Origin of the sequence: Nostoc sp. FACHB-190 (assembly GCF_014696905.1) — a bacterium.
Classification (GTDB): Bacteria; Cyanobacteriota; Cyanobacteriia; order Cyanobacteriales; family Nostocaceae; genus Nostoc_B.
In genome coordinates, this window is sequence record NZ_JACJQW010000020.1 from 57,672 (window position 1) to 115,342 (window position 57,671).

A 57,671-nucleotide genomic window follows, 5' to 3' on the forward strand; every position below is an offset into this window, starting at 1 on the left:
CTATTCACCCGCAATACCCCACAGCGCCGGAAAGCTGCATCTAACACCGCATCACTTCCCGCCAATGCCCCTGTATGAGATGCTGCGGCTTTGGCGGCTGCTTCTGTGCGTCCGGCTTTGATCACAATAATCGGTTTGGTGAGGGCAACTTCTCGCGCCGCAGAAATAAAAGACCGCGCATCCCCAATAGATTCCATGTAAATCACAATACTTTTGGTGCGGGGGTCATCACCGAGATAGTAAATCAAGTCACCCCAGCCCACATCCAACATCGAACCGATGGACACGAAGGCACTAAAACCGACGTTTTCTTGAAAACTCCAATCTAGAATCGCCGTACATAAAGCCCCACTTTGACTAATAAAGCCAACATTGCCCGGACGCGCCATTGCACTGGCAAAGGTAGCATTTAACCCACTCAGGGGACTCATCACGCCTAAGCAGTTCGGGCCGATGATGCGAATGTTACCGCGACGAGCTTGGGCGAGAATTTGCTGTTCTAAAGCGATACCAGCCGCACCAGCTTCTTTAAAACCAGCAGAAATGACGATCGCACTTTTTACCCCAGCAGCAACACATTCAGCAATAATCCCCGGAACTGTTGGTGCTGGTGTAGCAATGACCGCTAAATCTATAGTTTCGGGGATATCGGCAATTTTCGGATAGGCTTTGATTCCCAATACACTATGGCGTTTGGGATTGACGGGAAACACAGTCCCACCAAAGGGATTTGTAATTAAATTCCACAAGAGAGTGCGTCCCACACTCCCTGGTGTTTCACTAGCACCAATCACCGCTACAGTTTTGGGTGCAAAGATAGCATCAAGAGGATTAAGCTTCTCTGCCTGCAAGATATCAAAGGCGCGATCGCTTGTGGGCTTGAGAGATTTCTGCATTAATCCTCCTTGAGAGTGCTGAGTGCTGAGTTGTAAGTAAATTGGGGTGGGAGTAGGGAGTAGGGAGTAGTGAGTGGGAATAGTCTTCTTGAAAGCTATTTTGGTATGGGAGTATGATTTGATTGGGTAAAAAATTCAGTACATTTAGACAAAGCTTCTTTCCTATTCCCTATTCCCTGTCCATATTAGACATTTTGCTTTCAGTCTATGCTTGAGTTCCACATCTGGTTCATTTCATCCAGAAATTTTTAAACTTGTCTAAGATTTGCATAATTTTGCCGAGGGCGATCGCTTTGCCGGTTTCGGTGACTTCTGAAAAGCGATCGCCAAATTCAAAGTTAACTGCGGGAACTGTCACCCACAAAGCAGGCGGACAATGGCCGTAAAGAGTTCTAGTCAAGGCTAACAGTGATTGGGGATCGGCGGTATGTCCGGCGATCGGATGATCAACAGCAGGTGAAAGCGATTGTACCTGCACATCAAAAGATTCTGAAGGTACATAAGCATCCACAAAAATTGCTAATTCTGCATTTGCTAAAGCATCAGCTAATTCGGGTGTCAGTTGGTGGACTGCTAAGGATTTCACCGCCGATAAATGCCAAGAGGCAATTTCATCAGCAATTCTTTGACCAATGCCATCATCACTCCGCAAGTCATTACCATAACCAATCACCATGACGGTTGCATTCATTTTTTTCGTTTGCTTTAATGCACTCAAAATTAATGATAAATTTGTCAATTTACAATGTGATGAAAATAAAAAACTAACCGCAGAGGAATGCGGATGGACACAGATAAATTTGCACCTCAACAGATGAGGAAAGGCGATGATTGTTTATTTTTGAACTTATAAAAAAAATTTGAGGAACTTGTGAGGATAGAGAATATTCTTGTAAATTACTATTACTATAATTTGATAAATTGATGCAATTCCTCTGGTGATTTTTGGCATCAGCAGTTTTATGATGAATTTGAATCAACAATCTTTGAGGCTGTTTTATGTCTGAAGTCAATTATCAACAGCCAATTAATGCGGTGGCTACTCTTTTAGAAAAGTATGCTGAGGGACAACGGGATTTTGAGAGGGCGGAACTTGCTGATGCTGACTTACAAGGTGTTAATCTCAAAGGGTCTGACTTGAGTTACGCGGACTTAAGTACAGCTAATCTACGAGGCGCAAATCTTCGGGGAAGTGACCTCAGTTATTGTGACCTTTCCCAAGCTGACCTCACAGATGCAGACTTGCGGGGTGCTTTATTAATGTCAGCCAATCTCCGCCAAGCCAATCTTCAAGGTACAAAGCTAGACAAGGCAGACTGCGATCGCAATACCCATTTTCCCCCAAATTTCGACCCGGTTCAGGCAGGAGTTCAAATCAAATCAGAGTTTTAAGTCAATACGGTTCAGATAAGAAAACTCAATTACAACAAAACCAGCGAATGATAACTCAACAAAAAACGAAAAAATGATTTTGGAGGGGGTTTGGGGGACGCAACCGTCCCCCAATCGGGGGCGTGGGGGAGAATCCCCCAAATCTTGCTCATTGTCTGATAGGTAGAGCAGAAATTGAGAAATCAACTCTCATCACCTCAACTGAACCGTATTGAGTTATAAGTAGGTGGATATACATAGAAGACGCATTTCGACTTCTCCCCAAGGGAGACTCTACGCGAACGCTCAATGCTCGATCAGCTTACTAAAAGAGGGTTGAGCGCAGTTTACAGCACTCAGCACTCAGCACTTTACTCTAAAACTTTAATTTCACTCAGTTGATTAATCACCACATCCGCACCTTGGACATGATCTGATTTACCAATCCATGTGATCCCAATACACCCTGCGGCTTTGGCGTTTTTTGCCATAAGCATATCGCCAACCGCATCGCCAACCATGAGTGCGGTGCTTGGTTCTACTCCTACCACTTCACAAGCTTGTAAAAACAAAGTTGGATCTGGTTTACCAGGGCCATCATCCACACCAATTTGCGCTTGAAGATAATCACCCAAATTGTACCGAGTGGCAAAGGCTTGTATTTTTGCTGTAGTAGCTGCTGAGATGATCCCCAGTTTCAGTCCAGCCGCAGATAGAGACTGTAATAACTCCAAACTCCCTGGTAACAGGGGTGCGGGGGATGCTTCGAGATATTTTTCAGCTTCTTGGAAACTTTGACGGGCGATTTTGAGAGATTCAAACCATCCTCTACCAGTTTCAGCAATATAGGCGGCTGTAGCGATTTCAGTTTCACGACGACTACCTACCGCCATTAAACCAGCCAGATCGAGGGAATTACTATCAATACCGTAAGCCATTAATAAAGGTTCGCCAATTCCCGGAAATTGAGCATCGATAATTCTGGCTGCTTTTTGTCCCAGCGATCGCAAATAAACTTCTGAGTCTTCTAAAGTACCGTTTTTGTCAAAAAAAATCGCCTGAATATTATCAAAAGTAATATTTTTACATTGAATAGTTGCCAAAATTTTTCACCCCGTTTAAAAAATGTCATAAAAAAAGAGGGGATATCCCTCTTTTTTCAAAATTGAATGCAATTATCTATTAATCTTACTCTTCAATAGCTACGGGAATTTCTTCTTCAATAGCTACGGGAATTTCTTCTTCAATAGCTGCTGGAATCTCTTCTTCAGCTACAGCTTCCTCAGTCGGAGGTGCAGTGATACCTTGTTGTTTAGCTAACAGTTGCTCACGATATTTAGCTGCCATTTCTTCAGCTTTATCGTAAACCAAATCACGGTTTTTAATCATATCACCGGGTTCTGGTTCTAACTGTTTGGTAGACAGAGAAATCCGTCCTCTTTCAGCATCCAAATCAATGATCATCACTTTCACTTCATCATTGACATTGAACACACTGTGAGGTGTATCGATATGTTCGTGAGAAATTTCCGAGATGTGTAACAAGCCACTGACACCACCGATGTCGATGAAAGCACCGTAAGGCTTGATACCGCGAACTGTACCAATTACTACTTCGCCAACTTCGAGGCGGTTCATCTTACGTTCAACCAGCGCCCGACGATGAGATAAAACTAGGCGGTTACGTTCTTCGTCTACTTCTAAGAACTTCAAGGGGAGTTCTTCACCCACTAATTCTTCTTTGGGTTTGCGGGTACTAATGTGGGAACCAGGGATAAATCCACGTAATCCCTCAATCCGTACTAATGCACCACCACGGTTTGTCGCAAATACACCAGAACGAACAGTTGCATCTTCAGCTTGCAACTGACGTACACGCTCCCAAGCCCGCATATATTCAATACGGCGAATCGAAAGGGTCAACTGACCATCTTCGTTTTCATCGGTGAGGATGAAAAATTCCCGTGTTTCGTTTGATTGTAAAACTTCTTCCGGGGCATCTACCCGGTTGATAGACATTTCTTGTATGGGGATATATGCTGCTGTTTTAGCACCGATGTCAATCAGAGCGCCGCGCGGCTCTATACTGAAAACCGTTCCTGGTACAATATCTCCAGGGCTAAAGTGATAGTCGTATTTGTCAAGTAGAGCAGCGAAATCTTCGTGAGTAAATCCAATTTCTGTAGCGGTTATGTTCTGATTGACCATGCTGATTTGTTCCTGGTTCTAGTCTCCGTAAAGTTTTGTGACATAATGATAATGCCTGTGTAAGCCACTGAAGACCAGTATACGCTTACGTCCCTTATTAATCCTAGCGTAGAAAGCTAGTGTTAACACATATCAACTTCCAGATAGAAGATTATATCATATAAATAATGGCATTTGGCTATCAGCCATAAGTAGGATTTAGGCAGCAAAACTAAAAATCAAGGGTTTGAGGGTGAAGGGGTGTATGTGATCAAAACCCTGATACCCTTCTAAATATTCATTAAAATATCCGCCGTTATAGCTAACGGCGGATATTTTGTGTTGAAAGCTTGGTAATAGTAACCTACTACTCGTCTTTTTTCTCAATGCGGGGAGGTTCGCGGAAGGCGATCGCAAAAAACAGAACGCCTATGCACAAAGTAAAAATTAAAATGTATGCAACGCTTTCCATTTCAAAAGCTCCTTAAAGTTCTGAGTGCTGAGTTCCGAGTGCTAAGTTCAGGATTTTACTCAGAACTCATTACTCATTACTCAGCACTAAATAATTAGAGGGCTTCCTTACGGCGGGTTGATTTATCACCCACTTTCTGGAACAGACCCCATTCGACTTGCTCTTCTAGGTCGGCTTCTACACCAGCAAATACGTCTCGGTAGATTGTCCGAGCGCCGTGCCATAAGTGACCGAAGAAGAACAGTAAAGCGAATACTGCGTGTCCAAAGGTAAACCAACCTCTAGGACTGGTACGGAATACCCCGTCAGAGTTCAAGGTTTCGCGGTCAAATTCAAAGATTTCGCCGCCTTGAGCTTTACGAGCATATTTCTTCACATCAGCAGGATCTGTGAAGGTCTTACCGTCTAAGTCGCCACCATAGAAGCTAACGGTGACACCAGTTTGTTCAAAGCTATATTTAGATTCTGCCCGACGGAAAGGAATGTCAGCGCGGACAACACCATCGCTGTCGGTCAAAATTACGGGGAAGGTTTCAAAGAAGTTAGGTAGACGACGGACAGTCAGTTCTCTACCTTCAGCATCTGTGAATACTGCGTGACCTTGCCAAGACTGAGCAATACCATCACCCTTAACCATAGGGCCTGTACGGAACAAACCACCTTTGGCGGGGCTATTACCAACGTAATCGTAGAATGCCAGTTTTTCAGGAATTTGTGACCAAGCTTCAGACAAGCTTGAACCACCAGCAACGCTGGCTTGTACACGACGGTTAATTTCTTGACGGAAGTAGCCTTGATCCCATTGGTAACGGGTAGGGCCAAACAGTTCGATGGGGGTGGTTGCGCTACCGTACCACATGGTACCAGCCACAACGAAAGCCGAGAAGAATACCGCCGCAATACTGCTGGAAAGTACGGTTTCAATGTTACCCATCCGTAGGGCTTTGTATAACCTTTCGGGTGGTCTAACTGTGAGGTGGAATAAACCAGCAATAATACCAACTACACCTGCGGCGATGTGGTGAGCCACAATACCACCAGGGTTAAAGGGGTTAAAGCCATCTGGCCCCCATTCTGGTGCTACTGGCTGGATGCTACCTGTGACTCCATAAGCGTCAGAGATCCACATCCCAGGGCCGTAAAGTCCGGTGAGGTGGAATGCACCAAAGCCAAAGCAAAGTAAACCAGATAAGAACAGGTGAATACCAAACATTTTTGGCAAGTCTAGTGCTGGTTCACCAGTCCGAGGATCTCTAAAGAGTTCCAAATCCCAGTAAACCCAGTGCCAAACTGCGGCTAAGAATAATAAACCAGAAAGTACGATGTGAGCAGCAGCCACACCTTCAAAAGACCAAAAACCAGGGTCGGTAGCAGGGCCACCAGTGACGCTCCAGCCGCCCCAAGATTGGGTAACACCTAGACGTGCCATGAAGGGCAGCACGAACATCCCTTGTCGCCACATGGGGTTGAGAACAGGGTCGCTGGGGTCATAAATAGCGAGTTCATATAACGCCATTGAACCAGCCCAGCCTGCCACCAGGGCTGTGTGCATCAAGTGTACAGAAATCAGCCGCCCTGGATCGTTCAGAACAACTGTATGTACTCGGTACCAAGGTAGTCCCATCGACTACGCTCCTCCTCGAAGAGTTATGTTTACAAAGCAATTTATTTACTGAGTTCTTTAAATTGGCGAAGACCGCTTTTTTAAAGAATTCTCTGAGTTTTTTTATTGCCAGGGTTCTGAGTTTAACCACGGCTCAGTCTTTACAAGACAGACTGTGTGGCTTTGGCAACACTTAGACGCTGCGGTTGCTTTACCTTTTGGGGTTGCGATCGCTTGTCTTCTCCAAGAATTTTTTCATAAAATTCTCCCTTGTTCTAATAGAACTCGGCAAATACCGGGTTGGTATTCGGGTAATCGAGCGAGCTAACCTTGTTGGCAGCAGCCTTGTAGTCGTCTACGCGATCGCCATGCAAAAATGAGAATGTTTTAAAAAGTGTAACTATTGATGGAATTGTTTGCAAGCGGGTAAATCGATGCGATCGGTATTCCATCTGTGTTATCTTCTCACAAATCTCCGTCACAATTTCATTTACGTAATTCTCTAAGACTTACGCACAAAAATTCTCTCTTGAGAATGGGTGTAAGGGCTTCAGGGTGTAAGGGTGCATGATTTTAGCTCATTTATGCCACTTACACCCCTAAACCCCACTCTCAAAAGAGAATGTTTTTGGGCAATACTTTCAGTTAAATTACTGTGTCACCAAATGGATGTTTTGTAGCTGACACTTGGCTTCGGCTGTATTGAGACGTTCAATTACCTGTTCAGCACTCATTAGACGCTTAAGTACTACTTGACCGATTGTTTGAGTGGCAATTTCTGAGGTTGAGGGTTTAACTTCTATTGTTAAAACTGCTTCTTCTGTACGATAAAGCCAGAGTAATTCATTGTTTTCTACTATACAAATATTCATCCTCTGAATATCTGGTTGCCGTCGCCATGCGGTGATTTGCCACAACCCATCAGATGACCACACTCTACCAATATTCCATCCTTCCGAAAGAAAAAAATATTTCACAATCTTTAGTCTCTCTTTTTGACTTTTAATTTTAAGTTATGTACTGATAAATGCACGCACTGTGAATAAAAATATGAATTTAGACAATATTTCGAGTTTTAGTAAAACAATATTGAACACATATTCAAGATTAACTTTTATTGCTGACATCCTATTATAGATTGTCATTGCTATCCAATTTTGTAATCAATAATATATATTAATTAGTTAATTTTTTAGTTAATAAATTTGACATTGCACACCTATGTATACTATATTGATTGTTCTAAATAATAAGATAATTTATAAAAATATACTTAGTTATGAATAAACCTATAAACTCACCCTTTAGGTATCCAGGAGGAAAATTTTATGCTCGCAATTTGATTATCAAGCACATTCCTGCTCATTCTTATTATGCTGAACCTTTTGTTGGAGGTGGATCTATATTTTTTGCCAAGGAGAAAGTTACTAATAATTGGCTCAATGATATTGATGAATTATTGATAAATACATATTTCATTATTCGAGATCAACCAGAAGAATTAATCAATTTTTTAGATGGTGAGGTTGCCACAAAAGAAAGGCATAAATTCTATAAGCATGAATTTAAACCGCAAGATAAATTAGAAGCTGCATCTAGATGGTTTTATCTCAATAGAACTTCCTACTCTGGTATCATGAAGCCTCAGAATTGTTATTGGGGATATGGCGAAAAGTACAGTATGCGTCCAGAAAACTGGCCTAGGAATATCAGAAGAACTTCGGAAAAATTACAAAATGTTCAAATTACGAAGTTAGATTTTGAAGAAGTTATTACATCTGTACCTGATGGAGCTTTTTTATTTATTGATCCGCCTTATTTTAATGCAGATCAAGATAAATTTTATGTCCACTCATTTTCTAAGGATGACCATCTCAGGCTATGTAGAATATTGTATGAACATCAACATAGAATAAAATTTCTTATAACTTATGATAACAGTAATGAAATTAGAGAATTGTATAACTGGGCAGTTGAAGTACATGATAAGGAATGGAATTATACAATTAATAGAACAGATGATCAGAAAAATGGCAAGAGAAGACAAGATAATTTCAAAGGTGAACGTTACAAAGGAAAAGAAATTTTTATACTTAATTATTTTTCTCTTGAGTCTCCAGATTTAGAGAGTAAGCAGTTAATATTGAATATCTAACAAACTCTATATTAATAAAGATACTAATTCATTAGTTTGATAGCCTAGATTCTTAAAATTAGCTCCTCAAAAAAATCTTCGCATTTTTCTATTTCTATCCATTTGTTTTTCGGAGAAGGAATAATATCATAAGGCAAGTTTTGAATGTTGCCAAAATTAATAATTGGATAATTCGGGATAAATCCACAATTATGTTTGTCTGTGCATCTTTTCTTTCCGCAGATAATACCTGTTTCGAGCGAAACTACTATATCTAATGAACTAGCAAGATACACCTTTTTATAAACAAACTCTTGTAAAACTTCTTCATTAGCATTGGCAGGTGGATTGAGTCTTTTTATGAATTTTATAGCTTCTTCAGAGGGACTAAATTTATATGTTATGTTCCCTTCATCATCTTCTCCTGTCTCATAAAAAGCATTACTAATTGATGTAGCAACAACATTAAAATTAGATGTACGATATTGGTCACTATGAGCAAGGAAAGCATCATAGCTTATGTTGAGTTTATTTGCTGCTGCTTTAACTCTATCTTCACTTTTAGTAGTCCGTGAACGCATACACTTCACGGGTATTATATAATCACCTTTTTGCCCAACACCAACCTGATTCCGGTTGAGGACTTTAAAATCTCCTTTCTTTGCTAACTTACATTCAATATATATGATTTTTCCTGTTTTCCTATGTTCTAATTGTATGTCAATATCATGCGTTCCTGTTTGAGCATTAATTGTAGGCTTTGTTACCAGCCACTTTTCTGGAGCTAAAATCTGCTTTAATCTAGAATACATAGAAAATTCAAAAGCTTTACCTCGAATCATGGGTGCAACTTTTAAATCTGTAACTATTTTATATAAGTCATTAATTGATATATTTAGGGAGTAACAATATTGACGAATATCATTAATCCATGTATCTTCTTGTAGGTTCTGAGACATAAATTTAACTAATATCTTTTAATAATTCATCTATTTTCATTTCCAGAGCTTTAGATATTTTTTCGATGTTAAGAAGAGTGATATTTTTTTCACCCCTTTCAATCATTCCTATGTATGTTCTATGAAGTCCTGCTTTTTCTGCTAATTCTTCCTGGGACATTCCTCTGTATAGCCTCTGTTCTTTTACTCGTTTTCCGAATTTATCGAGTACCTCAGCTTTCATAGAATTTTGCTAAGATAACTGAACTAAAATATTAATAAACTTCTGTATAGTTAACTTCTACATACTATAGTTAGCATTTAAGAAAATTACCTCTAGTTAACATATTCAGTCAGCAAGTTTTAAGTATTTACAGCCAAAAAAATATTTTTTTAGGTTATATAAGTTACAGGTTGCAAGAATGATTACTTATGAAGAAAAGTGAATTTTTTTAATTTTGAGCCGATTTTCTATCAAAGAAGCAAAAAGAGCAATAATTAATGTTAAAAAATAAGCGTGGTAATCCTACATATAGTAAAGTGTCTAACCGCTAATTGAAAAAATTTCAAAGGTATGACTTTGTTTCCCTTTTCTATACGAAGATGGGGTCGGTTGACTCAATTCGTTTCTCTGTTCTGTCTGTGTTTATTTTTAGTCATTAGTTGTGGTACGCGACCACAAGCAAATACCACGCCATCGAGTAATACCAATACGCCTGGGGGTGATGGTCGTATTACTATTGGGACAACTGCCAAACCAAGGACATTAGATCCAGCCGATGCTTACGAGTTGGCATCTTTGGGTTTAGTGTTTAATATGAGCGATCGCCTTTATACTTACGAACCAGGTAGTACAGAAATTAAACCCCAACTGGCGACAAGTTTACCCAAAGTCAGCCAAGACGGTTTAACTTACACTATCCCACTGCGCCAAGGAGTTGTGTTTCACGATGACACACCCTTCAACGCCAAAGCAATGGAGTTTAGTATTAAGCGATTTATTGAAAATAAAGGTAAACCTTCTTTTTTATTAGCTGATACAGTAGCTTCAGTCACCGCGACAGGTGAAAATGAGCTAACAATTAAACTCAAAAAACCCTTTGCAGCATTTCCTTCTTTACTCGCATTTTCGGGAGTTTGTGCAGTTTCACCCAAAGCATATCAATTGGGTGCTGGTAAATTCCAACCCAACACATTTGTTGGGACTGGCCCTTATAAATTAGCGCAGTATGGTACAGATTCACTGCGGATGGATGTATTTGATAAATATTGGGGAGAAAAACCAGTAAATCAAGGTATTAATGTCCAAATTCAAACCAGTCCAGTTAACTTGTTTAATGCCTTTCGGACAGGTGCAGTAGATGTAGCTTATTTATCACTACAACCTGACCAAATTCGCAGTTTAGAAGAAGGTGGTAAAAAGGGAGATTGGCAAGCGATTACAGCCCAAGGTAGTGTAGTCAGTTATCTGGTATTAAATCGCAATCAAAAACCTTTAGATAAACCAGAAGTAAGACAAGCGATCGCCGCAATTATCGACCGTCAACTATTAAATGAGCGAGTTTTATACGGTCAAGCTGATCCACTTTACAGCATGATTCCGACTACTTTCAATGTCTCCCAACCATTATTTAAAGATAAATATGGTGACGGTAAATTTGATCAAGCCAAGGAATTATTAACTAAAGCTGGCTACTCTAAAGATAATCCTGTCAAAATTCCACTGTGGTATCCTTCCAGTTCACCGACTCGTAGTTTAGCAGCGCAAACCCTGAAATCACTTGCTGATACTAAAATGGAGGGTATCGTTCAATTAGAAGTCAATACAGTCGAAGGGCCGACTTTCTTTAAAGACATTTCTAAAGGTTCATATCCCGCAGCATTGCTTGATTGGTATCCTGACTTTTTAGATCCTGATAACTATGTACAACCATTCTTAGCTTGTCAAAAAGGGTCTGATGCGAAAGGTTGTGAAGATGGCGGTAGTCAAACTCAAGGTTCGTTTTACTATAGCGAAACCATGAATAAACTCATCGACCAACAACGCAAAGAACAAAATCCCGCAGCACGGGAGAAAATATTTGCTCAAATTCAAACCCAAGTACTTAATGATGTACCTTACGTTCCCCTGTGGCAAAACAAAGACTATGTATTTGCTCAAAAAGGTGTCAGTAACGTGCAGCTTGACCCTACTCAGAATTTGATTTATAAAACAATCAAAAAATAGGGAATGAAGTGTGAAGTGTGAAATACAAATTGCATTTTCGGTTATGCAAGCTTTAGCTTTTACACTTCATCTCTTCTCTTTCACCTTTTAGACTTCATAATTCACACTTACGCCTTTAACTTTCAGACTTCAGACTTCATAATTCAGACTTTATAAAAATGTCCCGTTCCAAAGCTCTACAATATTACATTGTTTCGCGGTTGCTCCTAGCACCATTACAACTTTTAACTATCATTACTATCGTATTTTTATTATTAAGAGCGACACCCGGAGACCCTGCTGATGCGATTTTGGGTGGACGAGCGCCAGAAGCAGCAAAAGAAGAATTACGCAAGCAATTAGGATTAAATTTGCCTATTTGGTTGCAGTATTTAAATTATTTAGGAAACTTACTGCGGTTTGATTTAGGAACTTCTTTAACCAGTCGCGGACAAAATGTTTGGGACATCATCGGACAGTATTTTCCGGCGACAGTGGAGTTAGCTGTATTTAGTATGGCAGTTGCTTTGATTGTTGGGATTTTGGTAGGTACGCTTTCCGCTTCTCGTCCAGGAACTTATTTTGATGTGGGAGGGCGGTTATTTGGGATTATTACTTATGCTTTACCAATGTTTTGGGCGGGAATGCTGTTACAGTTAGTTTTTTCTGTGCAATTGGGTTGGTTTCCCAACTCTAACCGTTTTCCGCCGACACTACCGCCACCATCACCAATTACTGGGTTATATACCTTTGATAGTTTGTTGAGTGGGAATTTGACGCAGTTTTTTGCTTCTTTGCACCATCTTGCCCTACCAAGTTTGACTTTGGGCATTTTGTTAAGTGGAATTTTTGAGCGTATTGTCCGGGTGAATTTAAAACAAACTCTACGTGCTGACTATGTAGAAGCAGCGAGAGCCAGAGGCATTGCAGAAAATAAAATTTTAGTCTCTCATGCTTTAAAGAATGCGCTAATTCCCGTAATTACGGTGTTAGGATTGACCTTTGCCTCGTTGTTGGGTGGTGCGATTTTAACGGAAGTAACATTTTCTTGGCCTGGGTTAGCTAATCGCTTATATCAAGCAATCAGCGATCGCGATTATCCCACAGTCCAAGGTGTCTTGGTATTCTTTGGTGCGATCGTTGTTGGGGCAAGCATTTTAATTGATATTATTAATGCTTACGTTGACCCACGCATCAGATATTAAAGTAAGGCGGCGTGAATTGTAGTTGGGAAAAGGCAGGAGGCAGGAGGGAAGAGGATTTTAGATATGTGTACACACCCCGCAGGGAAGTCAAAATTCAAAATTCATACCAATTTAAGAAAAGAATGCGACAGATAGAAATTAGGAAAGTCTTACTGGAGCTAGATTTCTTAATTGCGTTAGCGAGCCTGCGATAGCGAAGCGTTAGCGAGGAACGAGCGTCGCGTCATTGCGAATTGCGAATTGGTATTACACCGCAGCAATTAATAAAACTTGCACTTCTCCTCCTGCTGCAATTAAAGTTTGACCTACTGGTAAAACTGCTAAGGCATTGGTTTGAGCTAAGTTAATTAAATTGCCAGAATTGTGAGTACCGCCAGCTTTGTGAAATTCATAAACACCAGCAACTAAATTTAATTTTCCCCAAATATAAGTTTCGCGTTTACCATTGGCGCGTAATTCATCACGCGATCGCACCTTAATAAATTTTGCCTCCCAACCCTCAGCAAGTCCAGCTAATTTTTTAATTGCTGGTTGCACAAATCGCCAAAAAGTTACTAAAGCTGAAACAGGATTTCCTGGTAAACCAAAATAAATTGCTGAATTTTGCTGAGGAAAATTCGCCACAGTTAATGGTTTTCCTGGTGTCATTTCCACAGCCCGAATATGAATTTTCGCTCCTAAATCTTCCAAAATTTTATCAACATAATCATATTCACCAACAGAAACCCCACCAGAAGAAAGCACAATATCAGCATTCGCTATGGCGTAAGCAATGGTTTCTTGTAAAGCCACAGGATTATCTTTCACAATGCCTAATAATAAAGGCTCTGCACCACTTTCTTTAACTAAAGTCGCCAAGGCATAATGATTAGAATCGACAATTTGTCCTGGTTGTAATGGTGTATTTGGTGTGACTAATTCATCACCAGTTGAAAAAATTGCCACTTTCGGACGGCGATAAACTTTGACTTGGGGACATTGTGCTGCTGCTAATACAGCAACTTCCGGCGCTTTTAACTGAATTCCTGGGGGTAAAAGTTGATTTCCGGCTTGGTAATAAGATGCTTTGCGGCGGACAAATTCTTGCGGTTGGGGTGCGACTTGAATAAACACGCGATTTTCTTCGCGGCTTGTCCTTTCTTGCATAACTACAGTATCCGCACCGCTTGGAATTACCGCACCAGTAAAAATTCGCGCTGCTTGTCCTGGCTGAATTGTGGTTTTAGGTTGATATCCGGCGGGAATTTCTTCGACAATCTCTAAAATAGCTGGTTTTTCGGCATTAGCTTGCTGTACATCTGCATAACGGACTGCGTAACCATCCATCGCCGAATTATCCCAATGGGGAAAATCTAGCTGACTGGTGATGGGGTTTGCCAAAATGCGATCGCTTGCCACCAATAAATCTACAATTTCTATATCGTGTTCCGCATCTAACGGTTGTACCAAATTTAAAATAATTCCTTCTGCATCGCTAACTGATAACATGGTGAAAGACTCCGGTAATGCACCTAAAAAATATTCAAGCTATATCCTGAATACTTACAATTCCCTTGCTACACCATGATTGTAGTAGCCATTTATTAGATTGCTGGTCAAGGGCTGGTAAGACGCGAAAATTAAAAACATCTTGCCATACTTCAACACCATACTGAGTGACAAAAGTTTTTTCCAATTCTTTAAAAAGCGGATAATCACGGTCATCAATAGCACTTAGCATCGGAATGATGATGCTAACGGGGATTTGATTAGCGGTTGTCCCTGTAGATGTCATTCTGGCTAATCCTCAAAAATACAAATAAATGGTAGCGGCTCATTTCCAGTATTAATAATTTTAACTAACCGCTTTCCTTTACTTCTAGCCAGTGCAAAACAAGCTAATTCTGTGGCTGCTGCTGACCAGTCTCTATTATCCGTTGCTGGGTCAAACTTTTCCTCTTCTGGTTGATTTTCCTCAGTCATACTCTTTTATATTTATTAGGCGTGATTTCAGGCTTTTTCAGCAAAGCAATCACCCAGCCATCACTTTAATATTAAGAATAGAAGCATAGATTATTTTTCCATATCTAATAAAAATACCTGTTTTATATGACTATTGAAAGGATTCCGCAAAAACACTATCCCAAAGCTGAGATTTGGCGGCGCGGTCTGGCTTTGGGGTTGGATTTTTTAGGTGCTTGGTTAGTCAGTTCCCTATTTGGGAGTAGTAGCCTTGGTATTCAATTTGTCCAGATTTTAGTTTTTATCTTTTGTTGGCTGATTTTACGGGTAGTGCTGGTATTTAATAATCGAGGGCAAAGTTTAGGACGCTGGGCTTTTGACTTGAAAATCCTAGAAGTGGAAAATGGGCAAGTAGTAGGGAGAATTCCAGAGTTGCTGGCACTGGTGAAGCGAGAAGCTATAATTGGCTTTGGTGCTTTGTTGGTGTCGATCGCCCTTGGCAACCTGAGAGCAAATCCCACTGCTATACTGCTATTACTTCCTCTGGCAATAGACTGTGGTGCAGCTTTCTCCGATCCCCAGTTACGGCAAGCTTTGCATGACCGTTACGCTAGAACTTTTATAGTTTCATCGCGTCGGGGCTACTCGCTCGATATCAAAATCAAGCGTTTAGTTGATACTTTGCAACGAAATGTGCGAAGATAGTCATTTGTGTAAATTTCTCTTCAGGCTTTACTGTTTGTAAGATTATGGCTAAGAGTAAAGGTGCTCGCATTATCGTGACACTAGAATGTACCGAATGTCGTAGTAATCCAGACAAGCGTTCTCCTGGTGTGTCCCGGTATACCACCATGAAGAACCGTCGTAATACGACCAACCGCTTAGAACTCAACAAGTTCTGTACCCACTGCAACAAACATACCGTTCACAAGGAAATCAAGTAAAGATGAGTTACTATCGTCGTCGTCTGTCTCCAATTAAGCCAGGAGAGCCAATCGATTACAAGGATGTTGATTTACTGCGTAAGTTTATTACCGAACGAGGCAAAATTCTACCTCGGCGGATCACTGGGCTGACTTGTCAGCAACAGCGAGATTTAACATTAGCAATTAAACGGGCGCGGATTGTCGCATTGTTACCGTTCATCAACGCTGAAGGCTAAATCAATTTTAAGATTGGGATTTTAGATTTTGGATTAACAAGAAAAGCTTTGTCTTTCTAAGTCCAAAATCTCTAATCTGAATAATTAAAGTGTAAAATTGGTTCCTACATAAAATTTTCTGGGATTCGAGATTATTTAATCTAAAATCCGAAATCTAAAATCTAAAATTATAAGAGTGCGAGAGTTGTGGAGAAGGGGACGCTAGTTGAATTTAGGGTTCAAGGCGATCGCCGTCTGGGTGTGGTAGATCGTCCAGATGGTAAGACCCGTTGGTTTGTGGTAGATGAGCGTGGTCAATCCCACAGCCTCGCGCCAAGACAAATTACATATACAGTAAACGGACAAACCTACAAGTCCTCGGAAATTCCGAAATTTCAGGAAGAAGTCAAGCCATATTTAGACCCATCTAGCTTAGAAGTGGCTTGGGAATTATTGGTGGAAGATGGAGAAGCAGTCACCCCCTCGCAAATGGCGAATCTGCTATTTTCGGAATCAGAACCAGCCCCTTGTTATGCAGCCCATTGCTTGTTATCAGATGACAAACTCTACTTCAAGCAAAAAGGCGATGCTTATGAACCGCGTACAACCGCCCAAGTAGCCGAACGTAAACATCAAATAGAAGTAGAAACCCTCAAAGCGAAGGGACAGCAAGAATTTTTAGTGCGTGTAGAACAGGCACTCAAAGGTGAAGCAGTAGAATGGCAAAGACACGATCGCCATCGTCTAGAAGCATTAGAAAAATACGCAGCTTTAATGGCTGATATTGTGCGGGAGGGAGTAAAATATGATGCGCTATCTAGGGCGTATCCTCCTCCAGCGCCAGTCTTAGAAACGATGAATATGCTGGGGCGGCCTGGAACCCCCCAAGGAGCTTTTCAATTATTAGTAGACCTGGGTTGGTGGAGTCCCTATGAAAACTTGTTCCTGCGTCGTTCGTCAATTCCTGTTCAGTTTCCTAGCAAGGTGTTAGAAGTGGCGCAACAGCGTTTGGATTCCCCAACAACAGACTTGGATGCAAATCGCCTGGATTTGACTCATCTCAAGGTTTACACAGTTGATGATGAAAGTACCACTGAGATAGATGATGGTCTGAGTTGGGAATCACTCAGCGATGGTCAAGAAAGATTGTGGGTACATATTGCTGACCCGACGCGCTGGTTAGAACCAGAGGATGACTTAGATTTAGAAGCCAGAAAGCGGGGAAGTACGGTTTATTTGCCCACAGGGATGGTTCCCATGTTCCCAGAAATCTTGGCGACTGGGCCGATGAGTTTGGTACAGGGGAGAATTTGTTGCGCCCTGAGTTTTGGGATTATTTTAAATAGCAATGGGGCAGTAGAAGATTACAGCATTCACGCCAGTTTGATTAAACCGACTTATCGCCTCACCTATGAAGATGTCGATGAGATGCTGGAATTAGGAGTGCAAGCAGAACCAGAAATTGCTGCGATCGCAAATTGGGCAATCAAACGCAAATCTTGGCGTTACAACCAAGGAGCCATCAGTATCAACATGCCAGAGGCGATGATTAAAGTCAAAGGCGATGATATTAGTATTGATATCTTAGATGATTCCTCATCACGGCAACTGGTAGCAGAAATGATGATTCTTGCTGGTGAAGTAGCAGCGCGTTACGGCAAGACTCACAATATACCCTTACCTTTTCGCGGTCAGCCCCAGCCAGAATTACCCCCAGAAGAAGAATTAATTCAACTGCCAGCCGGATTTGTGCGTGCTTGTGCGATGCGGCGGTGTATGCCCAAGAGTGAAATGAGTATCACACCTCTCCGTCATGCAGGTTTAGGATTAGATACTTATACCCAAGCCACTTCCCCCATCCGCCGCTACAGTGATTTGCTGACACATTTTCAACTTAAAGCCCATTTACGGGGTGAAGTACTGCCATTTTCTGCCGACCAACTTAAAGAAGTGATGATGACTGTTTCTACCATCACCCAAGAAGTAACAATGGTAGAAAGACAAACTAATCGATATTGGGCGTTAGAATATCTCCGTCGTCATCCTGAGCAAGTTTGGTCAGTCACAGTTTTAATGTGGTTGCGTGAAGACAGTAACTTGGCACTGATTTTATTAGAAGATTTGGGCTTGCAGTTACCAATGGCTTTCCGACGTTCTGTAACCTTGGGTGAACAATTATTAGTGAAAGTGAGCATTGCCGACCCACAAAAAGATATGATTCAATTCCAAGAAATCATATATCAAGAAGCTCAATCTGCGGCAAATTAATTCTCCCAGTCTATAGATAAAGCTAGTAGCAACTGTCTTCGTTAAAATATAAATGACTTGATACCAGCATCCTTGCTTGCTACCGCACTAAAGATGCTGAATCTTAATTGCAACACGCTTTTTTACTGATATAGTTAAATCACTCAAATGCCTGTTCTATCTACAGTTCAAAATCTGGTTTTGATTTTTATTGTCCTAGAGTAGCAAAAGAAAGATATTCTACAAGTAAATTCTGAAATTGCTTTATTAAATATATAAATTCACTCCAGATTCAGATAGGTTTTAGATAAATGGTGACGAACTATAAAATTCAAAAAAATAATATACAAAATCAGTTTGTTGTGATGATGGCAGGATTACCTGGAGTAGGGAAAAGTCTTATTGCCAGAGAATTAGCTCAAATTTTAAAAATTCCTTTAATTGACAAGGACGATATTTTAGATGAAATTAAGCATATATCAGTATTAGATAGGTCTGAACAAGGGCGTTTAGCATACGACATATTGTTCCAAATATTAAGGCGACAACTCTCTTTAGAACTTAGTGTGATTGTTGATACCTGCTTAACTTTTGATTGGCTTCGGAAGAATTTGCTAGAACACGCATCAAAGTATAAAGCTATTCCAGTTATTGTTTTATGTGAGTGTCCTAGTGAATTGGCTAGATATAGGATTACAAATCGTATAAGAGACAATAAAGATACATACGCTGAACGTACAGAGGAAGAGCATGAAAGGATTAAAAAAATATTCGCTCCTTTAAATGAATTGACACACTTAAAATTAGATACCCGTCTAGCTCCAAGTGAGAATGCAATGAAAATAATTGAATATCTTTTGCAAACAGTAGAGTGTTCCTAAATTAAGAATGGTTGTTAGGGTATGAGTATGTATGAATAACTGAGAATTGCTATAGTTAGGAGTTATTGCAAGGCTTTTTGATGAGCAGAAAGTTCAAACCATTTTTGAATAGATTTTTTGTAACCATTTGGCATTTTCAAAAAATTGATTTCTTCAAGAGTAAAAAGACCTACATCTTTGTGTTCTGGACTATGAGTAACCTCAGAAAAAGGCTCAGGATAACAACCATACGTAATGATTAGAACAACAACCCCTTCGGAAATTTGATAAACCCAGGTATCTAAAAGATGTCCTACCTTGACGTTTAATCCCAGTTCCTCTTTAATCTCTCTTACAAAACAAATTTCGGGTTCTTCCCCAAGTTCAAGCTTACCTCCTGGTAATTCCCATTCATCTCGTTCATTTTTCAATAAAACAACTTTTGATTCCTGAAGAACTACACCTTTAACCGATACAGGAAACCTATAAGCCCGATTATCTTGAGTAAATGGTATGTTGTGTTGAATATTTGTCATTGGTATAATTTTGCAGATATTAGATTACAAGTATGCAACATGAACTGCGACTTCAGAAAAGTAGATTGGGTGGAGCGACAGTGAAACCCAACAAAATCTTAGCTGTAACGAAGGCGTGCAATAGAATTTACCTTCATTTAAATCTAATATATCGATACATAATCGAGAAAAATTGAGTTGAGCAAAATCAAATGGGTGGATATCGTCGTACAGTTTTCCTATGTATGATGATATTTGTCGTTCTATGCTATGAAATGATCTAGCGATCGCTACCCAAAACAATCTTTAACAGCACAAATAAATCTGATTGTTACACAAGAATTTAAATAGCACAAAATACACTTTTTCGTATGTAGTTATATTAACTAAGCACTTTACCTATTGTCACAAATATTACTGCGATTGATGTATCAAATTCATGGATACTAAGTATTGGTACTTAAAAATCTTTTATCATGAAGCGATCGCAAGCGTATTTTTATTTAGTCCTAATACTCACAACATTATAAGGCTATGGTGTATACACAAATATTCGTTTAGGGCATCTGTCCCGCCTCGGAATTCATTCCGAGCCTAGCAAAAGTCATCTTCAGATGACTCACCTAAAAATGTCTTATAGTCAAAGCTTTGTGGACTTTGGCTATGAGCCTGGAACTTTAGTTCAAGGCGGGATACGGTTTCATTCAGCAAATTTTCGACTTGTGTGTACACCTGTGCTTTATAAGGGGGAGTCACTGCGTTGGGCGGCTCTGCCGACTCCCTCCGTGGCGGGTTAGGGAGGGGTAAAATACTGTGCAGCTTTACATAAAATTGGTGTTAGCAGAAAGAAAAGGAATATTTTCAGCAATATAATCTGGAACAGCCACACCTTGTTGTTTTGCCCAAAATTGGCTTAAAAAATGGATTTGTCGTAAACCAACAATTAAATTTAATCCTGGGATAAATAGCCACCAAACTACTAAGGGTTCTTTTAAACCCGCTTGGCGGTACAGTTCATTCACAGTTTTATATAACTTAAACTGCACAATATAAATCCACACAATACCCAGCAGTGAAAACCAACCAAACCACCCCGGTACATCAGGATCAAAGATGCGTAAAGCTTGGGGAATTGCGACTCCAAAAACAAACGGTGCTAAACTCAGGGTTCCTGACCAACCAAAGCCGTTATAACGGCGTAATTCTTCTTGAATAATCCATTTGTACCAGCCGTAATACAGCATCCCGGTAATTACAGACAATAAAATTACTCGCCACAACGGACGGGGTTTACCTAAATCTTTTGCTGACATTGATTTACGCCTGAGATATCAAATACATTTATTAACATTTCTTAATGTAAGATATCCCAGGCGTTTTTGTCTAACTTTGTTCTTGAGGAACTTGGTTGATTTGCGCCATTAATTGTTCTTTATCACGCTTGCGTTTCTTGGCGTATAGCTGAATAGTCACCGCCATAAAAATAATCAAACCAAAAATTCCCCAAGCGGTAATATCTGTGGGTAGATTGTCCTTAAATACAGCTAATAGCACAATCACCACCAACATAACTGTAGGTGCTTCGTTTAAAGCACGTAACTGTTGACCAGTCCAACGACATTCATCATTGGCTAACTTCTTCATCAAGCGACCGCAGTAATGATGATAAGCCAATAAAATTGCGACAAATAGTAGTTTGAAGTGTAGCCAACCCTGTTTTAAAACTTCTGGTTCGGTACTCACTAAACCGATCGCCATCGCTACTGTGACCAACATTCCCGGAGTAGTGATGATGCGATAAAGGCGTAATTCCATAATTTGATACTGCTTTTTCAGTATCGTGCGTGCTGGTTCTGGTTCTTGTTCGGCTTCAACGTGGTAAATAAACAAACGCACCAGATAAAATAGGCCAGCAAACCAAACTACAATGCCAATAATATGAAATGCTTTGAACCAAGAATAAGCCATGAATTATCATCTCCATTAAGGTGGATATAACACATCGTAAGTTATCAGAAAAATCTCTACATTTGCTTACGATAGCATTAGAAACTGTGCTGAATCATCTAATGAGCTATTTATTAAACACAGGTAAATTATCTGTGTTTATCTATGGTTTCACTTTTTATAATATCGATTTTGACAAAATTTATTTCTGCCTAATTATCTACACGTCTGACGAAGGGCAATAAATCTTCTAAAATTGTCTGGTGATAATGTTCTTGGGCGTAATGTCCAACGTTATTAAGTTTTATTAATTCTGCATTGGGTACAGAATCACTAAATTTTTGTGCTATATCTACAGATAACCAAGGGTCAATCATCCCCCATTGAATTAATATTGGCTGTTCCCATTTTTGAAAGCCAGATGTAATTTCCGCCGTTGCTTGGGGGAGTTGCAAATTACGAATAGTTGATAGTAATCCTCTACCAGCCGCAGATGTTTTCAAAAAAGGTCGGCGATACACATCTAAATCTTTATCTTCGATACGATAACGACTACCACCTTCTAGGGTACGGTCAACTAATAAAGGGTCTTGAGTCATTATTTCACCTGCTAATGGTAAACCCATTTGTTTAATTTTCCAAGGTAATTTAGCATCGGTGGAAATGGGGGCATTTAAAATAGCAATGTTGGCAATTTGTTCAGGATGACGCACAGCATATTGTAAGCCAACAGAACCTAAGAAACCTTGGACAACTAAAGAAAATCTTTCGAGTTTGATGGTTTGAATAAATTTTTCTAAAGCTGTAATAAATGCGTCAGGAGTGTAGGCAAAATCGCGTTTTTCTGGCATTGATGAAAAGCCATAGCCAATCCAATCTGGTGCGATCGCTCTTGTTCCTTGACTAGCTAAAGCAGGTAGAATATTACGCCAACTGTAACTTTGCGAGACTATTCCATGCAGCAAGATCACAGGTAATAAATCACTTTGTCCAATCGGTTCTGCTTCCCGATAAAACCACTCTAAAGAATCAATTTTTACTTTATTTTCTGTTACAGCCACGCTACTTTCCTAATAAAAACTGAGAATTCAGAATTCAGTTTTTCTTCTGAATTCTGACTCCTGACTTCTGAATTCTCAAATAATCATCTCACGAATCGCATAAGCTGTTGCAGGGGCTAGTAACACACCGTTACGATAATGTCCGGTGGCGAGGAGGATATTGTTAAATCCTGCTAATTTTTCAATGATAGGTGCTGGGCGACCTTCCGGGCGGGGGCGTAATCCTGACCAAGTTCTGGTGATAGTTGCTGCGGCGAGTTCTGGACAAAAGGCGATCGCTTGTTGTCTCACATCCTCTAATAATTCATGATTAGGCGGGATTTCATCGCCATCAGTGGGAAACTCCACCGTTGCGCCTATCCAATAATCGCCACCACCTACAGGGACGATATGTACATCATTACAGGTAATCATCGGCTGAAACTCAGGATTACCGATGGAATTTGCTAAATGTACTTGTAATGCTTGTCCGAGAACGGGGCGGATATCAACTTTTTGGTTTAACTGGGCGGTTAGGAGTGTAGAACCCAGTCCAGCCGCCACTATCACCCAATCAGCATCGATTTTTCCTGCTGTTGTTTCAACTGATGTCGATGAGATATTGACAACATTCACACCAAATTGACAAGTTACGCCTTTTTTTTGGGCGGCTTCTACTAGGGCTAAGGTTAAAGCTGTGGGGTCGAGTTGACGGTCTTGAGGTGAATAAACTGCGCCAGTAATTTTGTCATTATTGACTTGGGGACATATACTCTTGAGTTTCGCCCTGTCCCAAATTTCCAAATTCCAACCTTGGGAGGCGCGAATTTTTACGAGTTTTTCCCAATTTTCAAAGTTTTCCTCTTCCCAAGACAAGTGAAGAATACCTTGACGGTTGAAGGGGATTTTCCGCCCGGTTAATGCTTCTAGTTCGGGGATTAAGGTTTCGTAGCGTTCAATACTGGTTTGTCTTAGCCGCCAAGCTTTACCCTTGATTTTTTGACTAATAGCGCCCATCAAAACCCCAAGGGCTGCACCTGTAGAAGCTTGTGCGGGTTGGTTTTGGTCAATAACGGTAATTTGCAACCCTGTTACTTGACTCAGTTCATAGGCGATCGCGGCTCCAATGACACCACAACCGATAATAATTACATGACTCATTGCTGGGATATTGAGGAGTTATGAGTTAGAACCGCAAGCGGAAGTCAAAAGTCAAAAGGTTTTTTAATTTTATACTACCCTGCGGGAACGCCAAGGGCGAACAGACTTCAAACTTCAGCCTTTTTCTTCTAACTCATAACTTATCATTCAACAATCCCTAAGAGTCCGCTTGTTTGCTACCTTCTGGTAACAGTTGTAGGAATTTGTCAACATCTGTAAAGGCAGCTTTGTAGTTACTCAAGGCAACTAAACTATTGCCATTACTAGCTGCTTGATCAACTTTAACCAAGTGGTTCAGTAAATCTTTGGTGATTTGACGGGCTGCGGTTTGGTCTTTGGGTAAAAGATGGGGAGTGATGTAAGTCATGGTCAGCCTAGCTTCTGCCATTGGGCCATGAATAAAGTTACCCACCTTAATCCACTCATTTTTTTCGATGAGGTTTTGGAGTTCTTCTGCGCGATCGCGCACAGTCTGAACTTCAGGCAGATATTCCTGAATTTGAGCAATTTGATCTGCTGTATAAGTTGGAGGTGCAGATACGACCCCAGGGCCACCACAACTAATAAGAAATGTAGCCAATAATACCAGAATGATTGAGAAAATCGAGCGTTGACGCGCCATAAACTGAACTTAACTTTTTTTAACGTTTGCCAGCTAACAGTGTAATTTTAGATCGCCAAGGTAATTTCTCGTTCTAGCAAGTAGATGATTTTGCGGAAAATTCTCAGATTTTTTTTAGACTGATCTAACGTCAGCCACTTTTCTAATTTATTTAAGTATAATTGCTCATATAGCAATAATTTCATACTTCACACTTAATCAATTGTTAAGAAAAGGCAATTTTATAGTTGCGAAATTTAAAACGTCTTGATAAGCTGAAACACTAATAAGATAAGCCTTCTGGCGGTTTTCTGTCGTCACATTCCCCTTAGCTGACTCAACTATTTAGGAGTGTTTTTTCGTGAACGCAGCTGAACAGGCAACTAACCTTGAACTCGCCAGCAAGATTGCTACGGTAGTTAATTTATTCAAACTCCAGTTCCCCGATGCGAAATCGGATTTGAAACCTTGGCAGAATGACCCAGAAACCAGAGAATTAGTTGATCCAGATTCTATAGACATTGGCTTTCACTTTCCTGGAATCAGCAAATCCTGGCGGAGTCGGAGTGTTTTGATTCAAATTCGGTTTCATCAAGATCCGATAACAAACTTACGTCGGGCAATTGGTATAGAAGTAGCAGGATTTGATCATCGTGGCGAGGCTTGGCGACTTTCGACAGTGGAAAACTGGAATTTTGTGGGCGAGTCTCTCCCTGCTGCACAAATTGGCGAACAACTCAAACAATTTTGTCGGCAGATTTTAGAACTGTTTAATGAGAACTCTGAAGTGTGAAATTTCATTCTTTAACCTTCAGACTCATAACTTTCAGCACTTACTAAACGACTCCCGCCTGAAATACTTTCCCAATGACTTCTTCTATGGGCGGTTCTTTCACTTCTAAATCGATGACTTCTAGTTCTGACAAAATCTGAGATACGGTACGAGTCAAAGCTGGTTGCTCTACCATAAAACAGACTGCTCGCCCGTCTACAGATTGCACATCCCCATAAGACTTAAGCTTTTCTCTTGATAAAGGCTGGGCTAACTCTACGTGGACTTCGCGGTATGGTGCGAAGCGTTCTAAAAGCCCATCTAAACTACCGTCATACATCAGCTTTCCTTGGTGAATTAATAATACTCGCTGACATAAAGCGGTAATATCAGCCATGTAGTGACTAGTTAATAATACGGTGGCTTGATAACGCTGATTATAGTCGCGCAGAAAGTCTCGCACTGCTACCTGAGCGTTAACATCAAGTCCCAAAGTTGGTTCATCAAGAAACAATACTTGCGGACGATGTAAAAGTGCTGCTAACAGTTCTGCTTTCATTCGTTCACCCAAAGATAGCTTGCGTACTGGTTGAGTCAGCTTTCCTTGGAGGTTTAGCATTTCTGTTAATTCTCTTAAGCGGTGAGAAAATTCTTGGTCAGAAATGTCGTAAACAGCAGCATTAATTTTTAAAGAATCTATTGCGGGTAAGTCCCAGATTAATTGCTGCTTTTGTCCCATCACCAAGGTAATTTTTTGCAAAAATGCTTCTTGGCGTAAAAACGGGATATGTCCAGCTACTCTCACTGTCCCACTACTAGGATGAATTAAACCAGTGAGCATTTTGAGTGTGGTAGTTTTTCCAGCACCATTCGGCCCTAAAAATCCTACTACTTCACCAGGGGTAATTTCAAAGGAAACATTTTCAACAGCTTGAATTGAACGGTAGGTGCGGCGGAAAAAGTGAGTAATTGTGCCAGCGAGACCTGGTTCTTTAATCGCCACCGGATAAGATTTACTTAAATTCTCAACAAAAATATGCGGCATAAAATTTATCTTAAAACCTTCCTGAGACGATTTCAGCCACAAACATAGTCCTAACTTATGCTTCAACTGCTATATATAGACCAATTATCAGCGTGCATCCGCGTTTATCTGCGGTTTTAAATATTGATCAGTATTATCCTTGAGGTTGGTAAAGCCAAGGTAAAGCAAGTTAACTAACGCAAACGCCCCGATCGCAAAATACTAATAATCAACCACAATCCTAATAAACTGGCGGCGGCAAATAACACACTACTTAAAACCGATAGTTGCGGTGTCTGGGCTTTGGTGGAAATAATTGCTGCTCCCATAATCAGTGAACCTACTAGAATACTGAATGAGAGGCGATTGGCTGCATCATCCATTGTGCGCCGTACACCATCTAAACCATGCAAAGATAGATTCCAACGTAATGTTTCTGATGTTACACGGTCGAGTAAAAGTTCAACTTGTCGGGGTGATTGTAATGATAAACTTTTGAGGTCAAGGGCAGTACGCAAAAGCGATCGCACTGGATTTTCCCCGACTAATTGCCGACGAAACAAATCCGTAATTAAGGGCTTCACCTCATCAAACAAATTAATCTCAGGATTAAATGCCCTAGCCACACCTTCTAAATTAGCTAGGGTTTTAGCATACAAGCCCATATTGCTGGGCAATCTAATTTTATTGTTGCGGGCGACTTGCAAAATTTCATAAATCACTTGACTAAAATTCATCTCCGTCAAGCTGACATTATGATATCTCCGCAACATGCGATCGTAATCACTTTCCAGCCGCGCCACAATTACAGGCTGTGCCGAATCGGATAGTTGCAAAGTTAACTGAGCGCATCTTCCTGCATCTAAATCCACGATCGCCAACAACATTTCTGTTAAAATCTGCTGGGTACGGGGATCAAGTCTGCCTACCATCCCACAATCTAAAATTGCTATCCGACCATCTTGCAGATAAAATAAATTTCCGGGATGGGGATCAGCATGAAAAAAGCCATCCAGGTATAACTGCTGAAAAAATGCTCTAAATAGTAAAGTCGTTATATCTTTACGTTGAGTGGCAATATCTTTACCATTATTACCACTGGTCAACTTTGCTGATAGTAAAGGTACACCATCCAACCACTCCATCACTAACAATTTCTCTGATGTCAGATGCCAGTGAATTTCCGCCACGACAATTTGTTGCGGGTCAAACCAACGACCTTTCGCTAAATTCCGGCGTAATTGATCTGTAAAACCTGCTTCTCTTGTGAAGTCTAACTCTGCTTCTAAAGCCTTGGTAAATTCTTCTGCAATTGATTTAATTTCATAAGTTTGCCCAAAATCAGTACGCGCCACTAAATCAGCGATCCCCTGAATTAAAGCAATATCTTGGGCAATAGTCGTATCAATTCCAGGACGTTGGACTTTTAAGGCGACTTCCCGACCATCAGCCAGTGTAGCGCGATGAGTTTGGGCAATTGATCCCGCCGCAACTGGTACGGGATTAATCTTGGGAAAAACTTCTTCTAGGGGAAGTTTTAACTGTTTGCGGATGACTACTTCTATTTCTGACCAGGGAACAGGCGGTACTTCGTCTTGCAGTGTTGACAGTTCCTCAATGTAAGCAGCACTGAGTAAATCGGGACGAGTCGATAATAACTGACCAAGCTTGATATAAACAGGCCCCAAACTTACCAAAATATTTTTCAATACTGCTGGGGTAGGTAGCTGGGGTTCATCAGCTTTGCCACCAGTTAGTAGCCTTCGCATATAATCCCAGCCATTCCGAAGCACCACTTCAATAATTTCTCGTTGACGAGGAACAGTTTGAGTTAGGAACATGATGGTAAACAACTGCAAGAACGCAGAGAATTTAAAGGGGTAGACAACAGGGAATTACAATACAGCCAGAGCTATTTTTAGTTAAGGTTTTACTGGCTAAAGCACAGTCTTGAAATCTTTTTTGGGATGATTTTACAACTTCTATCAAGCTTTGCTCACTTAACATTCTTTTAATATAAGTAGAACAAGATTCTCCACCATGTAATTGCCGATGGGGACAAGCAAAGCCTTTCACTGGAGAAATATATCTTTGATAAGCAGTGATAAAGTGAATTGCCATTGTCTTGGCCAGAGGCTCAAAGCTTAGAGTTTGCATAACTGTCAGTAAAAACAACAGACAGTCAAGTTATAATAAGAAAACTAGCTTTTAAGCCTCTGTCAAGGGTTTTAACTTTGATAATTACAGTAGGTTTGTAAAGCGGGGGTCATCTTGCAGGATTTTGAGAACCTGTTTAATTTCTTGGGTGCGTTCTTTATTAACGATGAGGGTAACATTGCGATCGCGCACAATGACCACATCCTCTAAACCAATAGTAACAATTACATCCTCTGGATTAGTAGCATAAACAATCGCTCCTTGCGTATCTAAACCTAAGTGGGTAGCTAATTCTACATTGGGGTTCTCTTCCTTTTTTAATAAACGTTCGATCGCATTCCAATCTCCTAAATCATCCCAACCAAAATCTACCGGGAGGACGTATGCTAAATTGGTTTTTTCCATGAGTGCATAGTCTATACTCTTTTTAGGTAATTCAGGGTAAATATCAGGGCCGTATTGTTCCAGAGGCTTTATGATTTCTGGAGCATGGGTGTAAAGTTCCTCAAGAACAACCCCAGCCCGAAAGACAAACATTCCACTATTCCAGCTAAAACGTCCCGTAGATAAAAAAGTTTCTGCTAACTCACGGTTGGGCTTTTCAGTAAAGCGGTTGACATGATAAGCTGGCAACTCATTAAAGCTACCAATCTTTTCACCTTGTTCAATGTAGCCGTAACCAGTTGATGGAAAAGCAGGCTTAATTCCTAAAGTAACAATCGCTTTGGTGCTTGTTGCTAGTTGAGTAGCAGCCTTTAATGTGTCAGTAAACGCCTTTTGGTCAGCTATCCAATGGTCAGCCGGAAAAAAGCCGATAATTGCGTCTTCTCCATAACGTTTTTTAATTTCTAAACTTGTCCAAGCAACGGCGGCGGCAGTATCCCTTCCTTCTACCTCAATGAGTAAGTTTGGCGATGGCAGTTCGGGTAACTGTTGGCGTACACCTCCAGCTATCTGGCTGGAAGTAATCACCCACAAAGAATCCCAACCGTCTCCCAATGGGAGCAACCGATCCGCAGTGGCTTGCAGTAAACTTCTGGAACTACCATCTAAACTTAAAAATTGTTTAGGACGGTCTTTGCGACTCAGAGGCCAGAAACGCTCACCTTTGCCACCAGCGAGGATAACGGGGAACAAGGAACTATTCATGTTGTCATACACACCTACGCAAGAACACTACAAGTTTACTGTGAGCATTTACTCTGGCAAGATTTGTAGCTTGCATTAACATAACTTTTATGGAAGTGGTTGAGTGGGGAGAAAATTGTGATTAGAGAAGTTCAATTATCTGAAAGTGAAGTCAAGTCTCAGCAAATACCGAATTTAGACTTGGAAAGCAAACCAGGTCAAATTCAACGCATTGAAACTCAGGGAACGCTGCAAACCCTCGCCGAGACCAGCACAGAATCAGCAACTCAAGAAGCATCAGCCAGTTCCACCCGCACTGTTGTCGAGTCAGTCAGTGCTATTCCCAACGAACTGTACGACAGATTGGGCTTAAGTATGCCCCGGTGGCTACTGTGGATACTGACAGTAGTAATGGGGGTAATTCTTTCTGGTCTTTTAGTTTCCACCTTGGCGCTGTGGACTCCCTTATGGAGCAATTTAGATAAAACCGATGAGGAACTCGGTTTCGCTGGTAAAGAAGAGCAGAAAGTCCCTTTACCTGGGGAATTATGGAGCAAAATTTCCCAATACCAGCTATCCCGCCCCATGAATATTTTGATTATGGGGATTGAGCCAGTCAACGGTGCTGTTGATGGTTCACCAGAAAGTTTTGCTGGCAAAAGCGACACCATGCTTTTAGTCAGGCTCAACCCCAGTGATAAATCTATTCGAGTGCTTTCCATTCCCAGAGATACGATGATTGCGATCCCCGAAAAAGGGTTAACCAAGCTATCAGATGCTAATCCCCAAGGCGGGCCAGTATTGGCTGCTAGAGTAGTCAGCCGTACCTTAAACAATGCGCCCATTGACCGTTACATTCGCATTTCTACCAGTGGCTTAAGGCAATTAGTGGATCAGTTGGGTGGGGTGGAAGTATTTGTACCTAAAGCAATAGAATACCATGATAGTAGCAGCCAATTGAACATTAATCTAGTCAGTGGCTGGCAAACCCTTGACGGCGAACAGGCAGAACAATTCGCTCGTTTCCGGGAAGATGGATTAGGGGATTTACCGAGAGTACAGCGTCAACAAGCACTACTAGGTGCATTGATTCAACGCCTCAATAGTCCTACTGTCGTACCGAAATTGCCCCAATTAACCCGCATCATGCGGAAGTATTTTGATACCAACTTAAAGATAGAAGAAATGATGGCTTTGGTGAATTTCTCCGTGAATGTAGAGCGGGATAATTTCCAAATGACCACTGTTCCCGGTACTTTCAGCCGTTTCAGTCAAGATCCCAATAGCTATTGGCTGAATCTGACTGGACAATCAAATCTCTTGAATAATTATGTTGGGGTGGATGTACCTGGACTCAAGCCAGATACACGTCCAGTTTCTAACCTCAAAATTGCTATTCAAAATGCTTCTAATCAACCACAAGTTACGGAAAAAGTTATTGCCTATCTCAAAGAGAAAGGCTTTAAAAATATTTACACAACCTCAGATTGGCCTGATAGCCAGCGTCAAACTCAGATTATTGTCCACAGAGGTAGCCGACAACCAGGAATTGAGTTACAAAAAATCTTAGGTTTGGGTCAAATTGAAGTGTCAACAGCTGGAGACTTGGAATCAGATATCACAATTCGGATTGGTAAAGATTGGAAATAGTCAAAAATTATTGGTCAAGAGTTATTAAGCATTTGTGAATATTTGCTTGACTCTTGACTATCAAGCTATGAAAAAGATTGGGCGAAAATATTGAAGTTTTCTACAATCAAACTTCACCCAGTTTTCATAACTCAGTAAACAGGTGCGTAAAGTTATGAAAAAGATTTGGCAAAAATTGTTAAGTTTAATTGTCATTTTCCTTTTAGCTGGCTTGTGGCTAATACTGAGTCCAAGACCAGCTTTTGCTCAAATTAATACCATCAACTACAGCAATACCAATTTAGAAAACCGTGACTTCTCCAATGCTGATTTAGCAGGTGTCACTTTTGTGGCTGCGGAAATGCGGGGGACTAATTTCCAAGGCGCAAATTTAACCAATGCTATTTTCACCAAAGGAGTTTTATTAAAGGCGAATTTAGAAAGTGCAAACTTAACGGGTGCTTTAGTAGACCGGGTAACGTTAGATGGCGCTAACTTAAAAAATGCCAATTTTACAGAAGCTACTTTAACCCGTAGTCGTTTTTACGATGCTGATATTACTGGCGCGGATTTTACAGATGCGTTAATTGACCGCTATCAAGTTTCATTGTTATGTGAAAGGGCGACTGGGGTAAATCAAATTACGGGAGTGGCGACACGCGATAGCTTGGGTTGTCGTTAAAGAGTTGTCAGTATTCAGAATACAGAAGTCAGAAGCGGTCAGAGTATGATGACTCAGAGTCTAAAACTATGAGAATCTCTGTCGAGGAAAACCTAGAGTTAGCAAATTTTCTGGATTCTGACTTCTGACTCCTGAATTCTGACAAAGAATTTAATCATGAGAACAGGGAAGTTCAATGAAAAATTCGGTTCCTTTTCCGGGGGTCGATGTACATTTAATTTGACCTTGATGTTTTTCGACAATGATTTGGTGACTAATAGATAAACCTAGTCCTGTACCTTTACCGGGTTCTTTGGTGGTAAAGAAGGGGTCAAAAATATGGGAAGTGACATCTTCAGGGATTCCCAGACCATTATCAGCGATTTTGATGATTACTTGGCGATCGCTCTTTTGAGTGCTGATCCAAATTTTTAAAGGTACTCTGGGACAGTTGGTTGAAGCTTGTAAATGCTGATTCCAGATAACTTTAAATTTATCTTCTAAAGCGTCAATACCATTACTCAGAAGATTCATAAATACTTGATTTAGTTGTGCAGGATAACATTCTACTAAAGGTAAAGTGCCGTATTCCTTCACCACCTCAATCTGAGGACGCGCCCGATTTTCCTTGAGGCGATGTCCTAAAATCAGTAAAGTACTATCCAATCCCTCATGAATATTTACAGCCCTTAAATCAGCTTCATCAGTACGAGAAAAATTCCTCAGTGACAATACAATTTCTCTAATTCTTTCTGCGCCGACTTTCATGGAATCTAGTGTTTTTGGCAAATCTTCGATAATAAATTCCAAATTCTGCTGATCTATTTTTTCTTTAATATTTGGCAAAGAAGAATTATATTGACGGTAAATCTGCAAAACATTCATTAACTCTTGAGTATATTCATTTAAATGAATCAGATTACCAAAAATAAAACTAACAGGGTTATTAATTTCGTGAGCGACACCAGCGAGTAATTGTCCTAATCCTGCCATTTTCTCGCCCTGAATTAACCTTGCTTGAGTCTGCTTTAGCTCACATAAAGTTTGAGTTAATTCTAGAGTTTGACGTTTGGTTTGTTCCAATAATTCTGCTTGTTGAATAGCAACACCTAACTGCACGCCAACTTGTGCTAATAAATTGATTTCCTCATCTTTCCAATAACGTGGTTGAGAATTTTGATAAGCAACTAATAATCCCCATAATCTTTCGCCTTGGCGAATTGGCACAAAAGTTTCATTACGTGGTAACTTATCATCTTCATCTGTGTCTTCAAAGGTGGCTAAAACCAGTGGATTAACTTGTGTTAAAGGTTTCCAACCATCTTTAAAAGAATCAGCCACAAATTTACCACTCCAATCAGCATTAAAGCGATATATGGCTACCCTCTCTACTTTTAATAACTCGCGTACAGCTTGAGTAGTGGTTTTAAAAATAGTTTTGACATCCAACGACTGGCGGATTTTATCAATAGTCTCAGCTAATAACTTTTGCCGTTCCATTGATTTTTCTCGCTCGTTAGCCTCAGCTAATTGGATGGCTTGAGTTTGAACTTTTTTTAAATATGAATCTTGTTTTAAAGCAACTCCTAGTTGTTCCGCTATTTGGCTAACAAACTCAATTTCTGAATGTTGCCATTGACGCGGATTTTTACATTGGTGAATACATAATAAGCCCCAGAGTGTACCTTCTTGTAATAGAGGCGCGACTAAATTCGCCCGGACTTGAAATTTTTCCAGAATTTCTACATAACAAGAGGGAAAATTGCCTTGATAAATATCAGTAATAGCATTGACTCTACCTTGAGCGTAAAGGGGTGCGAAGTTTTCGCCAAAACAATGATCATAAACTTTATCTGCTACTGCTGAAGGATAACTATGACTCACGTCATCATAGATAAATTCTCCTTCCCAGTTTTTTTGCTGATCAAACCGAAAAACTCCTACACGGTCAGCTTGTAGTAATTGTCTGACCTCTGTGACAGAAGTTTGAAAAATTGTATCTAAATCTAAAGATTCCCGAATGCGAGTAATAATGCTGGTTAAAGTCTTTTGCTGATTAGCTTGATAGCGAGCTTCGTTTAAAAGTTTGTTGTGTTGTAAAGCTACTCCTAAGTTTTCAGCAATTTGAGACACAAATTCGATTTCTGAAGGTTGCCAATTTCGCGGTTTATCACATTGATGAACACATAATAAACCCCATAATTTTCCCTGTTTTAATAGCGGTACGATTAAATTAGCCCGGACTTGAAAATTTCCTAAAATTTTGGTATGACAAGGACTTAAGCCAGCATCATAAATATCAGCTACGGCTTGGACTCTGCCTTGTTGATAATGCACTGCAAACTGTTCACCAAAACAATAGTCATAAACTTTCGCAGCAACAACAGATTCCCAGCCGGCGGTAACATCTTCTGAAATAAATTCTCCTTCCCAATCTTTTTGCAGATCAAATTTAAAAATAGCCACTCGATCTGCTTGTAGCATTTGCCGCACTTCAGTCACGGTAGTTTGAAAGATAGTTTCTAAATCTAGGGATTTACGAATACGTGTAATCACACTAGTTAATGTTTTTTGTTGTTCTGCTTGGGCATTAGCTTTAGCTAGTAGTTCATAGTGGCGCAAGGCTACACCTATTTGTGTCCCAATTTTGCTCAATGATTCAATTTCATAAGGCTGCCATTGTCTAGGGGTAGAATTTTGATATGCAGCGATAATTCCCCACAATTTTTCACCTTGGATAATGGGCGCAGTTGCAAAAGCTTTGGCCTGAAATTGTTCTAATAAAATCACATGACAATTGGTTAATCCTGCTTGATAAATATCGTTGGCGCTAAAAGTTTGGTTGTGAGCATAACGTCCGCCTTGGGTTTGTTGTAAATAAGTATCGTTAATTACAGGTTGAACATTAACTAAAGGTGTCCAACCTTCAACAAATGATTCAGCAACAAACTCACCACTCCAATCAGGATTAAAGCGGAATATAGCAACGCGATCGGCTTCTAAGAGTTGGCGGATTTCTTGGGTAGTACTTTTAAAGATGCTGTCAATGTCTAAAGAGGGACGAATTTGATCAACAATTTGCGCGATTACTTGATCACGCTGGGCTGTCTGTGCCAGTTTTGTTGCTTGTAGTTGAACTTCTTGCAGATGACTAGCTTGTTGAATTGCTATGGTGAGATGATCAGCAATTTGGCGAATAAATTCAATTTCAGCATTTTGCCATTGACGAGGTTGACTACATTGATGAATACAAATTAATCCCCATAATTCTTGGTTTCTTAATAGAGGAACAATCAGGTTAGCACGGACATTAAATCTACTTAAGATTTCTCTATGGCAACTACTTAGTTCATCTACATAAATATCTGCTACTGCTTGTACTTTGCCTTGTTGATAATCAGCCGCAAATTGTTCACCAAAACAATGGTCGTAGACTTTTGCTGCTAAAGCTGATGCCCATTGATCAGCAACATCTTCAGCCACAAATTCTCCTTCCCAGTTTTTTTGATGATCGAATTGAAATATGGCTACTCGATCAGCTTGCAGTAATTGACGTACTTCTTTGACGGTAATTTTAAATATTGTTTCTAATTCTAAAGATTCTCTGATTCTGACTATGACACTAGCGAGCGTTTTATGTTGTTCTAATTGTTCTTGTAGTTGATTATTTGACAAGACAATTTCTGGTTCTGTGAGTGTTGATTTGGCTTCCATATTTTTAAATGTGTTGTTTATCAGTCGAAAAACTTTAATACTCAATACTTCCTGATGGGGAAGACCGATGAGATATAACATCAAGTACTAGGTTGCCCACTTTTGACAGATAATCAACAATAAATGTGCCAAGTTGAGAATTTAGCTAAATATTGGGGAAAGCAATTTATTTAAATGAGTGACAATTAGAAAAATCCTGGATTTTGTGAGGGGAAGGGTAGAAAAATTTAACTTATATGCACAAGAACTTATGAGCGTGTCAAAGTCAGAGAAGGAAACCTTTTTGATTCATGGCCATAGCAGTCCTAGTTGAGAAATAGACAAAAGGACAAGGAAGACAAGGTAGAGAGATGTTTGTACATCATTTAGGATTGCTATATGTAAATGGTTTGATTTAAACTGCGGGTTTCTCTAAAAATTGACCTGACAGATGGCAAGATTTCAGGTTAAATATTGTCAGATATGCACTCTGCAAGAGTTGTCAGGTATTATTCGTGACTAATCAAGAACAAAAATCATCTCGTTCTTTCGCTGGGATTGCTGGCATTGTTGCCGCAGCCACATTAATTAGTAAAGTATTTGGTTTGATCCGACAGCAAGCGATCGCAGCTGCTTTTGGTGTTGGTGCAGCTGCTACTGCTTATAGCTATGCCTATATTATTCCTGGTTTTTTATTGATATTACTGGGTGGGGTGAATGGGCCGTTGCACAGTGCTGTTGTGAGTGTTTTAGCCAAGCGCAAAAAAGAAGAAGCAGCGCCAATGGTGGAAACAGTGACAACATTAGTGGGGGGCATTTTGTTATTAGTAACGTTTGCCCAGGTTTTTTTAGCAGATACAATTGTTGATATTGTCGGTCATGGTTTGGATACAACCACAAGAGCGATCGCTATCCAACAACTGCAAATCATGGCACCGATGGCTTTATTTTCAGGATTAATTGGCATCGGCTTCGGTACCCTAAATGCGGCTAATCAATATTGGTTGCTTTCGATTAGTCCCTTATTATCAAGCGTTACCGTAGTTGTGGGCATTGGGATTTTGGCCTTGCAACTGGGTAAAAACATTACTCTGCCAGAATACGCCTTTATCGGCGGGATGGTTTTAGCCTGGGGAACCTTAGCAGGTGCAATTCTTCAGTGGGTGGTGCAACTAATTGTGCAGTGGCGGTTGGGACTAGGAACACTGCGGTTGCGGTTTGATTTTCAAGCCCCTGGTGTTCAAGAAGTCATTAAAATTATGACTCCAGCAACCATTTCTTCGGGAATGATGCCGATTAATGTGGCTACTGACCTTTATTTTGCTAGTCCAATTCCTGGGGCGGCGGCTGGGTTTAACTATGCGAATTTGCTAGTGCAAACACCTTTAGGGATTATTTCTAATATTATTTTGTTACCTTTATTGCCAATTTTCGCCAAACTAGCAGAACCAGAAAATTGGCCAGATTTAAAATTACGCATTCGCCAAGGTTTATTACTGACTGCCTGCACTATGCTACCCCTAGGCGCTTTGATGGTGGTGTTGTCTGTACCAATTGTGCAGATAGTATATGAGCGTGGTGCTTTTAAACAAGATGCTACAAAGTTAGTTTCTTCGTTATTAGTTGCTTATGGAATCGGTATGTTTGTTTACTTGGGGCGGGATGTGTTGGTGCGGGTATTTTACGCTTTGGGTGATGGACAAACACCTTTTCGCATCAGCACTTTTAACATTTTGCTAAACATTGTATTGGATTATTTTTTTGTACAACCCTTTGGCGCACCGGGTTTAGTGTTAGCAACTGTGGGTGTGAATTGCAGTTCAATGTTAATGCTGTTATGGTTGCTAGACCGCAAGTTGAATGGTTTACCTTGGCGTGAGTGGAGTGTGCCGATTTTTGGTTTATTCGGTGGGAGTGTGGTGACTGGATTTGTCAGCTATGGGACTTTATTTGGTTTACAGCAGTTGTTAGGTACAACAGGTTTAATAATTCAGTTAATAGAATTATCAATTGCTGGTTTAGTCGGTTTAGTTGTGTTTGGTGCGATCGCTTCACTTATGAACATCCCCGAAGTTAATAGTTTGGTGATTAAGATGCGCCAGCGTTTCTTCAAAAAATAACTCTGGTTCTTGTTCACCCAACTGGGTGAAGGATTTTTCACCCACTCGGCTACCTGAGTGTAGGAGGGTAAAAAGAGTTAAAAAAGCGACCATAGTAGTAGAGAGTACTGCACTCAACTCTAGTGGAGAGAAACTTATGAAACTCAGAACTTTAACTACTTCTACCCTTGTAGTTGCTTCTATTGTCCTCTCAGCTGGAATTGCTGCTGCTCAAACTGCTGGTACTAACGGTAGTTACATTGGTGCTGGTGTTGCAGCAGGGGCTACTAGTGGTGGACAAAGAAATGATGATGCTCAATTTGGTGGTAATGTCCAAGGACGTTATGCCATACCTAATGCACCTGTATCACTGCGAGGAAGCGTGTTATTTGGTGGTGATACAACTGCTTTTATGCCGATTTTGACTTACGATGCTGCGATCGCCAAAAATACTAACGTTTATGTAGGTGGTGGTTATTCATTTTTGGCTAATGAAGGTCACAACACCCCATTAGGTAATCGCAACGCACCTGTTGTCACCTTGGGTTTAGAATCGGAAGTTAGCAAAAACGTTATTGCCTATGGTGATGCTAAATGGGGCATTGACGCTTATCGAAACAGTGATGCTGATGCTGTTAGCTTCCAAGCAGGATTAGGTTATCGTTTTTAGGAAGTCTGAAGTCTGATACTGTATCATTCCTTGACAGTCAGAGGTAGGCGTACTGTAAAGGTTGAACCTACTCCTGGCTGACTTTTCACCGAAATTTCACCACCCATCATCTGACAAAAATGACGACTGATAGCTAAACCTAGTCCAGTACCACCATATTTCTTAGTGGTGGAATTATCCCCTTGAATAAAAGGTTGAAATAACTGTTGCTGTTGATGATGTGTCATTCCAATACCTGTATCAGCAACAATAAACGAAATTATGCCGAAGGGAGAGTCTGATAATAAGTTGGGTTTTTCACTTTTAACAGTGAGGGTGACTTTGCCGTTAGTCGTAAATTTAGACGCATTGCTTAACAAGTTTAAAAGTACTTGTCGCATTCTTGTCTGATCGGCATACATTGTACCTAGCTGTTCGTCGTAGTCTACTTCTAAAATGTTGCCATTTTTTTCAATGGAAGGCTTAATAGTCAATACCAGATTATTAACGAGATTGGCAATTTCAAATGTCTCTGGATAAAGAGTCATTTTCCCCGCTTCAATTTTGGATAAGTCGAGGATGTCGTTAATCAATTCTAATAAATGTCTACCTGCGGAATTGATTGTTTCTAAATCGGTAATAAAGTCTCCCGATAAGTTTAAATCGGTAGCGTCATCTTGCAGTAATTGGCTGAGTCCAATGACTGCATTTAAGGGTGTACGTAATTCGTGGCTGACGTTAGCTAAAAAGACACTTTTAGCTGTGCTGGCGGCTTCAGCTAGTTCTTTTGCTTGTTCTAGTTGTTTTGTGCGTTCTGAAACTCGCTCAATCAAACGATTTAATGATTTTGCTAATAAGCCAATTTCATCTTCGGTGGTGACGGGGGCGCGTAAATCAAAGTTAGATTTGCGGGCTACTTGTTCGGCGACTTGAGTCACTGTAATCACTGGTTCGGCGATCGCTCGACTGGTGCGCCATGCGATAATAGCTGCGATCGCTACCGACACCAGCATACTCACCATCACAATTAATCTTTCAACCCTTTTTGCCTGTTCTACATCTATCTGTCTATCTTGTTCTTGATTTTCGGCAGTTTGTAGAATATTCGTTAATTTTTCCGAAAGACTCTCTAATTGCATGGCTGTTTCACCACGCATAATTTTTAACAACTGCTCTCGGACTACAACAATTTTTTGGGGTTGTAGCGGCTGTTTCTCTGTTTTTTTTAAGACCGCTTCTATTTGGTCTACGTATGATTTTAAATTAATCGTATAATCTTCCAATAAAGCCTGTAAATTAGCACTGGTCGCTGCTAATTGCATTGGCTTTTTTTCGATAAAATTGTCAATTTTTCGCTCTAAATCTTCAGCTCTATTAACATTCTTTAAAAATTCTGTTTTTTTAGTGAGCAGTTGTTGAGAATCTTCTAATACTGCGACTAAATTAGAACTATGTAATTGCGCCCCGACTACGGCATTTTTATAGTTAGTTAGTAGTTGGCGTTGTTCTTGAGCTTGATTAAACTGCCTAATTTCTCTTCCTCGGTAGTAGTTGGCAATTACCAGACCAGTAAGTGAGCCAAAAAAACCAATACCAATAGCTACAAAGTAGCCATAGCCAATTTTTTGATGTATCCGCCAAGAACTAGCTTTGAGTTTCCCACTGGAGGGAAATTCGATTGTGGGCAGTTCTTCGCTTGATGAATCTTTGGCTGGCATTTTTTTGCTTTCTGAATTACTATCAATTGGGTTAGGCTTGTGAGTTTGCATACCTCAAATCTCCTCGCCCTTCCGCAAAAATCGCCACATCAATTCCATCTTTAAAATTAAATTAACTGGTGATTAACACCTACACAATTTTTTGTAAGAAGCAGCGTAAATAATTATTCTTTAAATAATTGCCATGACTTCATTGTATTTAGGTGATTTTGATATGAATGTATACAAAAACACTGAAAAACGATAAAATCCCGTGTTTACATATAATCAATACGTTTTTATAGTAAAGCTTATGCTGAAATTTTATCTTTAGGGTTAGGGTTTTTGAAACCTAGTTAATATCAGGGATATTTTAACTACTAGATACACTGTACTTATTTTTAATCTTGTCTTGTACGATGGAAATACTTAAATGCCAGACAGATTAATTCATCTCGCATCTTAACATCGATCAGTAGGATTCTCAAATAATTCTGGAAAGGATTCTCAAATAATTTTGGAATTTGGATAGCCTGGATACTAAAAAACCTCTGCCTTGCTACTCAAGCAATAGGAAGACAGAGGAATTTATATATCAGGCTTACGTAAAGGAATAGTCTATGGAGACTGGGTGGAGGGGTATGGGAGTGAAAGGGTGTATTTGTACCCTGCACCCCTGTACCCAGTCTTTACAGAAAATCTTTGTGCATAAGTCCTCAGATTACTAGGCGATCGCAGTTGAGCGCAACTGAGTAACTGCTTGCTTCAACAACTCGGCCTTGTCGGTTTGTTCCCAAGGCAAGTCTAAATCATTCCGTCCCAAGTGACCGTAAGCCGCGATGTCCTGATAAAAACGTCCGCCTCTTTCACTTGGTAAGTTACGTAAGTTGAAGCTATGAATAATTCCTGCTGGACGTAGTTCAAAGTTTTGTTTGACTAATTCCAACAAAATTTCATCATCTACTTTGCCAGTTCCAAAGGTTTCTAGGAGAATACTAACTGGTCTAGCTACACCAATCGCATAACTCAACTGCACTTCGCATTTTTCTGCCAAGCCAGCAGCTACAATGTTTTTGGCTACATAACGCGCTGCATAAGCCGCAGAACGGTCTACTTTTGTGGGGTCTTTGCCAGAGAAAGCGCCACCGCCATGACGGGAATAGCCACCGTAGGTATCAACAATGATTTTTCTGCCTGTTAAACCAGAATCACCTTGCGGCCCACCAATCACAAATTTACCCGTGGGATTGACTAAAAAGCGAGTTTCTTGATCAGGCTTGATAGTAATATCACTAAAAACAGGCTCAACCACTGCTGTCCAGAGGTCTTGCTTGATTTTAGCTTGCACTGCGGCTTCATCAGTGATTTCCCCAATTGTAGCTGTGTGCTGTGTGGAAATCAGGATAGTGTCAATGCCTACGGGTTTACCATCTTCGTAGACTACGGTTACTTGAGTTTTACCGTCGGGACGCAGGTATGATAATTCGCCTGTTTTGCGGACTGCTGCCAGTCGGCGGGCAATGCGGTGTGCCAAACTGATGGGTAAGGGCATCAGTTCTGGAGTTTCGTTACAAGCAAAGCCAAACATGATACCTTGGTCGCCTGCCCCAGTGGTATCGAATAGTTCCTCACTATCCTGTTGGCGGGTTTCATGGGCAACATTTACACCTTGGGCAATGTCAGGTGATTGTTCATCCAATGCTACAATCACACTGGTGCTGTTAGCAGAAAAGCCATTATCTGCATCAACATAGCCAATTTCAGCAATTTTTTTGCGAGCTAGATGCACATAGTTGACATTAGCCTTGGTAGTGATTTCACCAGTAATTAATACTAAGCCCGTATTAACTACTACTTCTGCGGCTACGCGACTGCTGGGGTCTTGTGCCAGTAAGGTATCAAGAATCGTATCTGAAATTTGATCGCAGATTTTATCTGGATGGCCTTCAGTTACTGACTCGGAGGTAAATAAATAGCGTCTAGACAAAGAGATTTCCTCCTATGGTAGTATAATCACTGACTAAATACTTTATTTAGTTCAGCTAATTATTTCTAGAATCATATCAATCTTGACACATTCCGTAGTGAGTGTATTTTTATATTTTTAAAAAGAGATAATCAAATTTGTGTATTTGTAAAGGAATTAATAATTAAATATTTAGTAAAGTCAGCCCGGTACACTCCCTAATCTTTCATCCCTATATTCCCCTAAAATAAGGAGCGAGTAAGCGTCAATAATTATTATGCGAGTAGTAGCCCTTGTACCTGGCGGAATTGGCGACCAAATTCTCTTCTTTCCGACTTTAGATAGTCTGAAGCGTTATTATCCCAACGCTCAGATAGATGTCGTTACGGAACCCCAGTCAAAGGCTGCCTATCGAGTGAGCAAGTCTGTTCACGAGGTACTGACCTTTGATTATAAAGATCGTAACAGTCTAGCAGATTGGGGTAACTTGGTAGGCACAATACGCGATCGCGAGTATGATGTCGCCATTGCTTTTGGGCAAAGCTGGTTAGTCGGACTAATGCTCTGGCTAACAGGGATTCCCCTGCGGATTGGCTTTCAAGGCAAAGGAGCCGTGTTTCTGACTCATACTGTGCCGTTTAATCCATCTCAGTATGTAGCGGCGGCGTATCACGAGTTGCTAAAACCATTGGGTATAGCCACACCCGTGCCAGAGTTAGCAGTAAATGTCCCGATACCCGACATCGACTGGTCACAAAATGAGCAAAAACGTCTAGGCGTAAATGACACAGGCTACGTCTTGATTTATGGAGGGGTTGATGCAGGCTCACGGGGGAAAGGTGCTGAGAAAATCTATCCGGTTGAGCATTGGCAGCCAATTATTCAAGAATTTCAACAAAAACAGCCAGATATGTCTGTAGTTGTGATTCAAGGTGCTGATGATGAACAGTTTGTGCGATCGCTCCGCGAATCCTGTCCAGAAATCAAAGTCACATCTCCTGATAATACAGGTAAGTTGACAGCTATGATTGCCGGTGCCAACCTAATGCTGTCTACCGAAAGTGCGCCATTACAGTTGAGTGTTGCGGTTCAGACTTATACCATTGGTCTGTTCGGCTCTTCAGATCCAGATAAACTGTTACCAAAAAGTGAAAAATTCCTTGCTATTAAATCCCCCTCTGGGAAAGTAGCAGATATTTCACCCACAACGGTTTCTGAAAAAATCTGGGGCGGCTAATTTTATACCAATTATGTAGAGATGTTGTACACAACGTCTCTACAACAGTAATAAATTAATACTGTTCAGTGAAGGTAATGAGAGTTGATGTCTCAATTTCCTATCAGACAATGATTAAGATTTGGGGGATTCTCCACGCCACATGCTTCAAGTCGGCAAAGCCGACGACAGTCGCCTCAAGTCGGGAAACCCGCCCACGGCGCTGTCTCCCCAACGCAGTGGCTCCCCAAGCCCCCGATTGGGTGACGGTTGCGTCCCCCAAACCCCCTCCAAAATCATTTTTTCGTTTTTTGTTGAGTTATAGCGTCTTTGTATGGCAGTAGCTACTCTGCGAGAAGCCGAGCAGAGCTTGAATGCCAGGAAGATTAAGACTTTTTCTCCTGCCTGGTTGGTGAGCTAACTTGTACTGAGCGCAGCCGAAGTAGCCGAACCACTGCCTTCTACTACAAATGACAACACACCATAAAAATTAACCCCTCCTGATAACTTAGGAGGGGTTGGAAATTAATATCCGCCTTCTTCTTCGTATTCTGGCTGCCTTTCTTTGACTTTTTTGGGAATGTTCACGGGTTTTGGTGCATCTTCCCAAGCATCGCTTTCTACATCGTCGTCATAATCATCGTAATCGTCGGTGTAAGCTTTGGTTTCGTACTTGGGTGGTTGTTGATATCTGTCGCCGCCTGTGGCTTCACTCCAGTTATCTTCTTCGTCGTCTTCTTCGTAGCGGATAGACTCATATTGTCGCGCTCGCATGACTTCGCGGCGTGGTCTTTCTTCTTCTACGTAGTCTTCGTTCCATTCTTCTTCCCGCGCTACGGGTTCGGGGGCGCGGACTTTTGGCTTGGGTGGCTGTAATGGTGTGCCGCTAGGTAGCTGATTTGCAGGTGCAACTGTGCGTGGTGCAGAATAACCATATTCTTCTTCTGCATCACGTTCCCAAGGTGGTTTGCCGATACCTAAACGTTCTAAAACGCCTACTGTTAATTGCGTTGTACGTTCTTCTGCTCCTTCAAACACAATTAATCTACTGGGGCCTGTGCTAACAACTTCGTCGATGGAAATTTCGTAGGTGCTGAGAAATTGGTCGGGAATTTGCGGTACTCCCAAAGAAGCAATAATTATTGAGTGCAGCTTCCCTGATATACCATCAAACTTAAAGCCCCGCACTCTACCTAAGACTTCACCTGTTTCTGTAATTACTTCCCAGTTAATCAGATTACTGAAAGCTTCAATTTCAATATCTTCGATGACATCTTCGTTATCAACCAGGATGGCATCACCAATTTGGTTGATACTACTAAGGTACATATAGCGTGGCAGTCCAGAGATAGAGATCAGGCTGTCTCGTAAACCAAGAGCCACAACCTCCCTTTGATCGATATCAACCCAGATTTGATTCACAATCCCTAGCCGCTTGGCGTTGTCGCGGGTAATCACCTGAGTATTTAATAAGTCGGAACGCCTAATTATCTGTTCAGAGGTCATTCTATACCGAGTCCTGATCTCGAATCCGGTTTATCTATACACTATTATTAACAAAGATTCAAGCAGATGTATTCGAGGATGTTAACTTAATTCCCAAAACTTGGGTGTAAGCGCCTCGTGCTTGAGTAACGCCAATGGTGCGTTCGGCTGATTCTATCATCGGACGACGCAAACTCACAACTATGAATTGTGCCAGTTGTGCTTGTTGTTTGATCATTCTAGCTAATCGTTCTACGTTTGCCCCGTCTAAAAACATATCTACTTCATCAAAGGCATAAAAAGGTGATGGACGATAGCGTTGCAGGGCGAAAATAAAGCTTAAGGCGGTGAGGGATTTTTCTCCCCCAGACATGGAAGCTAATCTTTGTACGGGTTTACCTTTGGGGTGGGCGACTAAGTTTAAACCACTGTTAAAGGGATCTTCAGGATTATCGAGTTGCAGGTAGCCGTCGCCTTCTGAGAGGGTGGCGAAAATTGATTGGAAGTTTTCGTTTACTGCGTCAAAGGCTTCTTTAAAGGCGCGTTGTCGCAGTGTGGTAAAGTTTTCAATTCTTAATAATAATTCGGTGCGTTCGGCTTCTAAGGTTTGTAATTTTTCTGTGAGTTCTTGCAGGCGGTTTTGGGTGCGTTCGTATTCTTCTAACGCCAGCATATTTACAGGTTCCATTGCTTGCAGGCGTTTGGCAAGCGATCGCAATTCTTTCTGCAATTCTTCTAAATCTACCTGTTCTGGTACTTCCGGTAAAGGGCTGGGTAATTCTGGAAGTAGTTCTCGCAATTGATTTTGCAACGCTTCTAGTTCTTCACGCCGCTTTTGCTGGGTTTCTTGGAGTTTTTCGAGTTCCCATTCCAATTGTTGCTGACGGAGTAAATGCGATCGCACTTCTTGTTCAATTGCGTCACGTTTTACCTTTTCTTCACCCAAACTTTTTTCCATTTCGCTGAGTTTGGCGCGAGTTTCGGTGATTTGAGTGCTGAGTGCTGCGTGCTGGGTGCTGAGGGTTTGAAGTTTCTGCTGAGAAACTTCTTGTTCTTGATGATACTGAGCAATTTTTTGTTCAGCTTCTTGGATGCGTTCTTGTAAACGTTGTTGCTGATTTTCTAAGTTTTTCAGCCGTTGTTCTGCTTCCCGTAATGCGGATTCCCGTTGTTGTAATTGTTGCTCTTGGGTTTTAATTACCGCTTGAATTTGTTGCCATTCACTAGGCGTTTGGGATGCTTCTAATTCTGCTAAAACATGACGTAATTGTTGTAATTGCGCTTCTTGCCCTGGTAAATCTTTATCCAAAATTTCTAGGCGAGATTGGGCGGCGGAGAATTTTTCGGTATTTTGGGCAAGTTGCGATCGCGTCCCTTCCAATTGCGTCGTCAAAGCTTTAATATCTTTTTGCAACTGTTCTAATTGCAATTGCTGTTCGCGGCGTGCTTGACGGGCTTCGGTGAGTTCTTGGGTGAGTTGTTTGGTTTTGCTGGATAAAGAAGCGATCGCATCAATACAACGATCTAAAATCCGTTCTATATCTGTCAAGCGACTTTTCAACGCAATGGCTTCATCTGATTCCGCCGCTTCCCCTGTACCGAAGCGCAATGCTGAACGCTGATTTGTACTACCACCAGTCATTGCGCCACTGGTTTCTAATAATTCCCCATCTAAGGTGACGATGCGATATAAACCGAGGTTTTTCCGCGCCTGTTCTAAGCTGGCGAAGACGACTGTGTTACCAAAAACATAGTTAAACACATCTTTATAACGGCGATCGCACTCAACCAAATTCACAGCATAATTAACAAAGCCGTTGGCTAATCGTAGCGTCGCATCTTGAGTAATTCTGGGAGCTTGTATTTTATTTAAGGGTAAAAATGTCGCTCTCCCGGCGCGTTTCTGCTTGAGTAATTCAATCCCAGCCGCAGCTATCCCATCATCATCAACTACGATATGTCCCAGCCGCGCACCCGCCGCAATTTCCAACGCCAACTGAAAACGGGGTTCCACCCGTCCCAAATGTACCACCAAACCACAAACCCCAGGCATCCCCGATTGGATAATTACCTTACTAGCTTGCGTTCCTTGGACTTCTTGTTGTGCTTGGGTTTGCGCCTCAATTTTATCTAATTGGCGTTGTTTTTCCCGTTGTTCACTAGAAAGCCGCTTTTGTGTGTCTTGCTGAATTTGTAATTCCTGTTCTGTCGCCGCCAGATTTTGCGCTAAATTTTGGATGGGTTCACTAGAGGCGTTAAATTCTGTCTCAACTCGCACACATTCAGCTTGCTTTTCTGCCAATTGTGGTTCTAAAGTGGCAATTAACTCAGTTTGTTCGTTAATGAGTTCTTGTAGCTGACTATTGCGTTCTCTTAATTGTGCTTGCTCGGTGCGTTGCGGTTCTAGAGTTTGCAACAAAGTTTCAATTTGACGATTCAGTGCAGTTTGTTGCTGTACCCAAGCTTCCGAGGCGGTGGCAATTTCGGCGGCGGCTTCGCGGGATTTTTGTAGTGCTTGTTCCGCCTCATCCCGTTGCTGTTGACAATATACAATCGATTGCCGTTCGACATTTTGGGTTTCGGCAATTTCTCCCAAAGCTTGCTGCTGCTGTTGAATTTCTTGCTGAGTTTGCACCAAGCGTTTAGCTGTTTCTTGGGAAGTTGCTTCTAATTCTGTTTGCTGACGCTGGAGTTGCTTGCGTTCCGCTTCTTGAGTAGCGAGAGTAGCTTGTACTGCTAATAATTCCTCTTCACCCAAAGCTTTCACATGAGCGTTAAGCTTTTCTAATTCAGCAGTTTTCTGAGTAATCCCGACATTTAGCGTTTCTAATTGCAGTGTTAAATCATGATGAGAGCGATCGCCATTTTGAATTTCCGTCGCTAACTTTTCTTGCTGTGCTTGCAGCGAACGCCACGATAACACCGCTTCCCAAGATTGCTTGTGTAAATATTCCGTCCGCAGCTTTTGATATTTTTCCGCCTTTGCCCTATCTTGAGAAAGGCGATCGCGCTGTGCAGTTAACTCCGTCTCAATAATCCGACAACTATCTTCCTTCTCCTTCACCTCATCTAAGGTACCCTTAGCTTGGTGAATTTTGCGATCGAACGCCGCCACCCCCGCCAACTCATCAATAATTTCCCGCCTCTCCCGCGCATTCATCGAGATAATGCTAGTCACGTCCCCTTGCAACACCACGTTATAGCCTTCAGGATAAATCCGCAGACTCTCCAACTCCTCATGCAACTCCGTCAGCGTACAAGCCGCACCATTGATATAGTAATTTGACGTGTAAGTTCCTTGATGAGTCACCCGCAACCGTCTAGTTACACTCCATTCACCATTGAGTGCTGAGTGCTGAGTGCTGAGTGCTGAGTCAGAATTCTCAATTTCTCCCTCTAATTCCTCACTCTGCGCCTCTGCGTCTCTGCGTGAGATATCCTCCCCCGTCAAATCAAACGTCACCGTGACACTAGCTTCCACAGATGCACGTCCTTTAGCCGTTTGAGTATTATTTACCAAATCCGGCAGGCGATCGGCCCGCATTCCCTTAGAACTGGCGAGTCCCAAACAAAACAACAGCGCATCCAAAATATTCGACTTACCGGAACCATTCGGCCCAGATATGACAGTAAACCCCGGCAGCAAAGGGACTGAAGTAGTACCGCCGAAGGATTTGAAGTTGGTAAGTTCCACGCGCTTGACGTACACCATATTAGGCGCTGGTTCACTGGGCTAATGGCTAATGAAGAACAAGTGTATCAATTAATGAAAATTTAGCAATAGGTTGTATGAATAAATTATCGTAGACGCGCAAGCGGCTTGCCGTAGGCTACCGCCAAGGCACAGAGGAAGACACTTGCGTGGGCGGGTCTCCCGACTTGAGCAAAGTGTCTGTCGAAGACACTTGCTTGGGAGGGGAGCTATGACTAAAATATCAAAAGTAATTTTAACGAACTTTAAGAAAAATAGTATTGTTTTGAAAATTATAATTGTTGAGTTTTGTTATTTCTCAAGTCTTGTGAGAAATCTTAGGATCAGTTTTTTACCATTTTGAAAAGGGAAATTTAGCTAAATTACTGTTGAAATACCGCCCATCAGTAGAAACTTCTGCACCAATCCATTCTGGGATTTCGATTTGTTGTTGTTCATCAGTTAATTCAACTTCTGCTAAGATTAATCCTTTATTATCACCATCAAACTCATCAATTTCCCAGATTAACCCGTTTAATTCTACTTTGTACCGTACTTTTTCAATTAACGGGCGATCGCATAATGTATCTAACATTTCTTCTGCGTCTGTTAGGGGAATTTCATATTCAAATTCCGAGCGAGAACAATTCACACTCGGACTTTTAATGGTTAAATAACCCCGGTTGTTAGCAATCCTTACTCTGACTGTAACTGAGTTTTTAGTAGCAATATATCCTTGTCGATACACACTACCTTTACCTAGCTTTCTCCAGGCATCTCCCTTCACTAAAAATTTCCGTTCTATTTCTTTAGCCATGATGATTAATTGAGTAATGGGTACTGGTAATATCTAAAAAATCTAATTTTTGTCTCTCAGGATATGCTGTAAACTGTTCAATAAGTCTTGTGCCGTGAAAGGTTTTGGCAAAACTAGTTGCACATTAGCATTGACAACTTCGCTCAAGCCTTCATGGGGATTAAAGCCACTGCAAGCAATGATTTTGACTTGCGGATTCATTTTTTTCAAAGTGAGAATTGCTGTTAGTCCGTCCATTTCGGGCATAATCATATCCATCAGTACAGCTTTGATTTGGTGCTTGTGTTGGGCATAAAGTGCGATCGCTTCAATACCGTTACTCGCAGTCAAAATTTGATAATTGTAGTTTTCTAAGACGATGGTAGCAATTTCTAGAATTTTTGCTTCATCATCAACCATTAAAATTAATTCGCCTGCGCCTAAAGGTGCTGCTAAATTTTCGCTTCTTGTTCCTTGACAGCCTTCGACTGCTGGTAAAAACAATTGAAATTTAGTTCCTTTGCCAACTTTGCTAGAAACATTCAGAAAACCACCATGACTTTTAATAATCCCTAGCACTGTCGAAAGACCTAATCCTGTGCCTATACCAATTTCTTTGGTGGTAAAAAATGGCTCGAACATTCTATTTAATACTTCTGGCGGCATTCCCATACCATTATCAGCTATGGTTAACTCGATATAATTTCCGGCTTGAGCATCCAAATTCATTTGGGCATAGGCTTGATCAATCAATCGGTTTTCGGCAGAAATTTCGATTTTACCGCCATCTGGCATGGCATCACGGGCATTAACAACTAAATTCATTAGCACTTGATGTAGCTGGGTAATATCTCCAGATACAGCCGACAAATTTTCAGGAATCGTGATGGCAAATTCAATGGATTTGGGAAATGTTTGTTTGACAATCAACAGCATTTCCGAAACTAAGTGCTTAATGGAAATAATCGTGCGATCGCCTTTAAATCCCCGCGCAAAAGATAATACTTGTTTCACCAAATCTGCACCACGTTTGGCATTATTTTCAATAATTGTCATTAACTGATAATAACGCTCGGTGTCTGGGTTAAATTTCAATTTTAATAGTTGAGATGCTGCCAAAATCGGGGTTAAAATATTGTTCAAGTCATGGGCAATGCCACCAGCTAGATTCCCCAGGCTTTCTAATCTTTGGGTACGAAAAAACTGTTCTTCTAATTGTTTTCTTTGGGTAATATCTGTATCAACAATCAAAATAGATTTGGGTTGTCCTGCACTATCGTGCATCAGTGTCCAGCGACTTTCGACAATAATTTCTTTGCCAGATTTGGTAACTTTATGTAATTCGCCTTGCCAAGTACCAGTATTAAGTACTTGTTCTATGGCAATGGGAATTGTGCCTGAAGGTTGTTGAAATAAAAGTTCATCGGCGTTTTGGTTAATTGCTTCTTGGGCTTGCCAACCATACATACGTTCCGCACCTTGATTCCAAAAAAGAATCTGATTTTGCAAATCTCGCACGACGATGGCATTGGTGACAATATCTAGTAAAGCGGCTTGTTCTTGAATTTGCTGTTCAGCTTGTTTGCGTTTGCCGATATCTGTGGTTGTTCCCGTCAATCGGCTGGGTTGGTTGTTTTCGTCGTAGTACAGTTGACCAGTAGAATTGAGCCAGTGAATACTACCATCAGGCCAAACAGTCCGATATTCCACAATAAATTTCACACCTTGTTGAAGAGTAGCAGTCACAGCCTGAGTAAAAGTTTGCCGATCTTCTGTATGCACTAACTCCAAAAAATCTGTTGTTGTTGGACACAATGTCCCATTATGTAAACCATAAAGTGACCCCATATTGGCAGACCAAAGGGTTTCATTCGTCGGAATCTTCCATTCCCAAATACCCATGTGTGCTGCTTCTAAAGCTAAACTGAGTCTGGCTTCACTCTCACGCAATGATTCTTCTGTATGCTTGCGTTCAGTGATATCTTCAACAATTCCCGCGTAATAACAAATATTTCCTTGTTGATCCCGCATTGCAAAGGTGCGATCCCATACCCAACGCATCAAACCATCAGGACGTAAAATGCGATATTCGATTTCGGTTGCTTCTCCAGCCAAATGTTGCGTTACCACTTGATCAACGCGATCGCGATCGTCTGGATGTACCGCATCCATCCATGATAGAGGCTGTTCTTGCAAACTCTGGCGAGAACGACCCCAGATTTTTTCATAAGCTGGATTAATATACAAAAATTGCCTGGTTTGGGGGTCTTGGCACCAAATAAAAGCTTGGATATTTTCAGCAAAATGCTGAAATTTTGCCTCACTAGCCTGAAATGCTGCATCTTTTCGTTCGGAATCAAGCCTATCGTGATTTTGCCAAGCTGCTTCAGCTTTTTGGTATTCCGAGATTTCCTGCTGCAACCGCTTGTTTTCTGCCACGAGTTTTTCTAACTCATTTTGAGTGTGGTGCAGTTTTTCTTCTACCATCTGAAGTTTTTTACGAGTTGGTTGAAATTCTTGCTGAATTGGGGTAAATGTCGGCGATTTATATTTAATTCCCTGTGGGTGATGATGGTGAGTAGAACAACTTACGCAACTAATTTGGCGATAATTATTTTGTGGTTGCTGTAAAGCTGTTCTGATACCTAGTATTGTGTCACGGTTAAAAGCTTGGATTAAAACACTAGCAGTCGTAATTCCCTTTAATTGCCCTTGGGTATCTACAATTGGCAAATAACTAATTTGATAGTGTCGCAATAGTGACCAAGCTGTGAATATATCTGTTGCATAACTTTCTTTGAGAGTAATCAAGGCTGTCACCATCACCTCAGACACCTTGGTTTTAGTAATATCTACTCCCGATGCAATTATATTTACTACATCTTTGGTGGTAATTATTCCTAATAAATATCCACATTCTACGACCAAGATGCAGCTATTTTCTTGTTGAGTCCAAATATCAGGCTGTAAATATCTATTTAAGCCAGTCAGCGACTGATTTTGAGTTAGCTTCTGACTCATCAAGATAATAGCATCGACTAGATAACTATCAGGACTAATCATTAAAGGAGAAAAATTAATCAGATAATCTAAAGTCGGCAAATTAATTAGCTGATCTTGTAGTCGCATGGTTAATTTGTTTATTAAATGTATGTTCTTAACCTGAAAGCAAGTTAGAGAATGTAATCTATAGCAAGTCAGTGTTAAATATCATTGATTAAAATTTAATAGCGTATTGTGCAGAATTAACTGCAAAATGGCATTTTTTTCTTAAAGGCAGTCTAAATCTCGCTTACAGAGTCAATGGATATTCAGTGCTAGACTATTTATCCGATTTTGTGTGTTCAAACTCATTTTATTGTCAAATGCCCATGAGAGGATCTATTGATTCAAAAAATAAATCTGATTAATTCTGGGGTTAAAAATGCTTTGATGGCTAATAAATGTAGCTTTTTATTCCTGCTATTAAATAACCAAGCTTATCACTACAAAGAGTTTCAAAAAATTTGTCGACGAAAACTTCAGTAATTAAGTTCTAAAAGCTACACATTATCCTATGTAATAAATCTATAGGATATATAGGAATAAGGTTTGATTCCTGAATCTAGTTGTGTAAGCAGGGAGTAGGGAGTAGGAAAGACGGCTGATCTGGGTGTACTAATTTTTTTCATAAATCAAATATGAGTCCTATATTAAGTTTTTGACTTATTGCTGAATAAAAAATCTAGCCATTTTGATATGTTTTGGGAATTAAATTGCCAAAATGGCAAGTCAAAAGTCAGATTAGCGGAATTAATACGATATTTTTGGCCACTATCTGCTTGTAGCTTGAGATGCTGATTGAGTAATTTAAGTTAAATCAAGTAAAGTTTAAATTTTACTTATGTTTGCCATCATGGCGTTCGATGGTGATATTTTAGTTCTTCAGATAAAAAAATCAAACAACAGCTAAGTTGTAAACTAAATCACAACTCTAACTGTAAAAAAACTGAAAATAAGGTAAAAATTTTTATGGATTTTCAAGATTTTCTCAGACATAAATTTACTCATGTTGTAATGGGCGAATTCAAGCCAGGTAAATTTGAAGCTGCCAAAAAACTTTATGAAGAAGCCGTATTAACTTATACACAAGGTTTCAAAGGAGCCTATCTGTTACAAGAACCAGGAACAGACAAAGGTATATCGATAATTTTTTGGGAAAGTGTAGAAGATATGGAAGCGAATCACAGTCAGGTTTATCAAGACATTTTGAAACAGATGATGCCTTTATTTGCTGAACCGCCAAAAACAGTAGTTTACGAACTAGTTTGTGAAATCACCCCTAAAGAGAAGGAAGAAGTCTGAAGTAAAGTTCTATCCCCCTTACACCCTAAAAGGTGAGAGAAAAAAGGTGTGGGGAGTGTGGGGAGTATGGGGGGAAAGATTTCTTTACCATCCTCCCACCCTTCCCACACCTCCCACACCTCCCACACCCCTGGATTTCTCTCTTGTGAGAAATCCAGGCCCAAACCCTGGCACCCGTAAACCCAATCTCTACAGATAATCTTTGTGCGTAAGTCTTGGTCTCGTTGCTGCTAGGATTTAGCATAGTACAAGTGAACTGCAATAGGTATAGAATGTCTGAATTGATTCTGTTTTGGCATCGCCGGGATTTACGCATTGGGGATAATACTGGACTAGCTGCGGCCAAAAAGCAAAGCCAGAAAGTAGTGGGTGTATTTTGTCTTGATCCTAATATTCTTGAACGCGATGATGTTGCGCCTGTCAGGGTAGAGTATATGATTGGCTGCTTGCAAGCATTACAAAAGCAGTATGCCCAAATTGGTAGCCAACTTTTGATTCTCCATAGTGATCCTATACAAGCAATTCCAGCTTTAGCGGTAGCTTTGCAGGCCAAAGCTGTGTTTTGGAACTGGGATGTAGAACCATATTCGCAAATACGCGATCGCAATATAATTGATGCACTCACAGAAAAAGGCATTCAATTCCTCAACGAAAATTGGGATCAAATCCTGCACACACCGACTGAAATTCGCACAGGGAACAATTCGCCTTACACTGTTTACACCCCCTTTTGGAGAAACTGGAGTAGTAAACCCAAAGCAGCACCAGCAGAAACCATCGAAACTGCTGAAGGACTAACACCAGCCGAACAAGAAATTGCTCAAAATATAGGTGCAATTCCATTACCCACCGCCAAAGATTTAGGATTTATTTGGGATGGTGATTTAATTCTGCCACCCGGTGAAGCAGCAGCCCAAGATAGATTAGCCGAATTTACCTATAAAGCCATTACCGAATACCAAGAACAGCGCAACTTCCCCGCCACAGACGGTACATCTCAACTCAGCGCCGCTTTGAAATTTGGCGTAATTGGGATTCGCACTGTTTGGCAAGCCACAATTGCAGCACAAGAAAATAGCCGCAGTGAAGAAACAACAGCTAGTATCCGCACTTGGCAACAAGAACTAGCGTGGCGAGAATTTTATCAGCACGCTATGTATCATTTTCCCGAATTAGCTGGAGGTGCTTACCGCGATGTCTTTAAAAACTTTCCTTGGGAAATTAACGATACACGCTTTCAAGCTTGGTGCGAAGGTAAAACAGGCTACCCCATAGTAGATGCAGCGATGCGCCAATTAAATGAAAGTGGCTGGATGCACAACCGTTGCAGAATGATTGTGGCGAGTTTCCTGACCAAAGACTTGCTGATTAATCCGCAATTAGGCGAAAAATACTTTATGCAAAAGCTAATTGACGGAGATTTGTCAGCAAATAATGGTGGTTGGCAATGGAGTGCTTCTAGTGGGATGGACCCTAAACCTGTGCGGATTTTTAATCCCGCCAGTCAAGCACAAAAATTTGACCCTGATGCTGAATATATTCGCCAATGGTTGCCAGAATTGCGTTCTATAGATAGTGAATATCTGGTAACTGGTAAAATTACACCACTAGAACGTCGCGCTGTCGGCTACCCTGAACCCATAGTGGATCATAAACAGCAGCAACAGAAATTTAAGCAGCTTTATCAACAGCAGAAAGAAATAATGGTTTTTCAGTAGCTATAGGAATCCGGCTTGATTTCCGAATTTATACCAAATTAAAACATGATTGCGACAGATGGATGACTCAAAAGCTTACCGATCAACCCTTACCCAATCCAAAATCTGTCTTGAAAAGTTTGCTCAAGTCGGGGAACCCGCCCACGCAACTTTTCGCAAAATCTAAAATCCCAAATGGTATTACTTGTGTAGATAGGGATTTATGGGACTCAGCCAACTAGAATTTTGATGCGATCGCTACGTGTAGTGTAACTTCAAGCTGATTGACAAATGTGGCTCAAGGCGCAATGATGCGGAATTGTCCCAACTTCTGCTGTGGCTTATGAGTAAAATGGTGAAAGACCTACCAGGAAATCGCCATTCGCTGATTCTTCACTCTTAAATAATCGTGATCTAATAGCCGATGAATTCTCCCCAACCTCCCCAAAAGCCACAAACCATACTTGGTCAACTGACTCAAGCCGTACATACAATTCAAGCTAGGGTTGATTTTTCCAAGCTGGCGCTGAAGCCAAATGCTAGAGTCCCGGAACTTTGGGTACAGGATGCGGGGGCGGATAAGGCGGAGGTCTACCCATTGTTGGGCGATCGCTATATTCTAGGACGCAGTTCTAAATCTTGCGATATCGTCGTTCGTAACCCGGTTGTCAGCCAAATTCATCTGTCTTTGTCGCGGGACTCTACCCAACGCAAACCTGTGTTTGTGATTCGAGATGAAAACTCAACCAATGGTATTTATCTGGGGAAACGGCGGCTGACTTCTTTAGAAATGCGGCATGGCGATATCATCACTCTAGGGCCGCCAGAACTAGCAGCATCAGTCAGACTGCAATATGTCGATCCACCAGCATGGTATGTCAAAGCTGGAACCTGGGCAGGTTATGGGGTTGCTGGTGCTAGTGCTTTGTTCGCCTTGGTCATTGGTGTGGAATGGCTGAAGTTTTCCGTGAGTCCTTTACCAACAGCCACTCGCGCCCCAGTCATAGTTTATGCCCGTGATGGCTCAACTCCTCTACGTGAACCAAGAACAACTTCTCACGTAGATATGAAGCAATTGCCAGACTTTGGCCCTTACTTAGCTAATGCAGTCGTCGCCTCCGAAGATAGCCGTTACTACTGGCATGTTGGTGTAGATCCCTTGGGGATTTTACGGGCAGTATTAATTAATAGCCGCAGTGGCGATTTACAACAAGGGGCGAGTACAGTTACTCAACAGGTAGCGCGTAGTTTATTCCGTGATTACGTTGGTTCCCAAGACTCCCTAGGACGAAAATTGCGCGAAGCCATTGTGGCGCTGAAGTTAGAAACTTTTTATAGCAAAGATTATATTTTGCTGACTTACTTAAATCGCGTGTTTTTGGGGGCAGATACTTCCGGTTTTGAAGATGCAGCTAAGTATTACTTTGAGAAGTCAGCCAAAGAACTCACCTTAGCCGAAGCCGCAACATTAGTGGGTATTTTACCTGCGCCCAATGCGTTTGATTTTTGTGGTGATGGCCCGAATAAACTAGAAGCTGCTGATTACCGCAACCGTGTAATTAAGCGGATGCTGGAAATGGGTAAAATCTCCCAAGAAGAAGCAAATCGGGCGAGACGTTCTACAGTGCAAGTCAGCCCGAAAGTGTGCGAACAGCAAGCCAAAACCATTGCACCTTATTTTTATAATTATGTTTTTCAAGAACTCGACTCAATCTTAGGGGAAGGTGCGGCGAGGGAAGGAAACTACATCATTGAAACCCAACTTGACCCGGCAATTCAAGCCCAAGCCGAAGCATCACTGCGAAATTCTGTGAATAATGATGGTTCCAGCTTTCGTTTTTCCCAAGGGGCGATCGTTACTTTAGACTCCAAAACAGGTAGTATTTTGGCAATGGTGGGTGGTACTGATTACCGCAAAAGTCAATTTAATCGTGCTGTCCAAGCCAAAAGACAACCAGGTTCTACCTTTAAAATTTTTGCCTACGCCGCAGCCTTACAACAAGGTATTTCCCCCTATAAAACTTATTCTTGCGCCGCTTTGCCTTGGCAGGGTTTTACTTATAAACCTTGTCGTTCTGGTGCTGATGTGAATATGGATATTGTCACAGGTTTGGCACTGTCAGAAAACCCCGTTGCTCTACGAGTCGCCCGCGAAGTCGGTTTAAATAAAGTTGTGGCTATGGCGCAAAAATTGGGAGTAAAGTCACAACTTGATCCGGTTCCTGGTTTGGTACTGGGTCAAAGTGTGGTGAATGTTTTAGAAATGACCGGGGCTTTTGGTGCAATTGGAAATCAAGGTGTGTGGAATCCTCCCCACGCCATTAGCCGCATTCTCGACAGTGGTGATTGCAAGGATAGTAAAGATTTAAAAACTTGTCGTGTGATTTATTCTTTTGACCAAGACCGAGAGGCTAACAAGCGAGTTTTGTCTACAGAAGTAGCAGATGAAATGACTACTTTAATGCGAGGTGTAGTTACAAGAGGTACAGGACGAGGTGCGTC

At 41.0% G+C, this 57,671-nt stretch carries 50 protein-coding genes (2 of these 50 cut by a window edge); 19 read left to right on the plus strand and 31 right to left on the minus strand.

Going from position 1 to position 57,671, the window contains the following annotated elements:
* Together H6G28_RS20760 and H6G28_RS20765 are read right to left on the minus strand one after the other, a co-directional pair.
* Window positions 1–896: the 5' portion of a bifunctional acetate--CoA ligase family protein/GNAT family N-acetyltransferase gene (locus tag H6G28_RS20760; protein WP_190673711.1), read on the minus strand. The gene continues 1,918 nt to the left of window position 1, outside the view; only the first 896 of its 2,814 coding nucleotides appear in the window; it begins with the start codon at window positions 894–896; the stop codon falls past the left edge of the window.
* A 229-nt stretch (window positions 897–1,125) separates the two neighbouring features.
* Window positions 1,126–1,587 carry a hydrogenase maturation protease gene (locus H6G28_RS20765; RefSeq protein ID WP_190587850.1) on the minus strand — a complete coding sequence of 154 codons (462 nt, stop codon included), beginning with the start codon at window positions 1,585–1,587 and terminating at the stop codon, window positions 1,126–1,128.
* Window positions 1,588–1,895: 308 nt separating this feature from the next.
* Between H6G28_RS20765 and H6G28_RS20770 the strand changes: the two genes are divergently transcribed.
* The gene (locus H6G28_RS20770; RefSeq protein WP_190673712.1) at window positions 1,896–2,288 is read left to right on the plus strand and encodes an Alr5209 family pentapeptide repeat protein; all 393 of its coding nucleotides are present in this window, start codon (window positions 1,896–1,898) and stop codon (window positions 2,286–2,288) included.
* A 350-nt stretch (window positions 2,289–2,638) separates the two neighbouring features.
* Here H6G28_RS20770 and H6G28_RS20775 read toward each other — a convergent pair whose 3' ends face one another.
* The 5 genes from H6G28_RS20775 to H6G28_RS20795 form a co-directional block, all read right to left on the minus strand.
* Window positions 2,639–3,370: an HAD family hydrolase gene (locus H6G28_RS20775; protein ID WP_190673714.1), complete on the minus strand. Its 732-nt coding sequence runs from the start codon at window positions 3,368–3,370 to the stop codon at window positions 2,639–2,641.
* Between the two features lie 85 nt (window positions 3,371–3,455).
* Entirely contained in the window at window positions 3,456–4,475 is a 1,020-nt protein-coding gene (locus H6G28_RS20780; protein ID WP_190587853.1) for a 30S ribosomal protein S1, read from the minus strand.
* A 346-nt stretch (window positions 4,476–4,821) separates the two neighbouring features.
* Window positions 4,822–4,926 carry a photosystem II reaction center protein T gene (locus tag H6G28_RS20785; RefSeq protein WP_015115729.1) on the minus strand — a complete coding sequence of 35 codons (105 nt, stop codon included), beginning with the start codon at window positions 4,924–4,926 and terminating at the stop codon, window positions 4,822–4,824.
* 94 nt (window positions 4,927–5,020) lie between these two features.
* Window positions 5,021–6,550 (minus strand): photosystem II chlorophyll-binding protein CP47, encoded by a 1,530-nt coding sequence (psbB, locus tag H6G28_RS20790; RefSeq protein ID WP_190587854.1) that lies wholly within the window; start codon window positions 6,548–6,550, stop codon window positions 5,021–5,023.
* Window positions 6,551–7,179: 629 nt separating this feature from the next.
* The gene (locus tag H6G28_RS20795; RefSeq protein ID WP_190587856.1) at window positions 7,180–7,506 is read right to left on the minus strand and encodes a hypothetical protein; all 327 of its coding nucleotides are present in this window, start codon (window positions 7,504–7,506) and stop codon (window positions 7,180–7,182) included.
* A gap of 302 nt (window positions 7,507–7,808) precedes the next feature.
* Between H6G28_RS20795 and H6G28_RS20800 the strand changes: the two genes are divergently transcribed.
* Window positions 7,809–8,684 carry a DNA adenine methylase gene (locus H6G28_RS20800; protein ID WP_190673716.1) on the plus strand — a complete coding sequence of 292 codons (876 nt, stop codon included), beginning with the start codon at window positions 7,809–7,811 and terminating at the stop codon, window positions 8,682–8,684.
* 44 nt (window positions 8,685–8,728) lie between these two features.
* On the opposite strand, the gene H6G28_RS20805 is transcribed toward H6G28_RS20800, so the two are convergent.
* Both H6G28_RS20805 and H6G28_RS20810 read right to left on the minus strand, forming a co-directional pair.
* The gene (locus tag H6G28_RS20805) at window positions 8,729–9,622 is read right to left on the minus strand and encodes a hypothetical protein (RefSeq protein WP_190673718.1); all 894 of its coding nucleotides are present in this window, start codon (window positions 9,620–9,622) and stop codon (window positions 8,729–8,731) included.
* Between the two features lie 4 nt (window positions 9,623–9,626).
* On the minus strand, window positions 9,627–9,845 hold the full coding sequence (locus H6G28_RS20810; protein WP_190673721.1) for a helix-turn-helix domain-containing protein: 219 nt from the start codon (window positions 9,843–9,845) through the stop codon (window positions 9,627–9,629).
* A gap of 330 nt (window positions 9,846–10,175) precedes the next feature.
* On the opposite strand from H6G28_RS20810, the gene H6G28_RS20815 reads away from it, so the two are divergent.
* Together H6G28_RS20815 and H6G28_RS20820 are read left to right on the plus strand one after the other, a co-directional pair.
* Window positions 10,176–11,828, plus strand: a complete 1,653-nt coding sequence (locus H6G28_RS20815; protein WP_190673724.1) for an ABC transporter substrate-binding protein — start codon at window positions 10,176–10,178, stop codon at window positions 11,826–11,828.
* Between the two features lie 158 nt (window positions 11,829–11,986).
* Complete coding sequence (locus H6G28_RS20820) at window positions 11,987–13,012, plus strand: ABC transporter permease (RefSeq protein WP_190673726.1); 1,026 nt, start codon at window positions 11,987–11,989, stop codon at window positions 13,010–13,012.
* Between the two features lie 246 nt (window positions 13,013–13,258).
* On the opposite strand, the gene H6G28_RS20825 is transcribed toward H6G28_RS20820, so the two are convergent.
* Genes H6G28_RS20825 through H6G28_RS20835 form a run of 3 tightly spaced genes read right to left on the minus strand, consistent with a single transcriptional unit; the run spans window position 13,259 to window position 14,974 of the window.
* The gene (locus H6G28_RS20825) at window positions 13,259–14,500 is read right to left on the minus strand and encodes a molybdopterin molybdotransferase MoeA (protein WP_190673728.1); all 1,242 of its coding nucleotides are present in this window, start codon (window positions 14,498–14,500) and stop codon (window positions 13,259–13,261) included.
* 34 nt (window positions 14,501–14,534) lie between these two features.
* Entirely contained in the window at window positions 14,535–14,786 is a 252-nt protein-coding gene (locus H6G28_RS20830; RefSeq protein WP_190587860.1) for a hypothetical protein, read from the minus strand.
* 5 nt (window positions 14,787–14,791) lie between these two features.
* Entirely contained in the window at window positions 14,792–14,974 is a 183-nt protein-coding gene (locus H6G28_RS20835; protein ID WP_190673731.1) for a hypothetical protein, read from the minus strand.
* Window positions 14,975–15,100: 126 nt separating this feature from the next.
* Here H6G28_RS20835 and H6G28_RS20840 point away from each other — a divergent pair, with 126 nt between their 5' ends.
* The 5 genes from H6G28_RS20840 to H6G28_RS20860 all read left to right on the plus strand — a co-directional run bounded on the left by H6G28_RS20840 (window position 15,101) and on the right by H6G28_RS20860 (window position 19,222).
* Window positions 15,101–15,658, plus strand: a complete 558-nt coding sequence (locus H6G28_RS20840; RefSeq protein WP_190673734.1) for an RDD family protein — start codon at window positions 15,101–15,103, stop codon at window positions 15,656–15,658.
* A gap of 44 nt (window positions 15,659–15,702) precedes the next feature.
* Window positions 15,703–15,897, plus strand: coding sequence for a 50S ribosomal protein L33 (gene rpmG / locus H6G28_RS20845; RefSeq protein ID WP_190587863.1), 195 nt, complete (start codon window positions 15,703–15,705; stop codon window positions 15,895–15,897).
* A gap of 2 nt (window positions 15,898–15,899) precedes the next feature.
* Window positions 15,900–16,115, plus strand: a complete 216-nt coding sequence (gene rpsR / locus H6G28_RS20850; protein WP_062296148.1) for a 30S ribosomal protein S18 — start codon at window positions 15,900–15,902, stop codon at window positions 16,113–16,115.
* A gap of 186 nt (window positions 16,116–16,301) precedes the next feature.
* Window positions 16,302–18,362: a ribonuclease catalytic domain-containing protein gene (locus H6G28_RS20855; RefSeq protein ID WP_190587864.1), complete on the plus strand. Its 2,061-nt coding sequence runs from the start codon at window positions 16,302–16,304 to the stop codon at window positions 18,360–18,362.
* 290 nt (window positions 18,363–18,652) lie between these two features.
* Window positions 18,653–19,222 (plus strand): P-loop nucleotide/nucleoside kinase family protein, encoded by a 570-nt coding sequence (locus H6G28_RS20860; protein ID WP_190673736.1) that lies wholly within the window; start codon window positions 18,653–18,655, stop codon window positions 19,220–19,222.
* A gap of 62 nt (window positions 19,223–19,284) precedes the next feature.
* Here the strand turns inward: H6G28_RS20860 and H6G28_RS20865 are convergent, their stop codons facing one another.
* Window positions 19,285–19,737: an NUDIX hydrolase gene (locus H6G28_RS20865; RefSeq protein ID WP_190673738.1), complete on the minus strand. Its 453-nt coding sequence runs from the start codon at window positions 19,735–19,737 to the stop codon at window positions 19,285–19,287.
* Between the two features lie 593 nt (window positions 19,738–20,330).
* Here H6G28_RS20865 and H6G28_RS20870 point away from each other — a divergent pair.
* Complete coding sequence (locus tag H6G28_RS20870) at window positions 20,331–20,513, plus strand: hypothetical protein (protein ID WP_190673741.1); 183 nt, start codon at window positions 20,331–20,333, stop codon at window positions 20,511–20,513.
* 24 nt (window positions 20,514–20,537) lie between these two features.
* On the opposite strand, the gene H6G28_RS20875 is transcribed toward H6G28_RS20870, so the two are convergent.
* From H6G28_RS20875 to H6G28_RS20900, 6 genes are all read right to left on the minus strand, one after another.
* Window positions 20,538–21,029 (minus strand): hypothetical protein, encoded by a 492-nt coding sequence (locus H6G28_RS20875; protein WP_190673742.1) that lies wholly within the window; start codon window positions 21,027–21,029, stop codon window positions 20,538–20,540.
* 70 nt (window positions 21,030–21,099) lie between these two features.
* Window positions 21,100–21,684, minus strand: a complete 585-nt coding sequence (gene hemJ / locus H6G28_RS20880; protein ID WP_062294743.1) for a protoporphyrinogen oxidase HemJ — start codon at window positions 21,682–21,684, stop codon at window positions 21,100–21,102.
* Between the two features lie 191 nt (window positions 21,685–21,875).
* The gene (locus H6G28_RS20885) at window positions 21,876–22,724 is read right to left on the minus strand and encodes an alpha/beta fold hydrolase (RefSeq protein WP_190673745.1); all 849 of its coding nucleotides are present in this window, start codon (window positions 22,722–22,724) and stop codon (window positions 21,876–21,878) included.
* Between the two features lie 75 nt (window positions 22,725–22,799).
* Window positions 22,800–23,864: an NAD(P)/FAD-dependent oxidoreductase gene (locus tag H6G28_RS20890; protein ID WP_190673747.1), complete on the minus strand. Its 1,065-nt coding sequence runs from the start codon at window positions 23,862–23,864 to the stop codon at window positions 22,800–22,802.
* A 157-nt stretch (window positions 23,865–24,021) separates the two neighbouring features.
* On the minus strand, window positions 24,022–24,486 hold the full coding sequence (gene psbQ, locus H6G28_RS20895) for a photosystem II protein PsbQ (RefSeq protein ID WP_190587868.1): 465 nt from the start codon (window positions 24,484–24,486) through the stop codon (window positions 24,022–24,024).
* Window positions 24,487–24,533: 47 nt separating this feature from the next.
* Entirely contained in the window at window positions 24,534–24,671 is a 138-nt protein-coding gene (locus H6G28_RS20900; protein WP_190587869.1) for a hypothetical protein, read from the minus strand.
* 155 nt (window positions 24,672–24,826) lie between these two features.
* On the opposite strand from H6G28_RS20900, the gene H6G28_RS20905 reads away from it, so the two are divergent.
* A complete protein-coding gene (locus H6G28_RS20905; RefSeq protein ID WP_190673750.1) occupies window positions 24,827–25,258 on the plus strand; it encodes a Tery_1686 family protein in 432 nt (143 codons plus the stop codon).
* Between the two features lie 43 nt (window positions 25,259–25,301).
* Here H6G28_RS20905 and H6G28_RS20910 read toward each other — a convergent pair whose 3' ends face one another.
* The 4 genes from H6G28_RS20910 to H6G28_RS20925 all read right to left on the minus strand — a co-directional run bounded on the left by H6G28_RS20910 (window position 25,302) and on the right by H6G28_RS20925 (window position 29,567).
* A complete protein-coding gene (locus tag H6G28_RS20910) occupies window positions 25,302–26,282 on the minus strand; it encodes an ABC transporter ATP-binding protein (RefSeq protein ID WP_190673753.1) in 981 nt (326 codons plus the stop codon).
* Window positions 26,283–26,455: 173 nt separating this feature from the next.
* Entirely contained in the window at window positions 26,456–28,102 is a 1,647-nt protein-coding gene (locus H6G28_RS20915) for an ABC1 kinase family protein (RefSeq protein WP_190587872.1), read from the minus strand.
* A 31-nt stretch (window positions 28,103–28,133) separates the two neighbouring features.
* A complete protein-coding gene (yidD, locus tag H6G28_RS20920) occupies window positions 28,134–28,418 on the minus strand; it encodes a membrane protein insertion efficiency factor YidD (protein ID WP_190673756.1) in 285 nt (94 codons plus the stop codon).
* Between the two features lie 84 nt (window positions 28,419–28,502).
* On the minus strand, window positions 28,503–29,567 hold the full coding sequence (locus H6G28_RS20925; protein WP_190587874.1) for a mannose-1-phosphate guanylyltransferase: 1,065 nt from the start codon (window positions 29,565–29,567) through the stop codon (window positions 28,503–28,505).
* Window positions 29,568–29,684: 117 nt separating this feature from the next.
* Between H6G28_RS20925 and H6G28_RS20930 the strand changes: the two genes are divergently transcribed.
* Together H6G28_RS20930 and H6G28_RS20935 are read left to right on the plus strand one after the other, a co-directional pair.
* Window positions 29,685–31,196 carry an LCP family protein gene (locus tag H6G28_RS20930; RefSeq protein ID WP_190673759.1) on the plus strand — a complete coding sequence of 504 codons (1,512 nt, stop codon included), beginning with the start codon at window positions 29,685–29,687 and terminating at the stop codon, window positions 31,194–31,196.
* Window positions 31,197–31,350: 154 nt separating this feature from the next.
* The gene (locus H6G28_RS20935; protein WP_190673761.1) at window positions 31,351–31,857 is read left to right on the plus strand and encodes a pentapeptide repeat-containing protein; all 507 of its coding nucleotides are present in this window, start codon (window positions 31,351–31,353) and stop codon (window positions 31,855–31,857) included.
* A 150-nt stretch (window positions 31,858–32,007) separates the two neighbouring features.
* Here H6G28_RS20935 and H6G28_RS20940 read toward each other — a convergent pair whose 3' ends face one another.
* The gene (locus H6G28_RS20940; RefSeq protein ID WP_190587877.1) at window positions 32,008–35,550 is read right to left on the minus strand and encodes a GAF domain-containing sensor histidine kinase; all 3,543 of its coding nucleotides are present in this window, start codon (window positions 35,548–35,550) and stop codon (window positions 32,008–32,010) included.
* Between the two features lie 494 nt (window positions 35,551–36,044).
* On the opposite strand from H6G28_RS20940, the gene murJ reads away from it, so the two are divergent.
* Both murJ and H6G28_RS20950 read left to right on the plus strand, forming a co-directional pair.
* Complete coding sequence (gene murJ / locus H6G28_RS20945) at window positions 36,045–37,649, plus strand: murein biosynthesis integral membrane protein MurJ (protein ID WP_190587878.1); 1,605 nt, start codon at window positions 36,045–36,047, stop codon at window positions 37,647–37,649.
* Between the two features lie 136 nt (window positions 37,650–37,785).
* The gene (locus H6G28_RS20950; protein ID WP_190587879.1) at window positions 37,786–38,298 is read left to right on the plus strand and encodes an outer membrane beta-barrel protein; all 513 of its coding nucleotides are present in this window, start codon (window positions 37,786–37,788) and stop codon (window positions 38,296–38,298) included.
* Window positions 38,299–38,321: 23 nt separating this feature from the next.
* Here H6G28_RS20950 and H6G28_RS20955 read toward each other — a convergent pair whose 3' ends face one another.
* Together H6G28_RS20955 and metK are read right to left on the minus strand one after the other, a co-directional pair.
* Window positions 38,322–40,046: a sensor histidine kinase gene (locus H6G28_RS20955; RefSeq protein ID WP_190587882.1), complete on the minus strand. Its 1,725-nt coding sequence runs from the start codon at window positions 40,044–40,046 to the stop codon at window positions 38,322–38,324.
* Window positions 40,047–40,698: 652 nt separating this feature from the next.
* Window positions 40,699–41,961 carry a methionine adenosyltransferase gene (gene metK, locus H6G28_RS20960; protein WP_190587883.1) on the minus strand — a complete coding sequence of 421 codons (1,263 nt, stop codon included), beginning with the start codon at window positions 41,959–41,961 and terminating at the stop codon, window positions 40,699–40,701.
* Between the two features lie 256 nt (window positions 41,962–42,217).
* Between metK and H6G28_RS20965 the strand changes: the two genes are divergently transcribed.
* On the plus strand, window positions 42,218–43,177 hold the full coding sequence (locus H6G28_RS20965) for a glycosyltransferase family 9 protein (RefSeq protein ID WP_190673764.1): 960 nt from the start codon (window positions 42,218–42,220) through the stop codon (window positions 43,175–43,177).
* A gap of 103 nt (window positions 43,178–43,280) precedes the next feature.
* Here H6G28_RS20965 and H6G28_RS20970 read toward each other — a convergent pair whose 3' ends face one another.
* The 5 genes from H6G28_RS20970 to H6G28_RS20990 form a co-directional block, all read right to left on the minus strand.
* Window positions 43,281–43,439 (minus strand): hypothetical protein, encoded by a 159-nt coding sequence (locus H6G28_RS20970; protein WP_190673768.1) that lies wholly within the window; start codon window positions 43,437–43,439, stop codon window positions 43,281–43,283.
* Between the two features lie 242 nt (window positions 43,440–43,681).
* The gene (locus H6G28_RS20975; RefSeq protein ID WP_190587886.1) at window positions 43,682–44,662 is read right to left on the minus strand and encodes a PRC-barrel domain-containing protein; all 981 of its coding nucleotides are present in this window, start codon (window positions 44,660–44,662) and stop codon (window positions 43,682–43,684) included.
* Between the two features lie 58 nt (window positions 44,663–44,720).
* A complete protein-coding gene (gene smc, locus H6G28_RS20980) occupies window positions 44,721–48,353 on the minus strand; it encodes a chromosome segregation protein SMC (RefSeq protein ID WP_190673771.1) in 3,633 nt (1,210 codons plus the stop codon).
* A gap of 331 nt (window positions 48,354–48,684) precedes the next feature.
* Window positions 48,685–49,149, minus strand: coding sequence for a CYTH domain-containing protein (locus H6G28_RS20985; protein ID WP_190587888.1), 465 nt, complete (start codon window positions 49,147–49,149; stop codon window positions 48,685–48,687).
* Window positions 49,150–49,191: 42 nt separating this feature from the next.
* Entirely contained in the window at window positions 49,192–52,257 is a 3,066-nt protein-coding gene (locus H6G28_RS20990; RefSeq protein WP_190673775.1) for a PAS domain S-box protein, read from the minus strand.
* A gap of 882 nt (window positions 52,258–53,139) precedes the next feature.
* On the opposite strand from H6G28_RS20990, the gene H6G28_RS20995 reads away from it, so the two are divergent.
* From H6G28_RS20995 to H6G28_RS21005, 3 genes are all read left to right on the plus strand, one after another.
* A complete protein-coding gene (locus H6G28_RS20995) occupies window positions 53,140–53,472 on the plus strand; it encodes an antibiotic biosynthesis monooxygenase (protein ID WP_190673778.1) in 333 nt (110 codons plus the stop codon).
* Between the two features lie 272 nt (window positions 53,473–53,744).
* On the plus strand, window positions 53,745–55,190 hold the full coding sequence (locus tag H6G28_RS21000) for an FAD-binding domain-containing protein (RefSeq protein ID WP_190673781.1): 1,446 nt from the start codon (window positions 53,745–53,747) through the stop codon (window positions 55,188–55,190).
* A gap of 403 nt (window positions 55,191–55,593) precedes the next feature.
* Window positions 55,594–57,671, plus strand: partial view of a transglycosylase domain-containing protein gene (locus tag H6G28_RS21005; RefSeq protein ID WP_190673796.1) — the 5' portion only. Its footprint extends 193 nt past the window's final position; 2,078 of the gene's 2,271 nt are visible here — the first part of the coding sequence; the start codon lies at window positions 55,594–55,596; the stop codon falls past the right edge of the window.

Excerpts from the sequence above, each read along its gene's own strand:
- H6G28_RS20915 (WP_190587872.1), bottom strand. The coding sequence starts at position 28,102 with ATGTTCCTAACTCAAACTGTTCCTCGTCAACGAGAAATTATTGAAGTG.
- H6G28_RS20815 (WP_190673724.1), top strand. The coding sequence starts at position 10,176 with ATGACTTTGTTTCCCTTTTCTATACGAAGATGGGGTCGGTTGACTCAA.
- H6G28_RS20785 (WP_015115729.1), bottom strand. The coding sequence starts at position 4,926 with ATGGAAAGCGTTGCATACATTTTAATTTTTACTTTGTGCATAGGCGTT.
- H6G28_RS20985 (WP_190587888.1), bottom strand. The coding sequence starts at position 49,149 with ATGGCTAAAGAAATAGAACGGAAATTTTTAGTGAAGGGAGATGCCTGG.
- H6G28_RS21000 (WP_190673781.1), top strand. The coding sequence starts at position 53,745 with ATGTCTGAATTGATTCTGTTTTGGCATCGCCGGGATTTACGCATTGGG.
- H6G28_RS20865 (WP_190673738.1), bottom strand. The coding sequence starts at position 19,737 with ATGACAAATATTCAACACAACATACCATTTACTCAAGATAATCGGGCT.
- H6G28_RS20900 (WP_190587869.1), bottom strand. The coding sequence starts at position 24,671 with ATGAAATTATTGCTATATGAGCAATTATACTTAAATAAATTAGAAAAG.
- H6G28_RS20835 (WP_190673731.1), bottom strand. The coding sequence starts at position 14,974 with ATGACTGAGGAAAATCAACCAGAAGAGGAAAAGTTTGACCCAGCAACG.
- H6G28_RS20955 (WP_190587882.1), bottom strand. The coding sequence starts at position 40,046 with ATGCAAACTCACAAGCCTAACCCAATTGATAGTAATTCAGAAAGCAAA.
- H6G28_RS20830 (WP_190587860.1), bottom strand. The coding sequence starts at position 14,786 with ATGACATCTACAGGGACAACCGCTAATCAAATCCCCGTTAGCATCATC.
- H6G28_RS20770 (WP_190673712.1), top strand. The coding sequence starts at position 1,896 with ATGTCTGAAGTCAATTATCAACAGCCAATTAATGCGGTGGCTACTCTT.
- psbQ (WP_190587868.1), bottom strand. The coding sequence starts at position 24,486 with ATGGCGCGTCAACGCTCGATTTTCTCAATCATTCTGGTATTATTGGCT.
- H6G28_RS20765 (WP_190587850.1), bottom strand. The coding sequence starts at position 1,587 with ATGAATGCAACCGTCATGGTGATTGGTTATGGTAATGACTTGCGGAGT.
- H6G28_RS20990 (WP_190673775.1), bottom strand. The coding sequence starts at position 52,257 with ATGCGACTACAAGATCAGCTAATTAATTTGCCGACTTTAGATTATCTG.
- H6G28_RS20950 (WP_190587879.1), top strand. The coding sequence starts at position 37,786 with ATGAAACTCAGAACTTTAACTACTTCTACCCTTGTAGTTGCTTCTATT.
- H6G28_RS20965 (WP_190673764.1), top strand. The coding sequence starts at position 42,218 with ATGCGAGTAGTAGCCCTTGTACCTGGCGGAATTGGCGACCAAATTCTC.
- H6G28_RS20825 (WP_190673728.1), bottom strand. The coding sequence starts at position 14,500 with ATGTTATCAGTTAGCGATGCAGAAGGAATTATTTTAAATTTGGTACAA.
- psbB (WP_190587854.1), bottom strand. The coding sequence starts at position 6,550 with ATGGGACTACCTTGGTACCGAGTACATACAGTTGTTCTGAACGATCCA.
- H6G28_RS20805 (WP_190673718.1), bottom strand. The coding sequence starts at position 9,622 with ATGTCTCAGAACCTACAAGAAGATACATGGATTAATGATATTCGTCAA.
- H6G28_RS20925 (WP_190587874.1), bottom strand. The coding sequence starts at position 29,567 with ATGAATAGTTCCTTGTTCCCCGTTATCCTCGCTGGTGGCAAAGGTGAG.
- H6G28_RS20935 (WP_190673761.1), top strand. The coding sequence starts at position 31,351 with ATGAAAAAGATTTGGCAAAAATTGTTAAGTTTAATTGTCATTTTCCTT.
- H6G28_RS20810 (WP_190673721.1), bottom strand. The coding sequence starts at position 9,845 with ATGAAAGCTGAGGTACTCGATAAATTCGGAAAACGAGTAAAAGAACAG.
- H6G28_RS20995 (WP_190673778.1), top strand. The coding sequence starts at position 53,140 with ATGGATTTTCAAGATTTTCTCAGACATAAATTTACTCATGTTGTAATG.
- smc (WP_190673771.1), bottom strand. The coding sequence starts at position 48,353 with ATGGTGTACGTCAAGCGCGTGGAACTTACCAACTTCAAATCCTTCGGC.
- rpmG (WP_190587863.1), top strand. The coding sequence starts at position 15,703 with ATGGCTAAGAGTAAAGGTGCTCGCATTATCGTGACACTAGAATGTACC.
- H6G28_RS20820 (WP_190673726.1), top strand. The coding sequence starts at position 11,987 with ATGTCCCGTTCCAAAGCTCTACAATATTACATTGTTTCGCGGTTGCTC.
- H6G28_RS20860 (WP_190673736.1), top strand. The coding sequence starts at position 18,653 with ATGGTGACGAACTATAAAATTCAAAAAAATAATATACAAAATCAGTTT.
- H6G28_RS20940 (WP_190587877.1), bottom strand. The coding sequence starts at position 35,550 with ATGGAAGCCAAATCAACACTCACAGAACCAGAAATTGTCTTGTCAAAT.
- H6G28_RS20975 (WP_190587886.1), bottom strand. The coding sequence starts at position 44,662 with ATGACCTCTGAACAGATAATTAGGCGTTCCGACTTATTAAATACTCAG.
- yidD (WP_190673756.1), bottom strand. The coding sequence starts at position 28,418 with ATGCAAACTCTAAGCTTTGAGCCTCTGGCCAAGACAATGGCAATTCAC.
- hemJ (WP_062294743.1), bottom strand. The coding sequence starts at position 21,684 with ATGGCTTATTCTTGGTTCAAAGCATTTCATATTATTGGCATTGTAGTT.
- H6G28_RS20780 (WP_190587853.1), bottom strand. The coding sequence starts at position 4,475 with ATGGTCAATCAGAACATAACCGCTACAGAAATTGGATTTACTCACGAA.
- H6G28_RS20840 (WP_190673734.1), top strand. The coding sequence starts at position 15,101 with ATGACTATTGAAAGGATTCCGCAAAAACACTATCCCAAAGCTGAGATT.
- H6G28_RS20910 (WP_190673753.1), bottom strand. The coding sequence starts at position 26,282 with ATGCCGCATATTTTTGTTGAGAATTTAAGTAAATCTTATCCGGTGGCG.
- rpsR (WP_062296148.1), top strand. The coding sequence starts at position 15,900 with ATGAGTTACTATCGTCGTCGTCTGTCTCCAATTAAGCCAGGAGAGCCA.
- H6G28_RS20870 (WP_190673741.1), top strand. The coding sequence starts at position 20,331 with ATGACTCACCTAAAAATGTCTTATAGTCAAAGCTTTGTGGACTTTGGC.
- H6G28_RS20875 (WP_190673742.1), bottom strand. The coding sequence starts at position 21,029 with ATGTCAGCAAAAGATTTAGGTAAACCCCGTCCGTTGTGGCGAGTAATT.
- H6G28_RS20890 (WP_190673747.1), bottom strand. The coding sequence starts at position 23,864 with ATGAGTCATGTAATTATTATCGGTTGTGGTGTCATTGGAGCCGCGATC.
- H6G28_RS20800 (WP_190673716.1), top strand. The coding sequence starts at position 7,809 with ATGAATAAACCTATAAACTCACCCTTTAGGTATCCAGGAGGAAAATTT.